The organism is Brachybacterium paraconglomeratum, from assembly GCF_003994255.1.
GTDB classification, from domain to species: Bacteria; Actinomycetota; Actinomycetes; order Actinomycetales; family Dermabacteraceae; genus Brachybacterium; species Brachybacterium conglomeratum.
In genome coordinates this window covers 57,084-114,035 of the sequence record NZ_ML133861.1, presented here as the reverse complement: position 1 = coordinate 114,035, position 56,952 = coordinate 57,084, and the positions used below count along the sequence as shown (strand labels likewise).

General features: G+C 72.8%; 52 protein-coding genes (1 of these 52 cut by a window edge). 7 read left to right on the top strand and 45 right to left on the bottom strand.

Annotated elements, in window-relative coordinates; all coding sequences use genetic code 11:
- The 32 genes from pyk to DS079_RS14875 form a co-directional block, all read right to left on the bottom strand.
- A protein-coding gene (pyk, locus tag DS079_RS15030; RefSeq protein WP_010550670.1) for a pyruvate kinase crosses the window boundary here: on the bottom strand, positions 1-301 show its 5' end (the start). The gene continues 1,163 nt to the left of window position 1, outside the view; 301 of the gene's 1,464 nt are visible here — the first part of the coding sequence; it begins with the start codon at positions 299-301; its stop codon lies beyond the left edge, outside the window.
- Between the two features lie 99 nt (positions 302-400).
- Entirely contained in the window at positions 401-1,879 is a 1,479-nt protein-coding gene (locus tag DS079_RS15025; RefSeq protein WP_126988617.1) for a glutamate synthase subunit beta, read from the bottom strand.
- Positions 1,872-6,452 (bottom strand): glutamate synthase large subunit, encoded by a 4,581-nt coding sequence (gltB, locus tag DS079_RS15020; RefSeq protein ID WP_126988616.1) that lies wholly within the window; start codon positions 6,450-6,452, stop codon positions 1,872-1,874. Before gltB ends, DS079_RS15025 begins: the two co-directional genes overlap by 8 nt.
- Before the next feature lie 112 nt (positions 6,453-6,564).
- Positions 6,565-7,494, bottom strand: a complete 930-nt coding sequence (gene lgt, locus DS079_RS15015; RefSeq protein ID WP_010550667.1) for a prolipoprotein diacylglyceryl transferase — start codon at positions 7,492-7,494, stop codon at positions 6,565-6,567.
- Positions 7,495-7,533: 39 nt separating this feature from the next.
- The gene (gene trpA / locus DS079_RS15010; protein ID WP_126988615.1) at positions 7,534-8,361 is read right to left on the bottom strand and encodes a tryptophan synthase subunit alpha; all 828 of its coding nucleotides are present in this window, start codon (positions 8,359-8,361) and stop codon (positions 7,534-7,536) included.
- Positions 8,358-9,683: a tryptophan synthase subunit beta gene (gene trpB, locus DS079_RS15005; RefSeq protein WP_126988614.1), complete on the bottom strand. Its 1,326-nt coding sequence runs from the start codon at positions 9,681-9,683 to the stop codon at positions 8,358-8,360. Before trpB ends, trpA begins: the two co-directional genes overlap by 4 nt.
- A complete protein-coding gene (trpC, locus tag DS079_RS15000) occupies positions 9,680-10,513 on the bottom strand; it encodes an indole-3-glycerol phosphate synthase TrpC (protein ID WP_126988613.1) in 834 nt (277 codons plus the stop codon). Before trpC ends, trpB begins: the two co-directional genes overlap by 4 nt.
- A 62-nt stretch (positions 10,514-10,575) precedes the next feature.
- Positions 10,576-11,043 (bottom strand): DUF2752 domain-containing protein, encoded by a 468-nt coding sequence (locus tag DS079_RS14995; RefSeq protein WP_126988612.1) that lies wholly within the window; start codon positions 11,041-11,043, stop codon positions 10,576-10,578.
- On the bottom strand, positions 11,040-11,345 hold the full coding sequence (locus tag DS079_RS14990; protein ID WP_126988611.1) for an HGxxPAAW family protein: 306 nt from the start codon (positions 11,343-11,345) through the stop codon (positions 11,040-11,042). The genes DS079_RS14995 and DS079_RS14990 overlap by 4 nt, the downstream gene beginning before the upstream one ends.
- Before the next feature lie 92 nt (positions 11,346-11,437).
- Positions 11,438-12,121 carry a Trp biosynthesis-associated membrane protein gene (locus tag DS079_RS14985; RefSeq protein WP_126988610.1) on the bottom strand — a complete coding sequence of 228 codons (684 nt, stop codon included), beginning with the start codon at positions 12,119-12,121 and terminating at the stop codon, positions 11,438-11,440.
- Positions 12,118-13,698 carry an anthranilate synthase component I gene (locus DS079_RS14980; protein WP_010550660.1) on the bottom strand — a complete coding sequence of 527 codons (1,581 nt, stop codon included), beginning with the start codon at positions 13,696-13,698 and terminating at the stop codon, positions 12,118-12,120. The genes DS079_RS14985 and DS079_RS14980 overlap by 4 nt, the downstream gene beginning before the upstream one ends.
- Positions 13,695-14,111 (bottom strand): phosphoribosyl-AMP cyclohydrolase, encoded by a 417-nt coding sequence (gene hisI / locus DS079_RS14975; protein ID WP_164736275.1) that lies wholly within the window; start codon positions 14,109-14,111, stop codon positions 13,695-13,697. Before hisI ends, DS079_RS14980 begins: the two co-directional genes overlap by 4 nt.
- Positions 14,108-15,316 (bottom strand): methionine adenosyltransferase, encoded by a 1,209-nt coding sequence (gene metK, locus DS079_RS14970; RefSeq protein WP_010550658.1) that lies wholly within the window; start codon positions 15,314-15,316, stop codon positions 14,108-14,110. The genes hisI and metK overlap by 4 nt, the downstream gene beginning before the upstream one ends.
- A 5-nt stretch (positions 15,317-15,321) precedes the next feature.
- Positions 15,322-16,587: a bifunctional phosphopantothenoylcysteine decarboxylase/phosphopantothenate--cysteine ligase CoaBC gene (gene coaBC / locus DS079_RS14965; RefSeq protein ID WP_126988609.1), complete on the bottom strand. Its 1,266-nt coding sequence runs from the start codon at positions 16,585-16,587 to the stop codon at positions 15,322-15,324.
- A 34-nt stretch (positions 16,588-16,621) separates the two neighbouring features.
- Positions 16,622-16,984, bottom strand: a complete 363-nt coding sequence (rpoZ, locus tag DS079_RS14960; protein WP_010550656.1) for a DNA-directed RNA polymerase subunit omega — start codon at positions 16,982-16,984, stop codon at positions 16,622-16,624.
- An 83-nt stretch (positions 16,985-17,067) separates the two neighbouring features.
- Positions 17,068-17,670 carry a guanylate kinase gene (gmk, locus tag DS079_RS14955; protein WP_010550655.1) on the bottom strand — a complete coding sequence of 201 codons (603 nt, stop codon included), beginning with the start codon at positions 17,668-17,670 and terminating at the stop codon, positions 17,068-17,070.
- Entirely contained in the window at positions 17,667-17,993 is a 327-nt protein-coding gene (mihF, locus tag DS079_RS14950; protein WP_062951048.1) for an integration host factor, actinobacterial type, read from the bottom strand. The genes gmk and mihF overlap by 4 nt, the downstream gene beginning before the upstream one ends.
- Before the next feature lie 191 nt (positions 17,994-18,184).
- Positions 18,185-19,030: an orotidine-5'-phosphate decarboxylase gene (gene pyrF, locus DS079_RS14945; RefSeq protein ID WP_126988608.1), complete on the bottom strand. Its 846-nt coding sequence runs from the start codon at positions 19,028-19,030 to the stop codon at positions 18,185-18,187.
- Complete coding sequence (gene carB, locus DS079_RS14940; protein ID WP_126988607.1) at positions 19,027-22,380, bottom strand: carbamoyl-phosphate synthase large subunit; 3,354 nt, start codon at positions 22,378-22,380, stop codon at positions 19,027-19,029. Before carB ends, pyrF begins: the two co-directional genes overlap by 4 nt.
- Positions 22,380-23,582, bottom strand: a complete 1,203-nt coding sequence (gene carA, locus DS079_RS14935; protein ID WP_126988606.1) for a glutamine-hydrolyzing carbamoyl-phosphate synthase small subunit — start codon at positions 23,580-23,582, stop codon at positions 22,380-22,382. Before carA ends, carB begins: the two co-directional genes overlap by 1 nt.
- Positions 23,579-24,073, bottom strand: a complete 495-nt coding sequence (locus DS079_RS14930; RefSeq protein ID WP_126988605.1) for a PH-like domain-containing protein — start codon at positions 24,071-24,073, stop codon at positions 23,579-23,581. The genes carA and DS079_RS14930 overlap by 4 nt, the downstream gene beginning before the upstream one ends.
- Complete coding sequence (locus DS079_RS14925) at positions 24,070-25,401, bottom strand: dihydroorotase (RefSeq protein ID WP_126988604.1); 1,332 nt, start codon at positions 25,399-25,401, stop codon at positions 24,070-24,072. Before DS079_RS14925 ends, DS079_RS14930 begins: the two co-directional genes overlap by 4 nt.
- On the bottom strand, positions 25,391-26,353 hold the full coding sequence (locus tag DS079_RS14920; protein ID WP_126988603.1) for an aspartate carbamoyltransferase catalytic subunit: 963 nt from the start codon (positions 26,351-26,353) through the stop codon (positions 25,391-25,393). The genes DS079_RS14925 and DS079_RS14920 overlap by 11 nt, the downstream gene beginning before the upstream one ends.
- Positions 26,350-26,961, bottom strand: a complete 612-nt coding sequence (gene pyrR, locus DS079_RS14915; protein WP_010550647.1) for a bifunctional pyr operon transcriptional regulator/uracil phosphoribosyltransferase PyrR — start codon at positions 26,959-26,961, stop codon at positions 26,350-26,352. Before pyrR ends, DS079_RS14920 begins: the two co-directional genes overlap by 4 nt.
- A 169-nt stretch (positions 26,962-27,130) precedes the next feature.
- A complete protein-coding gene (gene nusB / locus DS079_RS14910) occupies positions 27,131-27,676 on the bottom strand; it encodes a transcription antitermination factor NusB (RefSeq protein WP_010550646.1) in 546 nt (181 codons plus the stop codon).
- Complete coding sequence (gene efp / locus DS079_RS14905) at positions 27,673-28,233, bottom strand: elongation factor P (RefSeq protein WP_070499493.1); 561 nt, start codon at positions 28,231-28,233, stop codon at positions 27,673-27,675. The genes nusB and efp overlap by 4 nt, the downstream gene beginning before the upstream one ends.
- A gap of 74 nt (positions 28,234-28,307) precedes the next feature.
- Positions 28,308-28,925 (bottom strand): MarR family transcriptional regulator, encoded by a 618-nt coding sequence (locus DS079_RS14900; protein ID WP_126988602.1) that lies wholly within the window; start codon positions 28,923-28,925, stop codon positions 28,308-28,310.
- Positions 28,926-29,032: 107 nt separating this feature from the next.
- On the bottom strand, positions 29,033-30,280 hold the full coding sequence (locus DS079_RS14895; protein WP_010550643.1) for an ABC transporter ATP-binding protein: 1,248 nt from the start codon (positions 30,278-30,280) through the stop codon (positions 29,033-29,035).
- A gap of 19 nt (positions 30,281-30,299) precedes the next feature.
- Positions 30,300-31,133: a carbohydrate ABC transporter permease gene (locus DS079_RS14890; protein ID WP_126988601.1), complete on the bottom strand. Its 834-nt coding sequence runs from the start codon at positions 31,131-31,133 to the stop codon at positions 30,300-30,302.
- 10 nt (positions 31,134-31,143) lie between these two features.
- On the bottom strand, positions 31,144-32,112 hold the full coding sequence (locus tag DS079_RS14885; RefSeq protein ID WP_126988600.1) for a carbohydrate ABC transporter permease: 969 nt from the start codon (positions 32,110-32,112) through the stop codon (positions 31,144-31,146).
- On the bottom strand, positions 32,109-33,416 hold the full coding sequence (locus DS079_RS14880) for an extracellular solute-binding protein (protein ID WP_164736274.1): 1,308 nt from the start codon (positions 33,414-33,416) through the stop codon (positions 32,109-32,111). Before DS079_RS14880 ends, DS079_RS14885 begins: the two co-directional genes overlap by 4 nt.
- 235 nt (positions 33,417-33,651) lie before the next feature.
- On the bottom strand, positions 33,652-35,256 hold the full coding sequence (locus tag DS079_RS14875; protein ID WP_126988598.1) for an ABC-F family ATP-binding cassette domain-containing protein: 1,605 nt from the start codon (positions 35,254-35,256) through the stop codon (positions 33,652-33,654).
- Between the two features lie 201 nt (positions 35,257-35,457).
- On the opposite strand from DS079_RS14875, the gene ald reads away from it, so the two are divergent.
- Positions 35,458-36,573, top strand: coding sequence for an alanine dehydrogenase (ald, locus tag DS079_RS14870; protein ID WP_126988597.1), 1,116 nt, complete (start codon positions 35,458-35,460; stop codon positions 36,571-36,573).
- Between the two features lie 98 nt (positions 36,574-36,671).
- Here the strand turns inward: ald and DS079_RS14865 are convergent, their stop codons facing one another.
- The 6 genes from DS079_RS14865 to DS079_RS14840 all read right to left on the bottom strand — a co-directional run bounded on the left by DS079_RS14865 (position 36,672) and on the right by DS079_RS14840 (position 41,824).
- Positions 36,672-37,004, bottom strand: coding sequence for a metal-sulfur cluster assembly factor (locus tag DS079_RS14865; RefSeq protein WP_010550637.1), 333 nt, complete (start codon positions 37,002-37,004; stop codon positions 36,672-36,674).
- Positions 37,005-37,160: 156 nt separating this feature from the next.
- Positions 37,161-37,916, bottom strand: coding sequence for a Fe-S cluster assembly ATPase SufC (gene sufC / locus DS079_RS14860; RefSeq protein WP_010550636.1), 756 nt, complete (start codon positions 37,914-37,916; stop codon positions 37,161-37,163).
- A 74-nt stretch (positions 37,917-37,990) separates the two neighbouring features.
- A complete protein-coding gene (locus DS079_RS14855; RefSeq protein ID WP_126988596.1) occupies positions 37,991-38,329 on the bottom strand; it encodes a non-heme iron oxygenase ferredoxin subunit in 339 nt (112 codons plus the stop codon).
- A complete protein-coding gene (gene sufD, locus DS079_RS14850) occupies positions 38,329-39,651 on the bottom strand; it encodes a Fe-S cluster assembly protein SufD (protein WP_010550634.1) in 1,323 nt (440 codons plus the stop codon). Before sufD ends, DS079_RS14855 begins: the two co-directional genes overlap by 1 nt.
- Entirely contained in the window at positions 39,651-41,078 is a 1,428-nt protein-coding gene (gene sufB / locus DS079_RS14845) for a Fe-S cluster assembly protein SufB (protein ID WP_010550633.1), read from the bottom strand. The genes sufD and sufB overlap by 1 nt, the downstream gene beginning before the upstream one ends.
- Positions 41,075-41,824, bottom strand: coding sequence for a helix-turn-helix transcriptional regulator (locus tag DS079_RS14840; RefSeq protein WP_126988595.1), 750 nt, complete (start codon positions 41,822-41,824; stop codon positions 41,075-41,077). The genes sufB and DS079_RS14840 overlap by 4 nt, the downstream gene beginning before the upstream one ends.
- Positions 41,825-42,100: 276 nt before the next feature.
- Between DS079_RS14840 and DS079_RS14835 the strand changes: the two genes are divergently transcribed.
- From DS079_RS14835 to map, 5 genes are all read left to right on the top strand, one after another.
- Positions 42,101-43,180, top strand: a complete 1,080-nt coding sequence (locus DS079_RS14835) for a glutathione S-transferase family protein (protein WP_126988594.1) — start codon at positions 42,101-42,103, stop codon at positions 43,178-43,180.
- A gap of 98 nt (positions 43,181-43,278) precedes the next feature.
- Positions 43,279-44,202, top strand: a complete 924-nt coding sequence (locus DS079_RS14830; protein ID WP_126988593.1) for an ABC transporter ATP-binding protein — start codon at positions 43,279-43,281, stop codon at positions 44,200-44,202.
- Complete coding sequence (locus DS079_RS14825; protein ID WP_126988592.1) at positions 44,199-45,011, top strand: ABC transporter permease; 813 nt, start codon at positions 44,199-44,201, stop codon at positions 45,009-45,011. The genes DS079_RS14830 and DS079_RS14825 overlap by 4 nt, the downstream gene beginning before the upstream one ends.
- Positions 45,012-45,169: 158 nt before the next feature.
- Positions 45,170-46,153, top strand: a complete 984-nt coding sequence (locus DS079_RS14820; RefSeq protein ID WP_126988591.1) for a COX15/CtaA family protein — start codon at positions 45,170-45,172, stop codon at positions 46,151-46,153.
- Positions 46,150-46,971, top strand: a complete 822-nt coding sequence (map, locus tag DS079_RS14815; protein ID WP_126988590.1) for a type I methionyl aminopeptidase — start codon at positions 46,150-46,152, stop codon at positions 46,969-46,971. The genes DS079_RS14820 and map overlap by 4 nt, the downstream gene beginning before the upstream one ends.
- Positions 46,972-47,046: 75 nt before the next feature.
- Here map and DS079_RS14810 read toward each other — a convergent pair whose 3' ends face one another.
- The 6 genes from DS079_RS14810 to dut form a co-directional block, all read right to left on the bottom strand.
- Entirely contained in the window at positions 47,047-48,921 is a 1,875-nt protein-coding gene (locus DS079_RS14810; protein ID WP_241237684.1) for a 1-deoxy-D-xylulose-5-phosphate synthase, read from the bottom strand.
- A 282-nt stretch (positions 48,922-49,203) separates the two neighbouring features.
- Positions 49,204-51,981, bottom strand: a complete 2,778-nt coding sequence (gene acnA / locus DS079_RS14805; protein WP_126988589.1) for an aconitate hydratase AcnA — start codon at positions 51,979-51,981, stop codon at positions 49,204-49,206.
- A gap of 222 nt (positions 51,982-52,203) precedes the next feature.
- Positions 52,204-53,526, bottom strand: coding sequence for a class I SAM-dependent RNA methyltransferase (locus tag DS079_RS14800; RefSeq protein ID WP_126988588.1), 1,323 nt, complete (start codon positions 53,524-53,526; stop codon positions 52,204-52,206).
- Positions 53,527-53,647: 121 nt separating this feature from the next.
- Entirely contained in the window at positions 53,648-54,469 is an 822-nt protein-coding gene (locus DS079_RS14795) for a DUF3159 domain-containing protein (protein WP_126988587.1), read from the bottom strand.
- Positions 54,466-55,245, bottom strand: coding sequence for a DUF3710 domain-containing protein (locus tag DS079_RS14790; protein WP_126988643.1), 780 nt, complete (start codon positions 55,243-55,245; stop codon positions 54,466-54,468). Before DS079_RS14790 ends, DS079_RS14795 begins: the two co-directional genes overlap by 4 nt.
- A gap of 2 nt (positions 55,246-55,247) precedes the next feature.
- Complete coding sequence (gene dut / locus DS079_RS14785; RefSeq protein ID WP_053917255.1) at positions 55,248-55,727, bottom strand: dUTP diphosphatase; 480 nt, start codon at positions 55,725-55,727, stop codon at positions 55,248-55,250.
- 74 nt (positions 55,728-55,801) lie between these two features.
- Between dut and DS079_RS14780 the strand changes: the two genes are divergently transcribed.
- Complete coding sequence (locus DS079_RS14780; RefSeq protein ID WP_241237682.1) at positions 55,802-56,350, top strand: DUF3093 domain-containing protein; 549 nt, start codon at positions 55,802-55,804, stop codon at positions 56,348-56,350.
- A gap of 151 nt (positions 56,351-56,501) precedes the next feature.
- Here DS079_RS14780 and DS079_RS14775 read toward each other — a convergent pair whose 3' ends face one another.
- Complete coding sequence (locus DS079_RS14775; RefSeq protein ID WP_010550618.1) at positions 56,502-56,804, bottom strand: DUF4193 domain-containing protein; 303 nt, start codon at positions 56,802-56,804, stop codon at positions 56,502-56,504.
- Between the last annotated feature and the right edge of the window lie 148 nt (positions 56,805-56,952).

Sequence of the window (56,952 nt, the reverse complement as noted above, 5' to 3'; positions counted from 1 at the left end):
TCGTGCCGACGATGTCGTCGGTGGTGATCGTGAAGGTGTCGCCGACCTCGAGGATGTGGGGGCCGTCCGCGAAGTTGCCCAGGCGGATCTTCGGGCCCTGCAGGTCGACGAGCACGGCGACGTTCTTGCCGAGGTCGTCGGAGGCCTTGCGGATGTTGGCGTAGACCTGCTCGTGGTCCTCGTGAGTGCCGTGGCTGAGATTCATCCGCGCCACGTTCATCCCGGCTTCGATCAGCGTCCGGATCTGCTCGTAGGTGTTGGTCGCGGGACCAAGGGTGCAGACGATCTTCGCTTTGCGCATGTCAACCCATCTGTAGTTCGAGTGAAGGGCCGCGGCCCGGTGGACAGCGCGCGAGCGCCGTGACAGGGCCGCGGCGTCGCGTGTACTCCGCCTAGTCTTTCACACTGTGACGGGCTTCTCGCCGGGGCGCACGGGGCGCGGGAGGGAACTGGTGCCCATCAGGTGCTCGTCGACCGCCGCCGCGCAGGAGCGGCCCTCCGCGATCGCCCACACGATGAGGCTCTGGCCTCGGGCGCAGTCGCCTGCGGTGAAGACGCCGGGCGCCGAGGTGGCCCAGGAGCCGTCGTGCACGACGGTGCCGCGTGAGGTCATCTCCACACCGAGCTGCTCGATCAGCCCCTGCCCCTTCGCGCCGGTGAAGCCCATCGCGATCAGGACCAGGGTGGCGGGGAGCACGGTCTCGGTGCCGGGAGTGGGGGTGCGGCGGCCGTCGACGAACTGCGTCCGGGCCACGCGCAGGCCCGTCACGGCGCCGTCCGCGTCGACCTCGAAGCCGGTGGTGGAGGCGAGATAGGAGCGTGCGCCGCCCTCCTCGTGGGCGGTGGAGACCTCGAAGAGCACCGGGTGGGTGGGCCAGGGCTGGGACTCGTCCCGCTCGCTGGGCGGCTGGGTGCCGATGGCGAGGGTCGTCACCGAGCGGGCGCCCTGGCGCAGCGCGGTGCCGAGGCAGTCGGCCCCGGTGTCGCCGCCGCCGATGATCACCACGTCCTTGCCCTCGGCGGAGATCCGCTCCCCCAGCCAGTCGCCCTCGACGAGGCGGTTCGCCTGGGTGAGGTACTCCATGGCGGGGTGGATCCCGGCGGCCTCCCGGCCGGGGACGGCCAGCTCGCGCGGCACGCTCGCGCCGGTGGCGAGCACGACCGCGTCGAAGCGCGAGCGCAGCTCCTCGACGGACAGCGCGCCCTCGCCGGTCCCGCCGACGTCGACGCCGGTGCGGAAGCGGGTGCCCTCCTCGCGCATCTGGGCGAGGCGACGGTCGACGTGCCGCTTCTCGAGCTTGAACTCGGGGATGCCGTAGCGCAGCAGCCCGCCGAGGCGGTCGTCCTTCTCGAGCACGACCACGGCGTGGCCGGCGCGGGTGAGCTGCTGGGCGGCGGCGAGGCCCGCCGGTCCGGAGCCGACGACCGCGACGGAGCGGCCGGTGTGCCGGGTCGCGGGGACCGGGCGCACCCAGCCCTCCTCGAAGGCGCGGTCGATGATCGAGACCTCGACGTTCTTGATCGTCACCGGCGGCTGGTTGATGCCCAGCACGCAGCTGGACTCGCAGGGGGCGGGGCAGGCGCGGCCGGTGAACTCGGGGAAGTTGTTGGTCGCGTGGAGCCGCTCGGCGGCCTCCGCCCAGTCGTCGCGGTAGACCAGGTCGTTCCACTCCGGGATCAGGTTGCCCAGCGGGCAGCCCTGGTGGCAGAAGGGGATGCCGCAGTTCATGCAGCGCCCGGCCTGGCGGGAGACCACCGAGAGGGTGCCCTTCTCGCGGGCCTCGTAGACCTCGCGCCAGTCCATCAGGCGCACCGGCACCGGGCGGCGGGCGGGCAGCTCGCGGTCGCGGGTGCGCAGGAATCCTCGGGGATCAGCCATGGGTGGCCTCCATGATCTCGTTCCAGACATCGTTCGCATCGGGGTCGAGCCCCTGGGCCACCGCGTCGTCCCGGATCGCGGTGATGGTGAGGAAGGCGCGGGGCGCGATCTCCGTGAGGCGCCCCATCAGCTCCTCCTCGTCGGCCAGCAGCGCGGCCGCCCGGTCGGAGCCGGTGCGGGCCAGGTGGTCGCGCAGCGCCTCGAGGACGAAGCCTCGGTGCTCCGCGCGCACGGGGGCGACGGAGAATCCCCGGGCGTCGGCGGGGTTCAGGCAGGAGGGGTCCAGGTCCAGGACGAACAGGGTGCCGCCGCTCATGCCGGCGCCGAGGTTGCGGCCGGTCGGGCCGAGCACGATCACGGCGCCGCCGGTCATGTACTCGGCGCCGTGGTCGCCGATCCCCTCGACCACCAGGGTCGCGCCGGAGTTGCGCACCCCGAACCGCTCCCCCGCGGCGCCCGCCAGCAGCAGGCGGCCGCTGGTGGCGCCGTAGGCGCAGGTGTTGCCCGCGATCGGGGCGGAGGTCAGCGAGGGCCCGGTGCCGGCGCCGTGGCCGACGGCGATCACGCCGCCCGAGAGCCCCTTGCCGACGTAGTCGTTCGCGTCGCCGGTGAGGTGCATGCTCACGCCGCGCGGGAGGAACGCCCCGAAGGACTGTCCGCCGGTGCCGGTCAGCTCGAGCACGATCGCGTCGTCGGGAAGGCCCGCGCCGTCGGTGCGGCGGGTGACCTCGTGGCCGAGCAGGGTGCCCGCGCTGCGGTCGATGTTCCGCACCTGCCCGGGGATCCGGACCGTGCCCGCGCGGGCGTCGATCACCTCCTCGGCCGCGGCGATCCAGGGATGGTCAGGGGCCTTCTCGAGGGCGTGGTCCTGGCCGCGGCGGCGGCGCGGGAAGTCGCCGGGGTGGATCTCGGGCGCGGCGAGCACGGCCGCGAGGTCGAGGCCCTCGCGCTTCGCCTCGCCGAGCGCGGTGAGCGCCCGCTGGTCCTCCCGCAGGGCGAGGAGGTCGGTGCGCCCGATCGCCTCGTCCAGGGAGCGCAGCCCGAGCGCGGCGAGGTGCTCGCGCACCTGCTCGGCGACGAACTGGAAGAAGGTCACCACGTGCTCGGCCCGGCCCGCGTAGCGGGCGCGCAGCTCGGGGTTCTGGGTGGCGACGCCGACGGGGCAGGTATCCAAGTGGCAGACGCGCATCATGACGCAGCCGGTGACGACCAGCGGCGCGGAGGCGAAGCCGTACTCCTCGGCCCCGAGCAGCGCCGCGATCACCACGTCGCGGCCCGTCTTCATCTGCCCGTCGACCTGGACGGTGATGCGGTCGCGCAGCCCGTTCAGCAGCAGGGTCTGCTGGGTCTCGGCGAGGCCGAGCTCCCAGGGGGTGCCGGCGTGCTTGAGGGAGTTCAGCGGGCTCGCGCCGGTGCCGCCGTCGTGCCCGGAGATGAGGACGACGTCCGCATGGGCCTTCGACACGCCGGTGGCGACCGTGCCGACCCCGAAGCGGGAGACGAGCTTGACGTGCACGCGCGCGGCCGGATTCGCGCTCTTCGCGTCGTGGATCAGCTGGGCGAGGTCCTCGATCGAGTAGATGTCGTGGTGCGGGGGCGGGGAGATCAGTCCGATGCCGGGGGTCGAGTGGCGGGTCCGGGCGATCCAGGGGTAGACCTTCTCGGGCGGGAGCTGTCCGCCCTCACCGGGCTTCGCGCCCTGCGCCATCTTGATCTGGATGTCGCGTGCGAAGGTCAGGTACTCGCTGGTCACGCCGAAGCGGCCGGAGGCGATCTGCTTGATGGCGCTGCGCCGCTCGGGGTCGTGCAGGCGCTCGGGGTCCTCGCCGCCCTCGCCGCTGTTGGACATGCCGCCCAGGCGGTTCATGGCGATCGCGAGGGTCTCGTGGGCCTCCTGGGAGATGGAGCCGTAGCTCATCGCACCGGTCATGAAGCGTCGCGTGATCGACTCGACCGGCTCGACCTCCTCCAGCGGGATCGCGGGCGAGTCGTCGGTGCGCAGGCGCAGCAGCCCGCGGATCGTCAGCAGCCGCTCGTGCTGCTCGTCGACCGCGTCGGTGTAGGCGCGGAACTCGTCGTACTTCCTCGCGCGGGTGGAGTGCTGCAGGCGGAACACCGACTCGGGCGTGAACAGGTGCGGCTCGCCCTCGCGGCGCCACTGGTACTCGCCGCCGACGGGCAGGCTTCGGTGGGGCGGGTGCACGCCGTCGACCGGATGGGCCAGGGCGTGGCGGGCGGCGATCTCCTCGGCGATGACCTCGAGGTCGATGCCGCCGATGCGGCTGATGGTGCCCGGGAACCAGGTGTCCACGAGCTCCTGGCTGAGGCCCACGGCCTCGAAGACCTGGGCGCCGCGGTAGGAGGCGACCGTGGAGATGCCCATCTTGGACATGATCTTCAGGACACCCTTGGACAGCGACTTGGCGAGGTTCGCGACGGCCTGCTCGGGGCTGAGGTCGCTGACCACCCCGCGCTCGACGAGCTCCTCGACGCTCTCCATCGCGAGATAGGGGGTGACCGCGCTGGCGCCGTAGCCGATGAGCAGCGCCGCATGGTGCACCTCGCGCACGTCCCCGGCCTCGACCACGAGCGCGGCGGAGGTGCGTCGGCCTGTGCGCACCAGGTGGTGCTGGACGGCGCTGGTCATCAGCAGCGAGGGGATCGGGGCGAGGACCTGGTTGGTGTCGCGGTCGGAGAGGACCAGGAAGGTCGCGCCGTCGTCGATCGCGGCGACGGCCTCCTCGCAGATCTCCTCGAGCCGTGCGCGCAGCGCGGCGGTGCCGCCGGCGACCGGGTAGAGGCCGCGCAGCCGCACGGTGTGGAAGTCGGCCGTGGCGGGGTGGGCGTCGACCGCGAGCAGCTGCGCGAGCTGGTCGCTGTCCAGCACCGGAGCATCAAGCGACAGCTGCCGGGCATGCTGCGGGGTCGCGTCCAGGAGGTTCCGGGACCGGCCGATGCTCACCCCGAGCGAGGTGACGATCTCCTCGCGCAACGAGTCCAGCGGCGGGTTGGTGACCTGCGCGAACATCTGCGTGAAGTAGTCGAACAGCAGCCGGGGACGGTCAGAGAGCACCGCGATGGGGGTGTCGGTGCCCATGGCGCCGAGCGGCTCGGCGCCCTTGGCGGCCATCGGGGCGAGCAGCACCCGCAGCTCCTCCTCCGTGTACCCGAAGGTCTGCTGGCGGCGCAGCACGGAGGAGCGGGAGTGGGTGATGTGCTCGCGCCGGGGCAGGTCACCGAGCGCGACCTTCTGCTCCTTCACCCAGGTGGCGTAGGGGCGGGCGGTGGCGATCTCGTGCTTGAGCTCGTCGCTGGGCACGATCTCGCCCGCCTCGAGATCGAGCAGGAAGATCTCTCCCGGCGCGATGCGGCCGGTGCGCACCACCTCGGAGCGGGGGACGTCCACGAGCCCCGTCTCGGACCCGAGGATCACCAGGTCGTCCTCCATCACCCAGTAGCGCAGCGGACGCAGACCGTTGCGGTCCAGGCGCGCGCCGACCTGCGTGCCATCGGAGAAGACGACGGCCGCGGGCCCGTCCCAGGGCTCCTGGAGCGCGGCGTGGAACTCGTAGAAGGCCCGCAGGTCCGGGTCCATCGACTCGTCGTTCTCCCAGGGCTCGGGCACCAGCATCATCAGCGCGTGGGGCAGGGAGCGGCCCGAGAGGTGCAGCAGCTCGGCGACCTCGTCGAGGCCCGCGGAGTCCGAGCCGCCGGGCGTGGTGATCGGCAGCAGGCGGGAGAAGTCCTCGCCGAAGGCGTCGGTGGCCATCGACCCCTCGGCCGCACGGACCCGGTTGCGGTTGCCGATCACCGTGTTGATCTCGCCGTTGTGCGCGAGGGTGCGGAAGGGGTGGGCGAGCGGCCAGGCGGGGAAGGTGTTGGTCGAGAAGCGCGAGTGGACGATCGCGAGGGCGGAGGCGAAGCGGGGGTCGCGCAGATCGGGGTAGAACTCGTCGAGCTGGACGGGGGTGAGCATCCCCTTGTACACCATCACGCGGGTCGAGAGGGAGGGGAAGTAGCCCTCGGTGGCGTGCTCGACGCGGCGGCGAGTGGCGAAGACGGCCCGCTCGAGCTCGAGGCCGGTGCGCTCGGCGCGGGCGTCGGCGAGGAAGACCTGCACGAAGTCTGGGCGGACCTCCTCGGCCGAGGGGCCTACGAGCCCGTCGGTCACGGGCACTTCGCGGGTGCCGAGCAGGCGCAGGCCCTCCTCGGCGGCGACGCGCTCGAGGGTCTCCAGCACGGCGGCGCGGCCGTCGGCCTCGCGGGGCACGAAGGCGATGCCGGCGGCGTACTGCCCCAGCGGCGGCAGGTCCAGGCCGCTGACCTCGCGAAGGAAGGCGTCGGGCAGCTGGACCATGATCCCGGTGCCGTCACCGGTGTTCTCCTCGGCGCCGACCGCGCCGCGGTGATCGAGGTTGCGCAGTGCCTCGAGGGCGTGCTGGACGATGCGGTGCTGGGGGGTGCCGCGGAGCGTCGCGATCATCGCGACGCCGCAGGAGTCGACCTCGCTGTCCGGCCGGTAGAGGCCCTGGGCGGCGGGGAGGGACGAGAAGCGGGAGGTGAGGGGGAGCATGACGCGGGAGCCCTTCTGGAGCGGCGGCCGGTGACGGGCTCGTCGAGGATCCGACGAGCGCCCGGGCCCCGGGCCGCCCTCCGCGCGCTTCGCGTCGTCCGGAGGAGGGTCCCTAGGGGCCGGGTGAGGGAGCGGGGCCGGGAGAGGGAGGCGTGCCCGACTTCTCGACCTCGTCCTCGTCGGGGCCGTTGCCCTCGGTCTGGGCGGGCAGGCTGAAGGAGCCGTCGGCGGCGACGACCTCTCCCCCGCGCTTCCGCTTGCGCAGGGTGAGCAGCACGAACATACCCACCCCCACGAGCACCATGAGCAGGGCGACGAGGGTGTGGATGCGCAGCGGGCCGACCATCAGCACGGGCTCGGAGCGGATCGCGTCGATCCAGGCGCGTCCGGTGGAGTAGATCGCGACGTAGGCCCAGAACACACGGCCGCCCGCCCACTGGAAGCGGCGGCTGAGCAGCAGGAGCACGGCGAGGCCGGCGAGGTTCCACAGCTGCTCGTACAGGAAGGTGGGGTGGTAGGTGCCCGGCACGCAGCCGGCGATCGTGGCCCCGTTCGTCTCGCAGGTCACGTCCCACGCCCACCAGGCGTCCAGCGGCGGGCCGTAGAGCTCCTGGTTGAACCAGTTGCCGAAGCGGCCCAGCACCTGGGCGAGCATGATGGTGGGGGCGATCGTGTCGGCCAGCGCGGTGAAGGAGACGCCCTTGAGCCGGGCCATGATCCACACCGCGAGGGCGCCGCCGGCGACGCCGCCGTAGATCGCGAGCCCGCCCTGCCAGATGTACAGCACCGAGAGCGGGTCGCCCCCGGGGCCGAAGAAGGGCGCCGGGGAGGTCAGGACGTGCCAGACGCGGGAGCCGATGATCCCGGCGATCACCGCGACGAAGACGATGTCGAAGAGGGTGTCGCCGTCGCCGCCGCGGGCCTCCCACCGCTTCGTCGCCCACCACAGCGCGACACCGATGCCGGCGAGGATGCACAGCGCGTAGAAGTGGATCGTGAGGGGGCCGAGGGAGAGAGCGGAGATGCTCGGGCTGGGGATCATCGCGTGCTCTCCTCTCGGATGTGGGTCCTGCGGGGGTGGTCAGGTGCGGGCGCGCTCGACGCCGCTGCGGAGATCCGCCGCGACGGCCGCGAGGGCCGTGCGGGCCGCCGCGTCGTCGCCCTCGTGCTCGATCAGTGCGCGCACGAAGGCGGAGCCGACGATCACTCCATCAGCGTACGCGCCGACCTGCGCGGCCTGCTCACCGTTCGAGACGCCCAGGCCCACGCAGACGTTCCTCGCCCCGGCCGCCCGGGTGCGCTCGACGAGGCCCTCCGTGGCGGTGGAGACGCTGGCCCGGGTGCCGGTGACGCCCATGGTGCTCGCCGCGTACACGAATCCGCGCGTGTGCGAGACCACATGCTCGAGCCGGTCCCGCGGGGAGCTCGGCGCGACGAGGAACACACGGTCCACGCCGTGCTGCTCGGAGGCGGCGATCCAGTCGGCGCCCTCGTCGGGGATGAGGTCGGGGGTGATCAGCCCGGCGCCGCCGGCGGCGGCGAGGTCGCGGGCGAAGGCGTCGGGACCGTAGGCGAGCACCGGGTTCCAGTAGCTCATCACCAGGATCGCGGCGCCGCGGCCGGAGAGCTGCTCGACGGCCTCCAGGACGTGCCGGGTGCGGGTGCCGCGCTCGAGCGCGGCGGAGGCGGCCTGCTGGATCACGGCGCCGTCCATGACGGGGTCGGAGTAGGGCAGGCCCAGCTCGATCATGTCCGCGCCGTGGTCGATGAGCACCTTCGCGGCCTCGATCGAGCGGTCGAGGTCGGGATATCCGACGGGCAGGTAGCCGATGAGCGCGGCGCGGTCCTCGGCGCGGGCGCGGTCCAGGGCGTCGCCGGCGCGCAGGCGGTGGGTGTCGGCGGCGGTCATCGGGCCTCCTCCTGGGCGGCGGGTGCGGCGGTGCGGGCGAGATCGCGCAGGGCGGCGAGGTCGGCGCGCGCGGGATCGTCGCCCACCAGCCCGAACCAGCGCGAGGCGGTGTCCACGTCCTTGTCCCCGCGGCCGGAGAGGCTCACCAGGATCACGGCGTCCTCCCCGAGCTCGCGTCCCAGCTCGAGCGCGCCGGCGAGGGCGTGGGCGGACTCGATCGCGGGCATGATGCCCTCGGTCATGGACAGCAGCGCGAAGGCCTCCATGGCGGGGCCGTCGTCGATCGCGCGGTACTCGGCGCGGCCGATGTCCGCGAGCCAGGCGTGCTCGGGGCCGACGCTGGGGTAGTCCAGCCCGGCGGAGACGGAGTGCGAGGGGATGGTCTGGCCGTCCTCGTCCTGCATGACGAAGCTGCGCGCTCCGTGGAGCACCCCGGCGGAGCCGCCGGTGATGGTCGCCGAATGACGGCCGGACGCGACGCCGTCGCCGCCGGCCTCGCAGCCGACAAGGCGCACGAGCGGATCGGTGTCGTCGAGGAAGGCGTGGAAGATGCCCATCGCGTTGGAGCCGCCGCCGACGCAGGCGACGACCGCGTCGGGCAGTCGGCCCACGCGCTCGAGGGTCTGGGCGCGGGCCTCCTCGCCGATGATGCGGTGGAAGTCGCGCACCATGGCGGGGAACGGGTGGGGTCCCGCGACGGTGCCCAGCAGGTAGTGGGTGGTCTCCACGTTCGCGACCCAGTCGCGGAAGGCCTCGTTGATGGCGTCCTTGAGGGTGCGGGAGCCCTGCTCGACGGCGACGACCTCGGCGCCGAGCAGGCGCATGCGGGCGACGTTGAGGGCCTGGCGCTCGGTGTCCTCGGCGCCCATGTAGATCGTGCAGTCGAGCCCGAACAGGGCCGCGGCGGTCGCGGTGGCGACGCCGTGCTGGCCCGCGCCGGTCTCGGCGATCACGCGGGTCTTGCCCATGCGACGGGTCAGCAGCGCCTGGCCGAGCACGTTGTTGATCTTGTGCGAGCCGGTGTGGTTGAGGTCCTCGCGCTTGAGGAGGATCCGCGCGCCGCCGGCGAGGGCCGAGAAGCGCGGCGCCTCGGACAGCAGCGAGGGACGCCCGGTGTACTCGGCGGCCAGACGCCGCAGCTCGCTGCTGAACTCGGGGTCGACGATCGCCTTCTCGTAGGTCTCGGTGAGCTCGTCGAGGGCGGGCACGAGCGCCTCGGGCAGGAAGCGCCCGCCGAAGTCGCCGAAGTAGGGCCCGGCCTCGGAGCGCAGCGCCGTCGAGGGTCGGGTGAGGTCGGGCAGCACGGGGTCGGGGGTGCTCATGCCTGGGCTCCTTCCGGGAGGGGGCGGCCGCGGCGGGCGACGCTGCGGAACGAGGAGACGGCGTCGGCGGGGTCCCCGGAGGTCACCAGGGCCTCGCCGACCAGGACGGCGTCCGCGCCGGCGGAGGCGTAGGCCTCGACGTCGGCGCGGGAGGCGACCGCGGACTCGCCGATGGCGAGGGGACCGGCGGGGATGCGGCGCAGCAGCGCCGCGGCACGGCCCAGGTCGACGGTGAGGTCCTTGAGGTTGCGGGCGTTGACGCCGAGGAGCTGCGGGTCCAGGGCGAGGGCCCGCTCGAGCTCCTCCTCCGTGTGGGTCTCGACCAGCGCCTGCATGCCCAGCTCGCCGGTGAGGGCGTACAGCTCCTGCAGCGGTCCGTCCTCGAGCGCGGCGACGATCAGCAGCACGATGTCGGCCCCGTGGGCGCGGGCCTCGTGCACCTGGTACGGCTCGACGACGAAGTCCTTGCGCAGCACCGGCACGTCGACCCTCTCGCGGACGGCGTCGAGGTCGGCGAGGGAGCCGCGGAAGCGGCGCTGCTCGGTGAGAACGCTGATCGCGGAGGCTCCGGAGTCCGCGTAGGTGCCGGCGAGCTCGGCCGGCTCGGGGATCTCCGCCAGGGCGCCCTTGGAGGGGCTGGCGCGCTTGACCTCGGCGATCAGGCCCATCGTGGTGCCGTCGCCGGCGAGACGGGCGCGGGCGTCGAGGGCGGGGGCGGCGGCGTGCGCGCGCGCCTCGATCTCGGCGTCCGGCACGGCGCGGCGCCGGGGGGCGAGATCCTCGCGGACGCCGACGATGATGTCGTCGAGAACGGTTCCGGTGGTGGTCACTCGGTCCTCCTGAAGCGGGTGGGGCGGCGGCGTGCACGAAGCTGCGGTCCGCGAGGCGGGGCTCAGCCGCCGACGTACGAGATCGGTGCCAGGAACCAGAAGGCGGGGAGGTTCCGCAGGACCGTGAAGACCAGCACGACGCCGGTGAGCACGAGCACCGTCGTGCGGGAGGGCGTCAGCTCGGTGGTGAGGCCCCGCGCCCGGCGCAGCGCCCACACCCCCATGCCGATCGCGGTCAGCGGGATCGCGAGGATGATCAGCAGGTTGCTGCGCAGGGCCAGCAGCAGGTCGCCGGCGAGCAGGGAGTGCACGGCGCGGAGCGCTCCGCAGCCGGGGCACTCGATGCCCGTGAGGTGGTTGACGATGCACAGCGGCACATGGGTGCGGAACGGGTCGAAGATCAGCTGCACCCCGACCGCGAGCGCCAGTGCGGCGCCCATGATGCCGAGCGGCAGCAGGAGCCGGTGCGCACCGCGCGCGGGTACTCCCGCGCCGAGCTGCTCGTCCCGCTCCTGCGCCGCGAGGGTCACCTGGTGCCGGCCTCGGCGGGGGCCTCGTCGGGACGGGTCTCGGCGACGGCGACGGCCTCGGAGACCGGGTGGCCGTACTTCTTCGGCTGGCCGAGGCCGGCCTTGGACATCACGACGCCGGCCAGGATCGCGAGCACGACGATCGCGGCGCCGACCCAGATCAGCACCGTCATCTCGGGGAGGATGAGGCCCGCGGCGATCGGGACGGAGCCGATCACGATGCCCATGTTCATCGTCCACGCCGCGACGGTCTTCCCCTCGTTGTGATGGGGCGGCGGCGGCACGGTGTAGGTCTTCGACATGATCCTTCTCCAGTCTGGGTCCCGGTCGGGGCCATTGTGCCACGTCATGCCGTCGGACGACGGCATCGTCCGCGGCGTGCTGCGCGAGGCGGTCAGCGCTGCGGGGGCGTCCCGGCGCCGTCGGCCCCGGGAGCATCCGCGGGGTCCGTCCCCGCGCGCGGTGCGTCCTCGTCCTCGCCGGGGCCGGCGAGGCTCGGGTCCTCGCCGCGGGTGAGGGCGTCCCAGGCGGCGGCGGGGTCCTCCGCGGGGTCGGCGGCGGTGGTGACGGCGGCGCTGCGGTAGCGGCTGCCGACGGGCCAGGAACCGCCTGCGATCAGCACGATCACGCCGGTGGCGATCACGGCGAGGGCCGGGACGAGGGCGATCAGCGGCCAGCTGGTCGCGTCCGCGGCGACCTCCGCGCCGACCACCCCGGTGGACTCGGCGACGGCGGAGCCGGCGGCCGCGGCGGGGTCGCGCAGCGGGGGGAGGGAGGCGAGTCCCGCGCCGAGCCCGGCGGCGATCAGGACCGGCCCCGTGAGGAGGCGCACCCAGCGGCTCGAGAGCGAGGTCGCCAGCGCCGCGGCGAGGGCCGCGAGGGCGAGGGCGAGCACCGCCGGGGCGGCGTCCGCGCCGCTGACCGCGACGTCCTGCGCGGTGCCGGCGAGGTCGGGGGCGGTGGCCTGCACCCAGGTGGCGCGCGTGGTGCCGGCCAGGGCGCCCGCGGCGACGAGGCCGCCGAGGACGGCGGCGCGGCGCGAGGGCCCGGTGCGGCGCGGTCGCTGCTCGGCGCTCATGCGGGGCGGAGGGTGTCGGCGGAGGCGGCGGCGCGCAGCGCGGCGGCGGCCTTGGCCTGGGTCTCGCGGTGCTCCATGGTCGCGTCGGAGTCGGCGACCACTCCCCCGCCGGCCTGCACGTGCGCGGTGCCGTCCTTGATCACGGCGGTGCGGATCGCGATCGCCATGTCCATGTCGCCGGCGAAGTCGAAGTAGCCGACCGTCCCGCCGTAGACGCCGCGGCGCACGGGCTCGAGCCGGTCGATGATCCGCATCGCGGAGGGCTTCGGGGCGCCGGAGAGGGTGCCGGCCGGGAAGGTGGCGCGCAGCGCGTCGTAGGCCGCGGCGTCCTCGCGCAGGGTGCCGGTGACGGTGGAGACGATGTGCTGGATGTGGCTGAACCGCTCGATGTGCATGAAGTCCCGCACCACCACGGTGCCGGGAGCGCAGAACTTCTGCAGGTCGTTGCGGGCGAGGTCCACGAGCATGAGGTGCTCGGAGCGCTCCTTCGGGTCGGCCAGCAGCTCGGCCGCCAGGTGCTCGTCCTCCTCCGGGCTCGCGCCGCGGGGGCGGGAGCCGGCGATCGGGTGGGTCGTCGCGGTGGTGCCGCGGACGGTCACGAGCGACTCGGGGCTCGCGCCGACCACGTCGATCGGCTCGCCGTCGGCGTCCTCGGTGCGCAGCAGGTACATGTAGGGGCTGGGGTTCATGCGGCGCAGCACCCGGTACACGTCCAGCGGGTCCGCCGCGATCGGCAGGGAGAAGCGCTGCGAGGGGACGACCTGGAAGATCTCCCCGTCGACGATGTCGCGCACCGCCTCGTGGACCGCGGCCTCGTACTCGCGCTGGGCGGTGCGGGCCTTGGGCTCGAGGTCGCTGACGGTGTCGTAGACGGTCGGCCCGCCGACCGCGGGGGTGCGCAGCCGCTGACGGAGCGTCTCGAGGCGGGCGAGGGCGTCGTCGTAGGCGGCGTCCACGCCGTCGTCGGTGGCGTTGAGGTTCAGGGCGTTGGCGACCAGGACGACGGTCGAGTCGTGGGCGTCGTGGACGACGACGTCCTGGGCCAGCAGCATCGAGAGGTCCGGCAGACCGATCTCGTCCGGCGGCGCCTCGGGCAGCTTCTCCCAGTGGCGCACCGCGTCGTAGGCGACGTAGCCGACGAGCCCGCCGGAGAAGGGCGGCAGATGGGGCTGGCGGGCTGCGCGGAACGCGGAGGTCACGGCCGCGAGGGCCTCGACGGGGCTGCCGGAGGTGGGCACCCCGGCGGGGACGTCGCCGCGCCAGTGCGCGGCGCCGTCCCGCTCGGTGAGCACCGCACGGGCGCGGGTGCCGATGATCGAGTACCGGGAGGCCTCGCCCTCCCCGGCGGATTCCAGCAGGAAGGTGCCGCGGGTGCCGCCGTCGGCGGTGAGCCGGCGGTAGAGCGAGACGGGGGTGTCCTCGTCGGCCAGCAGTCGCACCGAGACGGGGACGACCCGCTGGCGTGCGGCGAGCTCGCGGAAGGTCTCGCGGTCCGGGGTGATCTCGCCCAGCGCGATGCCCTCACGGCCGCCGATGCGCTCGGGATAGGCCTCGGGGCGGGCGTCCTCGACGGTCACAGGGAACGCTCCTTCTCGGTCAGCACGACGGAGTCCAGGTCGCCGCCGTCGAAGCAGGTGTCGGTGCCGCGGTGGCAGGCGGCCCCGACCTGGTCGACCTGCACCAGCAGGGTGTCGCCGTCGCAGTCCAGCGCGACGGAGCGCACGAACTGGACGTGGCCGGAGGTGTCGCCCTTGCGCCAGTACTCGCCGCGGGAGCGGGACCAGTAGGTCGCCCGGCCCGTGGTGAGCGTGCGCCGCAGCGCCTCGTCGTCCATCCAGCCGACCATCAGCACCCGCAGGTCGCTCGCGTCCTGCACGACGGCGGTGAGCAGGCCGGCGCCGTCGTGCTTGAGCCGGGCGGCGAGGGCGGGGTCCAGCGTCGGGGCGGTGCGGCCCGCGCCGGGGGCGCCGGAGGTGTCGGGGGCGGTCACAGGGCGCGCTCCAGCTCCTCGGCGCGGTCGCGGCGCTCCCAGGTGAACTCGGGCAGCTCCCGGCCGAAGTGGCCGTGCACGGAGGTGAGGGAGTAGATCGGGCGCAGCAGGTCCAGCGCCTCGATCAGCGCGGCGGGGCGGAGGTCGAAAACCTTGCGCACGGCGGCGGCGATCCGGTGCGCGGGCGCCTTCCCGGTGCCGAAGGTCTCGACGTACAGGCCCACCGGCTCGGCGACGCCGATCGCGTAGGCGACCTGCACCTCGCAGCGGTCGGCGAGGCCGGCGGCGACGATGTTCTTGGCGACCCAGCGCATGGCGTAGGCGCCGGAGCGGTCGACCTTGCTGGGGTCCTTGCCGGAGAAGGCGCCGCCGCCGTGGCGGGCCATCCCGCCGTAGGTGTCGACGATGATCTTGCGGCCGGTCAGGCCCGCATCGCCCTTGGGCCCGCCGAGCACGAAGCGGCCGGAGGGGTTGATGTGGGTGACGACCTCGGAGACGTCCAGGCCCTGCGCGGCGAGGTCCTCGAGGACCGGGGCGATGACGACCTTGGAGATCGCGGGCGCGAGCTGGGCGTCGAGGTCGACCTCCTCGCTGTGCTGCGTGGAGACGACGACGGCCTCGACGCTGCGGGCCACGCCGTCCTCGTCGTAGCCGATGGAGACCTGGGTCTTGCCGTCGGGGCGGAGGTAGGGCAGCACGCCGTCGCGGCGGGCGGTGGAGAGGTTCTGGGTGAGGCGGTGCGCGGCGTGGATCGGCAGCGGCATCAGCTCGGGGGTGTCGTTGCAGGCGTAGCCGAACATGAGCCCCTGGTCGCCGGCGCCGAGACGCGCGAAGGCCTCGGCCGCGACGTCGCCTCTCGCCTCGAAGGAGGTGTCCACGCCCTGGGCGATGTCCGGGGACTGCGCGCCGATCGAGACCTCGACGCCGCAGGAGTCCGCGTCGAAGCCCTTCTCGGAGGAGTCGTAGCCGATCTCGCGGATCACGTCGCGCACGATGTTGGAGACGTCGCTGTAGCCGGTCGTGCGGACCTCGCCGGCGACGTGCACGAGCCCGGTGGTGACCATGGTCTCCACGGCGACGCGGGCGCCCGTGTCCTGGTTCAGCATGTCGTCGAGGATCGCGTCGGAGATCTGGTCGCAGATCTTGTCGGGATGCCCCTCGGTGACCGATTCGGACGTGAAGGTGCGCAGCTCGCTGGTGGTCATGGGGATCAGGGTACTTCCGGGAGACGACCGAGGAGCTCGTCGAGCACGGCGTGGGCGACGAGGGTCTTGCTTCCCGCGGCGTGGGCGACCTCCTCGCCGTCGCGGTCCAGGATCCGCACCTCATTGTCCGCGGTGCCGAACACCCCGGCGCTGACGTCGTTGAAGACCAGCAGGTCGGCGCCCTTGCGGCGCGCCTTGCGCCGGGCGAGGTCCAGGGCCGCGGCGCCGTCCCCGCCGGTCTCGGCGGCGAAGCCCACGATCGCGGGGCGCGCGGCCCCGCCGCGGGAGACGACGCTGTGACGCAGGATGTCCTGGGTGCGGGCCAGGGCGAGGATCGGCACGGAGTCCGGGGCGGCCTCGTCCTTCTTGATCTTCTGGTCCGCGCGGCCGGCGGAGGTGAAGTCCGCCACGGCGGCGGCCATGACGAGCGCGTCGACCTGGCCGAGCTGGGCGGCGACGAGCTCGGCGAGCTCGGCGGCGCTGCCCACGTCGAGACGGTCCGCGCCGGGCGGGGTCTCGAGCGCGACGTTCGCGGCGGCCAGGCGCACCCGCGCGCCGCGCACGAGGGCCGCATGGGCGAGGGCCCAGCCCTGTCGGCCGGAGGAGTGGTTGGCGAGGAAGCGGACGGGGTCGAGCTCCTCGCGGGTGCCGCCGGCCGTGATCAGCAGCTCGCGGCCGACGAGATCGCGCAGCGCTCCCCCGCGCTCGTCGCGCGGCGCGGCGATCGCGGCGCGGGCGGCGTCGAGGATCGCCTCGGGCTCGGGCAGGCGGCCCGGTCCGGAGTCGGGGCCGGTGAGGCGGCCGACGGCGGGCTCGAGCACGGTCACTCCCCGCTCGCGCAGCACGGCGACGTTCTCGCGGGTGGAGGGGTGCTCCCACATCTCGGTGTGCATGGCGGGGGCGACGACCACGGGGCCGCGGGTCACCAGCAGCGAGGCGGTGAGCATGTCGTCGGCGCGGCCCATCCGCATCCGCGCCAGCAGGTCCGCGGTGGCGGGGGCGATGACGGTGAGATCGGCCTGCTGGCCGTACCGCACGTGGGCGACCTCGTCGACGTCCTCGAAGACGGAGGTGAGCACCGGGTGGTGGCTGAGCGCCTCCCAGGTCGAGGAGCCCACGAACTCGAGCGAGGCGGGGGTGGGGACCACCCGCACCTCGGCCCCTTCACCGACAAGACCGCGCACCAGGTGCGCGGTCTTGTAGGCGGCGATCCCGCCGCCGACGCCCACGAGGACGCGGGCTCCGGCGAGCGTGCGCGGCTGGCTGCTCATGCCTGCTCCGTGCGACGACCGGCGAGGGCCGGGATCAGAGGGGGAAGTCGGTCGGCGGAACCTCGGGGGCGTCGTCGCCGAGCAGCAGCGGGGCCGGGGCGTTGGGGTCCGGCTCGTTCTGCGCGGCGTACTCCTCCTCGTCGATCTCGCGGACGGTGAGGAGGCCCTCGTCGATCTCGCGCAGCGCGATCGAGAGCGGCTTCTCCTGGTTCTCGACGTCGACCAGCGGGCCGACGAACTCGAGCAGACCCTCGGAGAGCTGCGAGTAGTACGCGTTGATCTGGCGGGCGCGCTGGGAGGCGTACAGCACCAGGGCGTACTTCGAGTCGACGGTCTCGAGGAGACGGTCGATCGGGGGGTTCGTGATGCCTTCGGGCTGTGCGACTGTTCCGGCCACGGATGTCCCTTCCTGGGTGACGACGTGCGACGCTCCAGGATACGCCACACCGCGCGCGGCGGCGAGGGCAGGAGCGAGAGGGGTCAGGTGAGGTCGTTCACGCCGAGCAGGCGTGCGAGCTCGTCGGCGGCGCGGTCCACCGAGTCGTTGACGATGGTCACGTCGAACTCGTCCTCCGCGGCGAGCTCGACCCGGGCGGTCGCGAGACGACGCTCGCGCTCCTCCTCGTCCTCGGTGCCGCGGCCCACGAGGCGCTGCACGAGCGTGTCCCAGTCCGGCGGGGCGAGGAAGACGAAGCGCGCCTCAGGGAGGCTCTCGCGCACCTGGCGGGCGCCGGCGAGGTCGATCTCGAGCAGCACGGGGCGGCCCTCGGCGACCTTCTCCTCGACGGGGCCGCGCGGGGTGCCGTACTTGTTGCGGCCGTGGACCACGGCCCACTCGAGCATCTGGCCGTCCTCGATCAGGCGGGAGAACTCCTCCTCGCCCACGAAGCGGTAGTGCACGCCGTCGACCTCGCCGGGGCGGGGCGCGCGGGTGGTCGCGGAGACGGACAGCCAGATCTGGGGGTAGCGGGCGCGGATCGCCGCGGAGACGGTCCCCTTGCCCACCGCGGTGGGGCCGGCCAGGACGGTGACCGGGGCCGGCGCCGTCGCGGCGCCGGCCCCGGTGGGAAGATCAGGGCTCACTCGGAGAAGTGGGCGACGAGCTTCTCCGCCTGGTGCGAGCCGAGGCCGCGGATCTTGCGGGAGGGAGAGATGCCGATCTCCTCCATGATCTGCTGGGCCTTGACCTTGCCGACGCCGGGCAGGGCCTCGAGCAGGGCGGAGACGCGGAGACGGCCGACGACCTCGTTGGACTCGGCCTCGGCGAGGACCTTCTTGATCTCCTCGCCGCGGTGGCCGGCGCTGTCCTTGAGCCGCGCCTTGATGGCCGCGCGCTCGCGGCGGGCCTCGGCGGCCTTCTTCAGGGCCTCGGCCCGCTGCTCAGGGGTGAGGGGAGGGAGAGCCACTGTTCTTACCTCTTGTTCTGTCGCGGTTGTCCTGCGGGTCCGGGAGGAGCCCGGTGTGGGAAGAGCGTAACCCCATATTCGTGGCCGAGGGCACTTTTGACACGCTAAGTCCCAGGTCCGGTGCGTTTCGGGGCCTCGAATCCGCCGTCCTCCGGCGGTGTCGGGGCCCCGTGCGGGAGAGCTCCTCGGCCTCAGCGGAAGGTCGTTGCCAGCTCCTCCGCGCGCTGGGCGAGCGCCGCCCTGTCCGGCCCTGCCGCGAGCAGGCCGCGGGACACCGAGACCAGCGCCTGACCTGCACGTTCACCGAAGACATCGGCGATCTCCGCAGGTCCGGCGCCCTGGGCCCCGACGCCGGGGGCGAGGAGCGGGACCGAGGGCGCGACGGCGTCCAGGCCGAGGCGGCGGTAGGCGTCGCCGACGGTCGCGCCGACGACCAGGCCGATGCTCGACCACTCCCCCGGCGCGGCGCCGCCGATCCTCTCGGCGTGTCGCGCGATCTCCAGCGCGACCGGCGTGTCCTGGTCGGTCCTCGCGTGCTGGACCTGCGGTCCGTCGGGGTTGGAGGTCAGGGCGAGGAGGAACAGCCCCTTGCCGTGGGCCAGGGCGAGCTCGGCCGCGGGGTCGAGGGAGCCGGTGCCCAGATAGGGGCTGACGGTGATCGCGTCGGCCTCGAGCGGCGCACCGGGCAGCAGGTGCGCCTGCGCATAGGCGCCCATCGTCGAGCCGATGTCGCCCCGCTTGACGTCGAGGATCGTGAGCACCCCCGCCGCGCGGGCCGCGGCCAGCAGCTCCTCGAGCACCGCGACGCCGGCGCTGCCGTGGCGCTCGAAGAACGCCGACTGCGGCTTGAGCGCGACGACGTGCCCGGCGACGGCCTCGAGCACCGTGCGGGAGAACTCCCGCAGCCCCGCGGGGCTGTCGGGGAGCCCCCAGGACTCCAGCAGCGCGGCGTGCGGGTCGACGCCCGCGACGAGGCGGCCGCGCGCGGCCGTCTCCTCCTGCAGGCGCCGTCCGAAGCTCGCCGGGGCGGTGCTCATGCCGACGCCCCGGCCGCCCGCACCTCGCGCAGACGCGCAGTGTGGGCCTGGAGGCTGTGGACCTCGAAGGACTCCACGGGGCGCGCCTCGATCGCCTGGACGGCCGCCTGGAACTCCTGCAGCGTCGTGATCATCGGGACGTCCATGCTGGTCGCGGCGGCGCGGATGGCGTAGCCGTCGACGCGGGCGTTGGAGCCGGAGGGGGTGTTCAGCACGAGGTCCACCTCGCCCGCCTCGATGAGGTCGATGACGCTCGCGCCCTCGCCCTCCTCCGAGGCCTTGCGCAGCACGCGGCAGGGGATCCCGTAGCGCCCGAGCACCCGCCCGGTGCCCTCGGTGGTGAGGATCTCGAAGCCGAGCGCGGCCAGGCGCGCCACCGGCAGCGGGAGGGAGCGCTTGTCGCGGTCGGAGACCGAGACGAAGGCGGTGCCCGCGGTGGGCAGGCCCTGTCCGGAGATCGCCAGCTGCGACTTCGCGAAGGCGAGCGGGAAGGTCGAGTCCATGCCCATCACCTCGCCCGTCGAGCGCATCTCCGGGCCGAGCACCGAGTCCACGGCGCGTCCCTCGCGGGTGCGGAAGCGCTTGAACGGCAGCACCGCCTCCTTCACCGCGATCGGCGAGTCCTCGGGCAGGTCCGAGCCATCGCCGGTGGCCGGGAGCACGCCGCCACGGCGCAGGTCCGCGATCGAGGTACCGGCCATGAGCAGCGCCGCCGCCTGCGCGAGCGGCACCCCGGTGGCCTTCGCGACGAAGGGCACGGTGCGGGAGGCGCGGGGGTTCGCCTCGAGCACGTAGAGCACGCCGTGGGAGAGCGCGTACTGCACGTTGAGCAGGCCGCGCACGCCCACGCCCTCGGCGATCGCGAGGGTCGAGGCGCGGATCCGCTCGAGCACCGGATCGCCGAGGGTGACCGGAGGCAGGGTGCAGGCGGAGTCGCCGGAGTGGATGCCGGCCTCCTCGATGTGCTCCATGACGCCGGCGAGATAGAGCTCCTCGCCGTCGTAGAGGGCGTCCACGTCGATCTCGATCGCGGTATCCAGGAAGCTGTCGATGAGGATCGGCGCCTCAGCGCGGCCGCCGTCGGGCAGGTTGCGGCCGACGTAGTCGACCAGCCCCGCCTCGTCGAAGACGATCTCCATGCCGCGGCCGCCGAGCACGTAACTGGGCCGCACGAGCACCGGATAGCCGACCTCCGCGGCGACCTCGATCGCGTCGTTCAGCGCCCAGGCGGTGCCGTAGGGCGGGGCGGGCAGGCCGGCCTCGACCAGGACGGCGCCGAAGTGGCCGCGGTCCTCGGCGTTGTCGATCGCGGCGGGGCTGGTGCCGATGATCGGCAGGCCCTCCGCCTCGAGGCGGCGCGCAAGGGAGAGCGGGGTCTGGCCGCCGAGCTGGACGATGACTCCGGCGACAGGGCCGGCGGCCTTCTCCGCCTCGTACACCTCGACGACGTCCTCGAAGGTGAGCGGCTCGAAGTAGAGCCGGTCGGCGATGTCGTAGTCGGTCGAGACCGTCTCGGGGTTGCAGTTGATCATGACCGTCTCGTAGCCGCCGCCGGGCAGCTCCGGATCGCCGAGCGCGATCGCGGCGTGGACGCAGGAGTAGTCGAACTCGATGCCCTGCCCGATGCGGTTGGGGCCCGAGCCGAGGATCAGCACCGCGGGCTTCTCGCGGGGCTCGATCTCGGTCTCCTGGTCGTAGGTCGAGTAGTGGTACGGGGTGCGGGAGGCGAACTCCGCGGCGCAGGTGTCCACCGTCTTGTAGACCGGGTTGATCCCCAGCGCTTCGCGCACGCCCTTGACGACGTCGCCGCTGCGGCCGGTGAGCGCGCCGATCTGCTCGTCGGAGAGGCCGTGCCGCTTGGCCAGGCCCAGCAGGTCCGCGTCCAGCACGTCGCTCGCGCGGATCTCCGCGGCCAGCTCGGCGACGATCAGCATCTGGTCGAGGAACCAGCGGTCGATCGCCGTCGCCTCGACGAGGCGGTCGAGGGTCTCGACGGGGTCGAGGATCCCCTCCGCCGCGGACCACAGGATCCGCGCGATGGCGACCAGGCGCTCGGAGGTCGGGGTGCGCACCTCGTCCAGCAGAGCGGCGACCTCGGCGGCGCTCGGCGGCGTGCCCGTGTAGTCCAGGGACGCCCCCTTGGCGTCGATGGAGCGCTGCGCCTTGCCGAGGGCCTCGGTGAAGTTGCGGCCCAGGGCCATCGCCTCGCCGACGCTCTTCATGGTGGTGGTGAGCGTCGGGTCCGCGGCCGGGAACTTCTCGAAGGCGAAGCGGGGCACCTTGACCACGACGTAGTCCAGCGCCGGCTCGAAGCTGGCCGGGGTGGTGCCGGTGATGTCGTTGCGGATCTCGTCGAGGGTGTAGCCGATCGCGACGCGCGCGGCGATCTTCGCGATCGGGAAGCCGGTGGCCTTCGAGGCGAGCGCCGAGGAGCGGGAGACGCGGGGGTTCATCTCGATCACGACGATGCGGCCGGTCTCGGGGTGGGTGGCGAACTGGACGTTGCAGCCGCCGGTGTCGACGCCGACCTCGCGGATGATCGCGATGCCGAGGTCGCGCAGCTTCTGCATCTCGACGTCGGTGAGGGTCAGCGCGGGGGCGACGGTGACCGAGTCGCCGGTGTGCACGCCGACGGGGTCGACGTTCTCGATCGAGCAGATCACGACGCAGTTGTCGGCGCTGTCGCGCATGAGCTCGAGCTCGAACTCCTTCCAGCCCAGGATCGACTCCTCGAGCAGGACCTCGGAGGTCGGCGAGTAGTGCAGGCCGTCGCCGCCGATGCGGCGCAGGTCCGCCTCGTCGTAGGCCATGCCGGAGCCGAGCCCGCCCATGGTGAAGCTGGGCCGGACCACCATCGGGTAGCCGAGCTCGTCGGCCGCCTCGAGCAGCTCGTCCATGGTGTGGCAGATCCGCGAGCGGGCGGACTCGCCGCCGACCCGCTCGACGACCTCCTTGAACTGCTGGCGGTCCTCGGCCTTGTTGATCGCCTCGAGGTTCGCGCCGATCATCTCGACGCCGAACTCCTCGAGGGTCCCGTTCTCGGCCAGGGCGATCGCGGCGTTCAGCGCGGTCTGCCCGCCGAGCGTCGGCAGGATCGCATCGGGCCGCTCCGCGGCGATGATCGAGCGGATGATGTCCGGGTCGATCGGCTCGATGTAGGTGGCGTCGGCGATCTCCGGGTCGGTCATGATCGTGGCCGGGTTGGAGTTGACCAGGATGACCCGCAGGCCCTCCTCGCGCAGGACGCGGCAGGCCTGGGTGCCGGAGTAGTCGAACTCCGCTGCCTGGCCGATGACGATCGGGCCGGAGCCGACGACGAGGACGGAGGAGATATCGGTACGGCGGGGCATCAGGACTCCTTGTCGGCGGAGGCGGCGCGGTGCGCGACGGCGAGCTCCACCAGTCGGTCGAAGAGGGGCGAGGCGTCGTGGGGGCCGCCGGCAGCCTCGGGGTGGTACTGGACGGAGTAGGCGGGGAGGTCGAGGCAGCGCAGCCCCTCGACCACGTCGTCGTTCAGGCCCACGTGCGAGACGACGACCCGGCCGTAGCGGCCCCCGTCATGGGGGGCGGTGTGCTCGCCCTCGAGCGGCACGTCGACGGCGAAGCCGTGGTTGTGCGCGGTGATCGCGACCTGGCCGGTCTCGCGGTCCTGGACGGGCTGGTTGATGCCGCGGTGACCGAACTTCAGCTTGTAGGTGTCGAAGCCGAGCGCCCGGCCCAGCAGCTGGTTGCCGAAGCAGATGCCGAAGAAGGGCACGCCTGCGTCGAGCACGCCGCGCAGCAGCTCGATCTGGGCGGTCGCGGCGGAGGGATCGCCGGGGCCGTTGGAGAAGAAGACGGCGTCGGCACCGATCGCGAGGAGGTCCTCGAGCGAGGTCGTGGCGGGCAGCAGGTGCACGCGCAGGCCGCGGGCGAGCATGGAGCGCGGCGAGGCGCCCTTGATGCCGAGGTCCACGGCGGCGACGGTCGCGACCGCCTCGCCCTCGGGCTCGAGCACGACGGGCTGGGCGATCGTGACCTCCTCGACGAAGCTCGAGCCGGCCATCTGCGGCTGCTCGCGCACCTGGGCGAGCAGCTCCTCCTCCGAGGCCTCGAGGGCCTCTCCGGAGAAGATGCCGCCGCGGGCGGAGCCCTCCTCGCGCAGCCGACGGGTGAGCATGCGGGTGTCGATGTCGCTGATGCCGACCACGTCGCTGCTGATCAGGAGGTCGTCGAGGCTCTGCTCGGCGCGGAAGGAGGAGGCGATGCGGCTCGCGTCGCGCACGGCGTAGCCGCGCACCCACACGCGGCGGGACTCCATGTCCTCGGCGTTCGCGCCGGTGTTGCCGATGTGCGGGGCGGTCTGCACGACGATCTGCCCGGCGTAGGAGGGGTCCGAGAGGGTCTCCTGGTAGCCGGTCATGCCGGTGGTGAAGACGACCTCGCCGAAGCGGGCGCCGCGCGCGCCGTAGGCGGAGCCGCGCAGCACGGTGCCGTCCTCGAGGATCAGCAGCGCGCGCTCGCGGCGCGCACGGCCCGAGGGCCTGGGGGTGGCGGGGGCGGGGGTGGTCATGAGTGCTCCTTCCGGGAGAGCAGGAGGTCGTGGTCGGCGCGCCGGTCGAGGCGCAGGCCGGTGTCCAGGAGCTGGTCGCCGAGGCTCCAGCGGATGATCAGCAGGCCGTCGCCGCCGATGAACTTCCCCGCCATGCCGGGCCCGGAGGTGACCTCCCGGACGGCCGCGGCGGGGATGGTGAGCGGCCCGGTGCCCTCGCGCTCGAGGTGCCAGGTGCCCTGCTCGCCGAGGCTGACTTCGGCGCGGGCGCGCTGTCCCAGGCGGTGGGCGACGACCCGCTCGAGCGGCTGCTCGGCGAGGACGGTGTCGACGTAGACCGCGCCGACGGGCCCGTGGGCGGTGGCCTCGCCGAGCTCCTCGAGCGTCCGGGCCGACGGGGCCGGCAGATGGGCCTGCGAGCGGCCCCGTCGGCGCCAGCCGAGCACCATCGCGCCGATCATCAGCGCGAACAGCACCGCCAGCAGGAGGACCGGGACGACCCGCCCGCTCACCTCTCCACCACCGCGCCGTCGCGCACGGTGGGCCGGCCGCCGAGCAGGGTGAGCCGGTTCGCGCCGGGCAGCTCGAGGCCCGCGAAGGGAGAGTTGCGGCCCTGGGAGGCGTGCTCTGCGGGGTCCGCGACCCGCACCGGGTGCGGGTCCCAGACGAGGAGGTGGGCCGGCTCCCCCACCGCGACCGGTCGGCCGTGGTCCTGGTCGCGGCCGATCTCGGCGGGCTTCTCGGAGAGCACCCGGGCGACGTCGCGCCAGCTGAGGCGGCCCTCGTCGACCATCGTGGACTGGACCAGGGACAGCGCGGTCTCGAGCCCGGTCATGCCCATCGCAGCCTGGTCCCACTCGCGGTCCTTGGCGTCCGCGGGATGGGGGGCGTGGTCGGTCGCGACGATGTCGATGGTCCCGTCGGCCAGGCCCTCGCGCACCGCCTCGACGTCCGCGGCGGTGCGCAGCGGCGGGTTGACCTTGAACACCGCGTCGAACTGGCGCACGTTCTCGTCGGTCAGCAGGAGGTGGTGCGGGGTGACCTCGGCGGTGACCGCGATGCCGCGCTGCTTGGCCCAGCGCACGATGTCCACGCTGCCGGCGGTCGAGAGGTGGCAGACGTGCAGGCGGGAGCCGACGTGCTGGGCCAGCAGCACGTCGCGGGCGATGATCGACTCCTCGGCCACGGCCGGCCAGCCGGTCAGCCCCAGCTCCGCCGAGACGAGCCCCTCGTGCATCTGGGCGCCCTCGGTCAGGCGCGGGTCCTGGGCGTGCTGGGCGATCACGCCGTCGAAGGACTTCACGTATTCCAGCGCGCGCCGCATCAGCACCGGGTCGTGCACGCACTTGCCGTCGTCGCTGAACACGCGGACGCGGGCGCGGGAGTTCGCCATCGCGTCGAGCTCGGCGAGCCGCTCGCCCTGGAGGCCCACGGTGACCGCGCCGACGGGGCGGACGGCGCACCAGCCGGCGGCCTCGCCGCGCATCGCGACCTGCTCGACCACGCCCGCGGTGTCCGCGACGGGGGTCGTGTTGGCCATGGCGTGCACGGCGGTGAAGCCGCCGCGGGCGGCGGCGCGGGTGCCGGTCTCGACGGTCTCGGCCTCCTCGCCGCCGGGCTCGCGCAGGTGGGTGTGGAGGTCGACCAGACCGGGGAGGATCACGCAGCCCTCGGCGTCGATCACCTCGACGCCGTCCGGCACCTCGAGCTCGCCGCCGATCGCGGCGATCCGGCCCTCGCGGATCAGGATGTCCTGCACGTCCTCGCCGTAGGGGCGACCGCCGCGCAGCAGCAGCGGGGCCGGGGAGCCGGTGGTGGCGGTGGTGGTGTCAGCGGTCACGGGGGGCCTCCCGGGCGTCGGTGGCGAGCAGGTGGTAGAGCACGGCCATGCGCACGAACACGCCGGAGGCGACCTGCTCGACGATGACGCTGCGGGGGGAGTCGGCGACGGAGCCGGCGATCTCGAAGCCGCGGTTCATCGGGCCAGGATGCATCACGATCGTGTGCTCGGGCAGCGAGGCGGCGCGCGCGGCGCTGAGCCCGTAGCGGCGGGAGTACTCCCCCGCCGTCGGGAAGAAGCCGCCCCCGACCATCCGCTCGTGCTGGACCCGCAGCATCATCACGGCGTCGGGACCGGCGGCGAGGGCCTGGTCGAGGTCATAGGAGATCTCGCACGGCCAGGCGGAGGCGCCGACGGGCACCAGCGCGGGCGGGGCGACGAGCGTGACGCGGGCGCCGAGCAGGGTCAGCAGCAGCACGTTCGAGCGGGCGACGCGGGAGTGGAGCACGTCGCCGACGATCACGACGTGAAGGCCGTCGAGGCCCGCGTGCGGGTCGCCGGGCCGCAGGTGGCGGCGCATGGTGAAGGTGTCGAGCATCGCCTGGGTGGGATGCTCGTGCGCGCCGTCGCCGGCGTTGACGATGGGCTGGTCGATCCAGCCGGCGTGGGCGAGCAGGTGCGCCGCGCCGGAGGAGCCCGAGCGCACCACGACCGCGTCGGCGCCCATCGCCTGGAGGGTGAGCGCGGTGTCCTTCAGCGACTCGCCCTTGGAGATGCTCGAGCCCTTGGCGGAGAAGTTGATGACGTCGGCCGAGAGGCGCTTGGCCGCGGCCTCGAAGCTGATCCGGGTGCGGGTGGAGTCCTCGAAGAAGAGGTTCACGACGGTGGTGCCCACGAGGGTGGGCAGCTTGCGGATCGCGCGGGACTGGGTCTGGGCCATGTGCTCGGCGGTCGCGAGGACCTCGAGGGCCTCCTCGCGGCGGAGGTCCGCGATCGAGATGAAGTGCCTCATGCGCGCCCCTCCCCCGTCGTGCGGGCCGGGCGGACGATGTCCACCGCATCGGTGCCGTCGGTCTCCGTGAGCTGGACGTGCACGCGCTCGCTGCGCGAGGTGGGCAGGTTCTTGCCGACGTGGTCGGCGCGGATCGGCAGCTCGCGATGGCCGCGGTCCACGAGCACGGCCAGGCGCACGGCGGCGGGTCGGCCGATGGCGCTGAGCGCGTCGAGGGCGGCGCGGACGGTGCGGCCGGAGTAGAGCACGTCGTCGACGAGGACGACGGTGCGTCCGTCGATGCCGGCGGCGGGGATCCGGGTGGGGCTCGGCGCGCGGGTGGGATTGCTGCGCAGGTCGTCGCGGTACATGGTGATGTCGAGCGCGCCGTGCAGGTCGGCGAGGTCGGCGCCGTCAGGGCGGCCCTCGGCGCGGGCGATGAGCTCGGCGAGGCGGCGGGCGAGCGGCACGCCGCGGTGCGGGATGCCGAGCAGGACGAGGTCCTCGGCGCCGTGGTCGCTCTCGAGGATCTCGTGGGCGATGCGGGTCAGCGCGCGCCGGATCTCCTCGGGCCCGAGGACGCGGGAGCTCTCGGCTCCCCTCTCCAGGGCAGGGTCGGTGCTGGTCATGCGGTGTTCTCCCTTCCACGCCTCACGGGACGTGTCGTTAAAGGGTCGGGTGCTCGTGCGAGCTGTGCCGAGTGTAGTCGGCAGGTGCGGGTCCGCCCCCGCCTGCCCGCCCCTCGGACGGGGACGCGCCCGGCGGGGGCGGAGGGGACTGCGAAGGGTCCGGTCCTGCTCAGCCGAGCAGGCCGCGCACGTCCACGAGCCGCTGCAGCAGGCCGTTGACGAAGCGCGGGGAGTCGTCGGTCGAGAGGACCTCGGCGATCTTGGTGTACTCGCCGATGATCGCGCCGCGCGCGCCGGGCTCCTCGCCGTGCAGCACCTCGGCGGCGCCGAGGCGCAGGATCGCGCGGTCCACCGCGGGCATGCGGTGCAGCGGCCAGTCGCGGGAGTGCGTGGAGAGGTCCTCGTCGATGTCGACGGCGTGCGGAGCGTAGAGCTCGACCAGGGCGCGGGAGCGCTCGGGCAGCGGGGTCTGCGCGGCCGTGCGACGGAGCCGTTCGGCGAGCACGTCGAGCACGTCGGCCTGCTTGGCGTCGGCCTCGAAGAGCACGTCCAGGGCGCGGATCCGGTCGCGGGAGCGTCCGTGGAGCCGGTCCGCGGCGGCCGGGACGGTCCGCTCGAGCTCGACCTCCGCCCCCTCCCGGGTGGGGAGGGGGAGGCCGGTGGGGCGCGGGGCGGACCGGTCGTCGGCGCCCTGCGGGGTCGAGCCTCGGGTCACTTCACGCGCTCGAGGTAGTCGCCGCTGCGGGTGTCGACCTTGACGCTGTCGCCCTCGTTGAGGAACAGCGGGACCTGGATCTCACGGCCGGTGGTCAGGCGCGCGGGCTTGGTGCCGCCGCTGGAGCGGTCGCCCTGCAGGCCGGGCTCGGTGAACTCGATCTCGAGCACCACGGAGGCGGGCAGCTCGACGAAGAGCGCGTTGCCCTCGTGGAAGGCGATGACGACGTCCTGGCCCTCGACCATGAAGTCCTTGGCCTCGCCCACGACCTCCTCGGTGAGGCTGGTCTGCTCCCAGTTCGAGGTGTCCATGAAGACGTACATGTCGCCGTCGAGATAGGAGAACTGCATGTCGCGGCGGTCCACGGTGGCCGTCTCGACCTTCACGCCGGCGTTGAAGGTCTTGTCCACGCCCTTGCCGGACAGGACGTTCTTGAGCTTGGTGCGCACGAAGGCGGGTCCCTTGCCGGGCTTGACGTGCTGGAACTCGACCACGCTCCAGAGCTGCTGGTCGATGACCAGCACCATTCCGTTCTTGAGGTCGTTCGTCGTCGCCATGGGTCTCCTCGGTTGTCGTCGGGGCGGCCCCAGGATAGCGCGCGGCGCCCCCGCCCTCGGGGGCGGGACCGGACTCAGCGGGTCGACGTGAGGTCGATCATGCTCAGCAGTCGCACGGCGAGCGGATGGGCGGCGCTCTCCTCGCGCCAGCCGCTGGTCTTCACGGCGCGGGAGACGGTCTGCTGGGTGACGCCGAGGCGCTCGGCGAGGACGGCCTGGGTGGCCGTCGGATCCTCACGCAGCTCGTGCACGGCCTGCCACTGGCCGCGGCTGCGGGCGCGGATCATCCAGCCGATCAGCCGCAGCACGGCCTCGACGTCGGCGGCGGTGTCGGCGTGGCGGGGATCGGCGGCGCGGACGGCGAGAGGGACCTGGGAGGTGGTCGACGCCGCGGCCACGGCGCTCCGAGCGGCCTCGACGGCGGGGCCGGAGAGCTCGCGGACCGAGCCGGGCAGCGGCCCCGGCACCGTGCCGATCCCGAGGCCGACGGCTGTGCTCCCGACCTCGAGCGCCCGCAGCATCGCCTCGAGCGCGGTCTCCCCTCGGGAGGCGAGGACGAGCGCGTCCGGGCCGGCGGTCCGCTCCGGGGCGAGCGGCAGCTCGAGACCCACGAGAGCCTCGAGCAGAGCGGGGACGGGGTCGCCGGCGGCGCGGCCGTGGCCGGGGCGACCGGAGAGGGAGAGGACGAACACGGAGGCCTTTCACAGCGGATATCAGGTGTCCGCCACACTACGCGCTCTCCGTGCCGTCCTCGGGCGCGGCGCGGCGCGCCGCGCAGGGACGGGCGCGGGAGCCGGCCTCAGTCCTCCAGCGCCGCGGCGGTCTCGATCTCGCGCTGCCGGTCCTCGGCGGCGCGGCGCGTCAGCTCCGCCCCCTTCTCCTCGTCGCGGGTGAGGTTCTCGCCCGTCGCGACGTCGAAGACGTGGACCTTGCGCGTGTCCACCCAGATCCGGGACTCGATGCCGCCGCGGATCCGGCTCGCGGAGCTGAGGGTCACCACCACCTGGGGCGGGATCTCGTCCTGGTCGAGGTCGCGGGCGAGCTCGTCGAGGACCTCGCCCACCTCGGGGTCTTTCTCGTAGTCGATGTAGCCGTACTGCTCGTTGCCGAGCCATTCGGTGTGGGTGGGCGTCACGGCGAGCTCCGTGCCGTGCGGCAGCAGCGCCTCGTCGACGAACTCGAGGTCCTCGAAGTGCTCGGGGCGCACCCCCAGCAGCACCAGGTCCCTCCCCCGGGCGGCCTCGAGGACGTGCTCGGGCGCCGTGAGATCCCCGATCGGGGTGCGCAGGTGCCCGTTCTCCTCCCGGGCGGGCAGGAAGTTCATCGAGGGAGAGCCGATGAACCCGGCGACGAAGAGGTTCGCGGGCTGCTCGTAGAGCTCGCGCGGCGAGGCGACCTGTTGCAGCCTGCCCTTCTTCAGCACGGCGACCCGGTCCCCCAGGGTCATCGCCTCGGTCTGGTCGTGGGTGACGTAGACGCTCGTGATGCCCAGGCGCCGCTGGAGCTGCGCGATCTGGGTGCGCATCTGGCCGCGCAGCTTCGCGTCGAGGTTCGACAGCGGCTCGTCGAAGAGGAAGGCGTCGGCCTCGCGGACGATCGCGCGTCCCATCGCCACGCGCTGGCGCTGTCCGCCGGAGAGGTTGCCGGGCTTGCGCTCGAGGTGCTCGTCCAGTCCCAGCATCGACGAGGCGCGGCGCACCCGCCGGTCGATCTCGTCCTCGGGGAGCTTGTTCTTCGACAGCCGCATCGGGAAGGCGATGTTGTCGTACACGCTCAGGTGGGGGTACAGGGCGTAGTTCTGGAAGACCATGGCGAGGTCGCGGTCGCGCGGCGCGCTCTCGTTCACGCGCTTGCCGTCGATGCGCAGCTCGCCCTCGGTGATGTCCTCGAGCCCCACGATCATGCGCAGCAGCGTGGACTTCCCGCAGCCCGAGGGACCGACGAGGATCACGAACTCGCCGTCGGCGATGTCGAGGCTCACGTCGTTGACGGCGGGGAAGCCGTCGTCGTACCGCTTGACGAGGTTCTGGATCTCGATGGTGGCCATGGCCGGTTGCCTCCTGGGGTCAGCCCTTGACCGCGCCCTGCGTCAGACCGGAGACGATCTGGCGCTGGAAGAGCACGACGATGATGACGATGGGGATGGTGACGATGATCGCGGCGGCCGAGATCGCGCCCGTGGGCTCCTCGAACTGGGAGGCGCCGGTGAAGAAGGCCAGCGCCGCCGGGACCGGGCGCGCGGCCGAGGTGGACGTCAGCGAGATGCCGTAGACGAAGTCGTTCCAGGCGATGAAGAACGCGATGATCGCGGTGGTGAACACACCGGGCAGCGCGAGCGGGACGATCACCTTCCGGAACGCCTCGAAGCTGGTGGCGCCGTCGACCTGCGCGGCCCGCTCGAGGTCCCAGGGGATCTGTTGGAAGTACGCCGCCAGGGTGTAGATCGAGATCGGCAGCGTCAGCGAGAGATAGGGGATGATCAGGCCCGGCCAGGTGTCGTACAGCCCGATCGTGCGCCAGAGGTTGAACAGCGGCGTCACGATCGAGATCACCGGGAACATCGAGACCCCGAGCGCGCTGACCAGCACGAGGCGCTTGCCGGGGAAGTCCAGGCGCGCGATCGCGTAGGCGCAGAGGGTCGCGAGCACGACCGCGACGACGGTCGCGATCAGCGTGATGCCGATGGAGTTGCGCAGCGCGGGCAGGAACAGGTCGCGGGCGCTGCCGGCGAAGATCTGCTCGTAGTTGTCCAGCACGAAGCGCGTGGGCAGGAAGCGCCCCGTGGTGAGGTCGCCGGAGGCTTTGAAGGAGGTCATCAGGATCGAGACCAGCGGACCGAGGGTGTACACCAGCACCACGATCGTGATCACGCTCCAGCCGACCTTCTGCCGGGTGGTCATGCCCTTCATCTCAGCGTCCCTCCCCCGAGGCCAGATCGACCTTGAAGCCCTTGATCGCGCCGATCGCGATGCCGATCACGCACAGGAACAGCACCACGGAGATCGCCGAGCCCATGCCGATCTCGAGCCGCCCGATCGAGGTGCGATAGGCCAGCAGCGAGAGGACCTCCGTGCCGTAGGCGCCGTTGGTCATGATGAACACGTTGTCGAAGATCCGGAAGGCGTCCAGCGCTCGGAACAGCACCGCGACCATGATCGCGGCCTTCATGTTCGGCAGCACCACGCGGCGCATCACCTCCGCGCGGGTGCCGCCGTCCACGCGGGCGGCCTCGGTCAGCTCCCCGGGCACCTGGGCCAGGCCCGACAGCAGCAGCAGCGAGATGAAGGGGGTCGTCTTCCAGATCTCGCTGAGCATGATGACGGTCAGCGCCGGCGCGGCGGAGCCGAACCAGTTGAAGCTGTCCTCCACCACCGGCAGCCAGGCGTTGACGAAGCCGGTGTTGATGTCGAAGGCGAAGAACCATGCGAAGGCGGAGACGACGGTGATCGTGCCGTAGGGGACGAGGATCGCGGTGCGCAGCAGGCCGCGCAGGCTCTTGACGGCGTTGTGCATCACCAGGGCCAGGGCGAAGCCGAGCACCAGCTCGATCGCGACGGTGACCACGGTGATCAGCACGGTCACCCCGAGGTCCCGCCAGAAGACGGGGTCGGTGAAGAGCACCCCGTAGTTCGCCAGTCCCACGAAGGAGCGCTGGTCCGGGGCGGTGAGACGGTAGGAGAACAGGGAGTCGAAGAAGGCCTGGAGGATCGGGTACACCGTCACCGCCAGCATGACCACGAAGGCGGGGGCCGCCAGCAGGATGCCCAGGCGGCGCTCCGCCCGGGCCCGGTCGCTCAGCGGCGGCTTCTGCCGGGTCGCGCGGCGGCGCCCGGAGGCGCCGTCCGTCCCGGTCCTCGGCGCGGCGGCTGTCTCGCTCACAGCAGGGCCTCCCCTCGCAGCACGGACTGGATGAACTCCTGGGACCGCGCGGGGGTGGCCTCGCCGACCTCCGAGATCGGGGTCCAGTGCTGCTGGATGCCCAGGGAGATCTCGTTGTAGAAGGGGGTCTGCGGGCGGGGCGCGGCGCGCTCGAGGGACTCGCGGATCTCCGGCGCCATCGGGTAGGCGTCCTGGACCTCGGGGTCCTCGTAGGCGGTGGTGGAGGCGGGCGGGTTGCCGTCGGAGAGGAAGTACTGCGCCTGCTTCTCCGGGGAGACGATGCAGCGGATCGCCTCGTAGGCGAGGTCCTGGTGCCGGCTCGAGGCGCCGACGCCGAGGTCGATCCCGCCCAGCGGCGGCGCGGACTCCTGGTCCTCGGTCACCTGGGGGTAGGTGGTCCACTTCATGTCGTCCAGCACCTCCTGGTCCACGCTGCCCTGCTCGACGGAGGTCTGCGTGGCGGTGTAGACGAAGGGCCAGTTGACCATGAAGGAGCCCTGGTCCCCCTGGAACTGGGCCATGGCGACGTTCTCGTCCTGGGTGGTGGCGCCCGGGCCGGCGAGGCCCTCCGCGCCGATCGTGCCGATGATCCGGGAGGCCTCGGCGCCGGCCGGGGAGTCGAGCGCGAGCTGCGTCTCGTCGGCGGCGGCGCCCGGGTTCTCGATGATCGACTGGCCCTGCGACTCGTACAGCGCGTTGACCCACACGGTCATCGATTCGGCGCGGATCCCCTGGATGCCGAGGTGGCTGTCGGTGGTCTCCGCGGCGTCGATCAGCTGGTCCCAGGTGACGGGCTCGGACATGTCCAGCCGCGCCTCCTCGGCGACGGACTCGCGGTACCACAGCAGCTGGGTGTTGGCCCAGAAGGGCACGGCGACCAGCTCGTCGTTCCAAGTCGCGCCCTGCACGGCGCCGTCGACGACGTCCTGGGTGGAGCTGGTGACGAGGTCCTCCGGGACGGGGGCGAGGAAGCCGGGCTCGGCGAGCTCCGGGATGTAGGGCGGGTCCAGGCTCATGATGTCCAGGGACCTGTCGCCCGCGGCGAGGCGGCGGGCGAGCTGCTCGCGCTGGCTGGCCGCGTCGCGGGGCAGCAGCGAGGTGGTGATCGTGTACGCCCCGTCGGCCTCGTCGCTGCACTGCTGGGCGATCTGGGTCTGGCCGCCGTTGTCGGGGTTGATGTACCAGGTCAGCTGCGGCGGGCCGGCGTCGGCCGAGCCGCAGGCCGCGAGCGTCGCCCCCAGGGCGAGCGCGGCCCCGGCGGCGACCAGCCGGCGCAGACCGGACGGACGGACGGGTTCGCTCACGGTCTCGCTCCTCCTCGTCGGGTCGAGGCGGGCGGCGCGGTCGCGCACCGTCCTCCGCGACGGGGCGGGCACCGCCACGGTGCCGACGAGCTGAGACTATGACGCAGGTCACAGGAGTGCAACTCGGAGGGGGAAACTCTCGCGGTCGCCATCTCAGGAGCCGTCCCCGCCGCGGCGCCGGGAGCACCGGCCGGCACGGCGGCGGGCGTGGGGAGGACCGGGGAGCGGCCCCGGCTCAGGCGAGCTCGATGAGCTCCTGGTACTCGGCGTTCCAGAGGTCCTCGACGGCGTCGGGCATCATCAGCACCCGCTCGGGATCGAGCGCCGCGACGGCACCGGGGTCGTGGGAGACCAGCACGACCGCACCCTCGAAGTTCGCCAGCGCCCCGAGGATCTCCTGGCGACTGGCGGGGTCGAGGTTGTTCGTCGGCTCGTCCAGCAGCAGCACGTTGGCGCTGGAGACGACGAGCGCGGCCAGGGCGAGGCGGGTCTTCTCCCCGCCGGAGAGCACCCGGGCGGGCTTGTGCACGTCGTCGCCCGTGAACAGGAAGGAGCCCAGGATCTTGCGGGCCTCGACCTCGGGCAGCTCGTAGGCCGCCGTCATCATGTTCTCCAGCACGGTCCGGTCCAGGTCCAGGGTCTCGTGCTCCTGGGCGTAGTAGCCGATGCGCAGGCCGTGGCCGGGCAGGATCCGCCCGGTGTCCGGCGCGTCGACGCCGCCGAGGATCCGCAGCAGGGTGGTCTTGCCCGCGCCGTTCAGGCCGATGATGACCACGCGCGAGCCGCGGTCGATCGCGAGGTCCACGCCGGTGAAGATCTCGAGGCTGCCGTAGGACTTCGAGAGGTCCTCGGCCATCAGCGGGGTCTTGCCGCAGGGGGCGGGCTTCGGGAAGCGCAGCGAGGCGACGCGGTCGGTCTGCCGCTCCCCCTCGACCCCGTCGAGCATCCGCTCGGCCCGCTTCAGCATGTTCTGCGCGGCGACGGCCTTGGTGGCCTTCGCGCGCATCTTCTCCGCCTGGGCGGTGAGCTGGGTGGCCTTCTTCTCGGCGTTGGCGCGCTCGCGCCTGCGGCGCTTCTCGTCGTCCTCGCGCTGGCGCAGGTACTGCTTCCAGCCCATGTTGTAGATGTCGATCGCGGAGCGGTTCGCGTCGAGGTAGAAGACCTTGTTCACGACCTGCTCGACGAGCTCGACGTCGTGGCTGATGACGATCAGCCCGCCGCGGTAGCTCATCAGGTACTCGCGCAGCCACACGATCGAGTCGTGGTCGAGGTGGTTCGTCGGCTCGTCGAGGATCATCGTGGAGGCCTGCGAGAACAGGATCCGGGCGAGCTCGACGCGACGCCGCTGACCGCCGGAGAGGGTGCCGAGCTCCTGCTCGAGCAGCCGGTTGGGCAGGCCGAGGTTCGCGGCCATCCGCTTGGCCTCCGCCTCCGCCGCGTAGCCGCCGGCGGCGTCGAGCTCGGCCTCCAGGCGCGGGTACCGGTTCATGGCCTTCTCGCGGCGGGCCTCGGTGAGGGACATGTCCCCCATCTCCTCCTCGGCGCGGCGCAGCTTCCTCAGGATCCCGTCGAGCCCGCGGGCGGAGAGGATCCGGGCGAGCACCGGCTCGGTGTCCTCGCCGCTGTGGGTGTCCTGCGGGAGATAGCCGAGCTCGCCGGAGACCTCGACGCTGCCCTCGCTGGGGTCCAGCGTGCCGGAGAGGACCTTGGTCAGCGTGGTCTTGCCGGCGCCGTTGCGACCCACCAGGCCGATCCGGTCGCCGTCGGTGACCTGGAAGGAGACGTCGCTCATGAGCAGCCGGGCGCCGACGCGTATGGCGAGGTCGTGCACGGTGATCACGGGTGGGACTCCTCTTCGGACGGGGACGGCCCGGAGGAGGGCCGGATCGAGTCTAGGGCCGAGGCGCCGAACGGTCGCCCGGATTCCCGCCGACGGTGCCGGGGGACACATCCGCAGGCTCCCCCGCACGGCCGACGAGGTGTCATCCTGGGGGCGGTGGCCGTGACCGCGGCCAGGGAGCTCAGCAGAGAGGCTGGACACATGCGCATCGGGGTGCCCCGCGAGGTCAAGAACAACGAGAACAGGGTGGGCCTGGGCGCCGCCGGCGTGCACGAGCTGGTGATGCACGGCCACGAGGTGATCGTCGAGAGCGGCGCGGGCCTCGGCTCCCGCGTGAGCGACGAGGACTACGCCGCCGCGGGCGCGTCACTGCTGCCGACGGCCGACGAGGTCTGGGCGCAGGCCGAGATGATCGTGAAGGTGAAGGAGCCGCTGCCCGAGGAGTACGGACGCCTGAGGAAGGGCCAGATCCTCTTCACCTATCTGCACCTCGCGGCCGACCGGGAGCTCACCGAGGCGCTGCTCGCCACCGGCACCACCGCCATCGCCTACGAGACCGTCCAGCTCCCCGATCGCTCGCTGCCACTGCTCGCGCCGATGAGCGCGATCGCGGGCCGGCTCGCCGCGCAGGTCGGCGCCTACCACCTGATGGCGCCGCTGGGCGGCGGCGGGGTGCTGATGGGCGGCGTGCCCGGGACCTCGGAGGCGAACGTGCTGGTCCTCGGCGGCGGCGTCGTCGGCGAGCAGGCGGCGATGATGGCGCACGGGCTGCACGCGAACGTCACCGTGATGGACGTGAACGTCTCCCGGCTCTCCCAGATCGCGACGATGCACCACGGGGGCATCCTCACCCGCTACTCGACCGCCCTCGACCTCGCCGAGCAGATCGAGCGGGCGGACGTCGTCGTCGGCTCGGTGCTGATCCCCGGCAAGCGCGCCCCGAAGCTCGTCACCGACGAGATGGTCTCCCGGATGAAGCCGGGCTCGGTGCTGGTCGACGTCGCGATCGACCAGGGCGGCTGCTTCGAGAACTCCCGCCCCACCACGCACGACGACCCGACCTTCCGGGTGCACGACGCGATCTACTACTGCGTGGCGAACATGCCCGGCTCCGTGCCGGTCACGGCGACGGCGGCGCTGAACAACGCGACCCTCCCCTACGTGCTGAAGCTCGCGGGCGCGGGCTGGCGGGACGCGCTGCGGGCCGACGAGGCGCTCGCGAAGGGCCTGCACACCCACGAGGGCGCCCTCGCCCATGCCGGCACGGCCGAGGCGCACGGCCTCGAGCTCACGCAGACGGCGACGCTGCTCGGCTGACGCCGGCTCGGGGCCCGTCCCGTCCGCAGCGAAGAGACCCCCTGCCCCGCGCTCGCGGGTCAGGGGGTCTCTCGTGCCGGCTCAGAGGGTGAGGCGGCTCAGAGGTTGAAGCCGATGGCGCGCAGCTGCTCGCGGCCGTCCTCGGTGATCTTCTCCATGCCCCACGGCGGCATCCACACCCAGTTGATGCGGTGGGTCTCGGTGATGGGGTCCAGCACCGCGAAGGTCTGCTCCTCGAGCACGTCCGTCAGCGGGCAGGCGGCGGAGGTGAGGGTCATGTCGATCACGGCGTTGCCGTCCTCGACGGTCACCCCGTAGACGAGGCCCAGGTCGACGACGTTGATCCCGAGCTCGGGATCGATGACGTCCTTCATCGCCTCGGTGACGTCCTCGGCGCTCACGGTCGAGGCCGGGGTCTGCTGGTCGGTCATGGTGTCCTCCCGGAAGGGGTGCGGGACTGCTCCCGCAGGGGTGCGGACGGGGCTCGTCGGGCCGTCCCCGGACGTGCTGTCCGGGACGGTCCGCGGCGGGTCCCGCGGTGCGGCCGTCCCGCCCCGCGCGGGTGCGGGGCGGGAGGGCCGGCGGCATCAGGCGCCGACGAGGAAGCGGTCGTAGCCCTCGGCCTCGAGACGCTCGGCCAGCTCGGGACCGCCCTGCTCGGCGATCTTCCCGTTCACGAAGACGTGGACGAAGTCCGGCTTCACGTACTGCAGGATGCGGGTGTAGTGGGTGATCAGCATGATGCCGACCTCCGTGTTCTCCTTGGCGCGGTTGACGCCCTCGGAGACCACGCGCAGCGCGTCGACGTCGAGGCCGGAGTCGGTCTCGTCGAGGACGGCGATGGAGGGCTTCAGCAGCTGCATCTGGAGGATCTCGTGGCGCTTCTTCTCGCCGCCGGAGAAGCCCTCGTTGACGTTGCGCTCGGCGAAGACCGGGTCCATCTTGAGGTCGTCCATGGCGCCCTTGACGTCCTTGACCCAGGTGCGCAGCGAGGGGGCCTCGCCGTCGATCGCGGTCTTGGCGGTGCGCAGGAAGTTCGAGACGGTCACGCCGGGGACCTCGACGGGGTACTGCATGGCCAGGAAGAGGCCGGCGCGGGCGCGCTCGTCGACGCTCATCTCGAGCACGTCCTCGCCGTCGAGGAGGACCTCGCCGCCGGTGATCTCGTACTTGGGGTGGCCGGCGATGGCGTAGGCGAGGGTGGACTTGCCCGAGCCGTTGGGGCCCATGATCGCGTGGGTCTCGCCGCCCTTGATGGTGAGGTCGACGCCCTTGAGGATCTCCTTGGTGCCCTCAGGGGTCTCGACGGTGGCGTGGAGGTTCTTGATCTCCAGGATCGACATGTGGGGTTCTCCTTGACCAGGAAGCTGGTGGATTCGTGGGGCTGGGGGCGGGCGTCGGGGACGACGCCCAGGTGTCAGGTGGCGGGAGCCTCGGAGGGATCCACGAGGATCTCGCCGCGGCTCTCGTCGATGCGCACGGGGAACACCCGCACGGGCAGGACCGCCGGGAGCTGCAGGGGACGACCGGTGACGAGGTCGAACTGGCTGCCGTGCTTCCAGCACTCGATGGTGCATCCCTCGACGTCGCCGTCGCTCAGCGCGATCTCGTCGTGCGAGCAGAGGTCCTCGAGGGCGTGGACGCCGCCGTCCTCGTCGCGCACCAGGGCGATCTCGATCCCGCCGGCGACGACGTCGATCGCCTCGCCGGGGGCGAGGTCGGCCAGGGCGGCGACGGGGACGAAGGCGTCCGACATCAGTTCATGCTCCGTGCGAGCTCGTCCTCGATCGCGGCCGAGAGGCGCTCGCGCACCTCGGGCACGTCGATCTGCTGGATGATCTCGGCGAAGAAGCCGCGCACGACCAGACGGCGCGCCTCGATCTCCGGGATGCCGCGAGCGCGCAGGTAGAACAGCTGCTCGTCGTCGAAGCGCCCGGTGGCGGCGGCGTGGCCGGCGCCCTCGATCTCGCCCGTCTCGATCTCCAGGTTCGGCACCGAGTCGGCGCGGGCGCCCTCGGTGAGCACCAGGTTGCGGTTGAGCTCGTAGGTGTTGGTGCCCTCGGCCTCCTTGCGGATCAGCACGTCGCCGACCCACACGGACCGTGCGCCCTTGCCCTGCAGCGCGCCCTTGTAGGCGACGTTGGAGGTGCAGTTCGGGGCGCTGTGGTCGATGAACAGGCGGTTCTCGAAGAACTGGCCCTCGTCGGAGAAGTAGAGGCCCAGCTTCTCGATCTCGCCGCCGGGGGCGGCGTACTCGCCGATCGAGTTCAGGCGCACCGCGCTGCCGCCGAGGGTGACCGCGACGTGCTTCAGGCGCGCGTCGCGGCCCACGCGGGCGTGGTGCTGCGCGATGTGCACCGCGTCGTCGTCCCAGTCGTGGACGGTGATGACGGTCATCTGCGCGTTGTCACCGACGAGGATCTCCACGTCCTGCGCGTACTGCGCCGAGCCGGTGTGGTTCAGCACCACGATCGAGGAGGAGGACTCCTGCGCCTCGATCACGAGGTGCGCGTTGGCGCGGCGGTCCGCGCCGCGGCCGGTGATGTCCACGCGGAACGGCGCGTCGTAGGCGGCGTTCTTGGCGGCGACCAGGTGCAGCGCCTGCTCGGTGCGGGCGGAGGCGATCGCGGTGGGCAGATCCTCGGGCACCAGCACGCTGCCGCGGGGCGCCTGGCCGGGGGCGAGCGTCGAGGGCTCCGGGGCGCCCTCGGGCACGGTCACGGCGTAGTCGACGGCGGGGTCGCCCTCGCGGTCGTCGGTGGCGGCGTCCTCGAAGAGGGCGGAGAAGCGGCGCAGCGGGGTGAAGCGCCACTCCTCGATGTCGCTCTTGGGCACGGCGTGGTCGGCGACCTCGAAGGAGCGCAGTCGCGCGCCGCGGTTCAGCGCGGCGTGGGCGGCGGAGACCTCCTGGCCCGGCAGGCTCAGGTTCTCCTCCTCCAGCTCCGGCGCGGCCGTCGTGTCGGCGCCCTCCAGGGCCTCTCCGGCGGCGACGGGCGCGGCGCCCGCCGCGTGGCCCACGGCCTCGTTCGCGGTCGGGTCCCCGGCGCTCTCGGCACCCTTCACATCTGTGGTCGTCATCAGCCGACTGCTCCTTCCATCTGCAGCTCGATCAGGCGGTTCAGCTCGAGGGCGTACTCCATCGGGAGCTCGCGGGCGATGGGCTCGATGAAGCCGCGCACGATCATCGCCATCGCCTCGGTCTCCTCCATGCCGCGGCTCATCAGGTAGAAGAGCTGCTCCTCGGAGACCTTGGAGACGGTGGCCTCGTGGCCCATCTGGACGTCGTCGACGCGCACGTCGACGTAGGGGTAGGTGTCGGTGCGCGAGATCTGGTCCACCAGCAGCGCATCGCACAGCACGGTCGAGGCGGAGTGCTCGGCACCGGGCATGACCTGGACCAGGCCGCGGTAGGAGGAGCGGCCGCCGCCGCGGGAGACCGACTTGGAGACGATCGAGCTCGAGGTGTGCGGCGCCATGTGCACCATCTTCGAGCCGGTGTCCTGGTTCTGGCCCTCGCCGGCGAAGGCGACGGAGAGGGTCTCGCCGCGGGCGTGCTCGCCCATCAGCCAGACGGCCGGGTACTTCATGGTGACCTTGGAGCCGATGTTGCCGTCGACCCACTCCATGACGCCGCCCTGCTCGACCGTGGTGCGCTTGGTGACCAGGTTGTAGACGTTGTTCGACCAGTTCTGGATGGTCGTGTAGCGGACGCGGGCGTCCTTCTTCACGACGATCTCGACGACGGCGCTGTGCAGCGAGTCGGACTTGTAGATCGGCGCGGTGCAGCCCTCGACGTAGTGCACGTAGGAGCCCTCGTCGGCGATGATCAGCGTGCGCTCGAACTGGCCCATGTTCTCGGTGTTGATCCGGAAGTAGGCCTGCAGCGGGATCTCGACGTGCACGCCCTTGGGGACGTAGACGAAGGAGCCGCCGGACCACACGGCGGTGTTCAGCGCGGAGAACTTGTTGTCGCCCGAGGGGATGACGGTGCCGAAGTACTCCTTGAACAGCTCCGGGTGCTCCTTGAGCGCCGTGTCGGTGTCCAGGAAGATGACGCCCTGCTCCTCCAGGTCCTCGCGGATCTGGTGGTAGACGACCTCGGACTCGTACTGCGCGGCGACGCCGGCGACGAGGCGCTGCTTCTCGGCCTCGGGGATGCCGAGGCGGTCGTAGGTCTCCTTGATGTCCTCGGGCAGGTCGTTCCAGTCGGTGACCTGCTTCTCGGTGGAGCGGACGAAGTACTTGATGTCGTCGAAGGCGATGCCGGAGAGGTCCGGGCCCCAGGTGGGCAGCGGCTTCTTCTCGAAGAGCTTCAGCGCCTTCAGCCGGCGCTCGAGCATCCACTCGGGCTCGTCCTTGCGTGCGGAGATGTCGCGCACGACGTCCTCGGACAGGCCGCGGCGCGCGCTGGCCCCGGCCGAGTCCTCGTCGTGCCATCCGAAGGCGTAGTTGCCGATCGAATCGATGATCTCGTCCTGTGAGAGCTTCTCGGGTGCGCTCGTCATGGTGTCCTTCCCTCGGTGAGCGGAATGTGGGTCGTGCAGACGTGAGCCCCCTGCGCCAGGGTGGCCAGGCGCTGGACGGGGGCCCCGATGATGCGGGAGATGACGCGGGTCTCGGCCTCGCACAGCTCCGGGTGGTCGGCGGCCACGTCGAGGACGGGGCAGCGGCCGTGGCAGAGCTGCGCGGTGACGAGGCTACGCGGCCCGGCGCCGCCCTCGCGACGGGCCGCCGGCAACGGGACGTGCAGCGGGCGGACGGTGGTGGCGTAGCCGCGCTCGGTGAGCAGCTGCGAGAGCAGCTCGAGCCGCTCGGCGGTGCCCACCGGCTCCCCGGTCTCCGCCTCGAGGCGGTCGACCCGTTCGTCGAGCCGCTGCTCCCAGTCGGAGATCCGCCGCTCCGCGAGGGCGGTCACCGCCTCGTCGCCGCCGCGGCGGGCGAGCTCGTCGACCGCCATCACGGCCAGCTCGTCGTAGCCGGCGGCGAAGTCCTCATGCGCCGACGGCGAGAGCACGAAGGTCTTGCTGGGGCGTCCGCGGCCACGATGGGCCACGGGCATCTCGTGCTCGGCGATGGTCCCCTCCGCCTCGAGCGCCGCGAGATGGCGGCGCACGGCGGCGCTGGTGAGGCCGAAGCGCTCGGCGAGCTGCCGGGCGGTGATGGGCCCGTGGGTGGAGATCGCCTCGACGAGGCGATCGCGCGTGGTCGGCTCGGACTTCGCCGCGAGCTCCTGCGCATCCTGCTCGGCCATCCTGCACCTCCCTTCTCGACCACCTAGATTTTACAACAGGACTCTTTCCAAATACTGCCCGAGTCCTGTGCCACCGGCCACGAAGGGTGCCCTTACCTGCAACGTCGCGCAGGGCGGGGCGGATCGCGCTCCCCCACACATGGTGCACGACGTGGGTGCGGAGCGCACCCCGGGCCCCTCTCGGCGCGCCGTCGACCGCCGCCCCCGAGAGGCTTCCATCTAGTACCGGTTTCAACTATCATGGCAGTGACGCCACCGACACGAAGGGACCCCACGATGAACGAGACCGCCCCCGACTCCACGGACGCCGCCGCCGAGCAGCACTCGACCCGCGGCGCCTACGTCTCCGCCGGCAAGGGCTTCGACCGCGACATGAACTACATCGACGACCGGATCACCCGCGACGGCCGCGACGGCTGGCCCGTCGAGGCCGGGCGCTACCGGCTGATCGCCGCCCGCGCCTGCCCGTGGGCCAACCGCACCCTGATCTCCCGTCGTCTGCTGGGCCTGGAGGACGTGATCTCGGTGGGCATGCCCGGCCCCACCCATGACAAGCGCTCCTGGACCTTCGACCTCGACCCCGGCGAGGTGGATCCCGTGCTCGGCTACGAGCGCCTGCAGCAGGCCTACTTCGCGCGCTTCCCCGACTACCCGCGCGGCATCACCGTCCCCGCCGTCGTGGACGTGCCCACCAGGGCCGTCGTGACCAACGACTTCCAGCGGATCACCCTCGACTTCGCGACCGAGTGGACCGAGCACCACCGCGCCGGCGCCCCGGACCTCTACCCCGAGGCTCAGCGCGAGGAGATCGACGCGCTGAACAAGTGGATGCTCCACCGGGTCAACAACGGCGTGTACAAGGTCGGCTTCGCCGGCTCGCAGGAGGACTACGAGCGCGAGTACGCGCTCCTCTGGGAGGCCCTCGACGAGCTCGAGGAGCGCCTGGGCCGCAGCCGCTACCTCATGGGCCCCTCGATCACCGAGGCCGACGTGCGCCTGTTCCCCACGCTGATCCGCTTCGACCCCGTCTACCACGGCCACTTCAAGGCCAACCGGCAGACCCTCGCCTCGATGCCGAACCTGTGGAACTACACCAAGGACCTGTTCCAGACCCCGGGCTTCGGCGACACGGTCGACTTCGCGCAGATCAAGCGGCACTACTACTACGTGCACGAGGACATCAACCCCACGCAGATCGTCCCCGCCGGCCCGGCGCTCGAGCCGCTGCTGGAGGCGCACGACCGCGACCGCTTCGAGACCGACACCTGGGGCCCCGGCGGCACCGCTCCCGAGGCGCCGCTCGCCGCGGAGGTCGTCGACCCGGCGCACACGCCGCTGCACGTCACCGGGCGCTGAGCCCGGCACGGCCCGGGTGAGGTCTCGCCCACCTCGCCCGGCCCGGACGCGGCGCCGTCCCCGACCCGGCGCCGCGTCCGGCCTACGATGGGGCGGCCATGGACGACCACTCCCCCGCCCTCGTCGCGACCGACCTCGCCCACTCCTACGGCGCCGTGCGCGCCCTCGACGGCCTGAGCCTGACCGCGGAGCGCGGCGAGGTCACCGCGCTGCTCGGCCCCAACGGCGCCGGCAAGACCACCGCCGTCTCCTGCGCGACCGGTCTGCTGCGCCCCGATGCGGGCAGCGTGCGCGTGCTCGGCACCGACCCCTGGCGCGCGAGCCCCGAGCACCGCGCCCGGGTGGGCGTGATGATCCAGGACGGCGGCCTCGCCTCGGGCGCGACGGCGATGCAGCTGCTGCGCTACGGCGCGAGCCTGCACGCCGCCCCGCTCGATGTCGACGAGGTCGCCGCCCATCTCGGCATCGACGAGTTCGCCCGCACCCTCGTGCGGCGCCTCTCCGGCGGGCAGCGGCAGCGGCTCGCCCTGGCGCTGGCGATCATCGGCCGGCCCGACCTCGTCTTCCTCGACGAGCCGACGGCCGGGATGGATCCCTCGATCCGGCGCCGGGTGCGGGAGCTGATCCGGGGGCTGGCCCGCACCGGCACCGCCGTCGTGCTCACCACCCATCTGATGGACGACGTGGTCGGGCTCGCGGACGCGGTGCGCGTGATCTCGCGCGGCCGCGTGCTCGCCTCCGGCAGCGTGCAGGAGGTGGTCCGCGAGCATCGCGGGCCGGGCGGCGGCGTGACCCTCCGGGCGACCGCGAGCGGCGTCGCGCCCGACGCCGTCCCCGCCCTCGAGCAGGCCCTGCACGAGGCCGCCGCCCGCCACGGCGCCCGCCTGGAGGTCTCCAGCGCCGCGGCCGCGGACCTCGAGGCGGTGCTGCTGGACCTGATGGACCGCGACGCCTCCGGCGACGAGGCCGCCGGGAGCACGACCCACCACGACGACGCCCCCAGCGCAGGAGCCGCCCGATGAGCGCCACGCCCCCGTCGACCTCTCCCGCCGCCCCCGGCGAGAGCCCCGCCGCGCCGCGCGTGCCGCGTCCCGCACCGGCGCTGCGCCGCATCCTCTCCCATGCCCGGCTCGAGACCTGCGTGCTGCTCTCCAACGGGGAGCAGCTCATGGTCGCGATCGCGCTGCCGGCGATGGTGATGGTGGGGCTGTGGCTGCTGCCCGTCGGCCGGCTCGAGGGCACTCCCGCGATCGACACCGCGGTCGCCGCGACCTTCGCGACCGCGCTGATCTCGACCTCCTTCACCTCGCAGGCGATCATGACCGGCTTCGACCGTCGCAACGGCGTGCTGCGCTGGATCGCGACGACGCCGCTGGGGCGCAGCGGCTATCTCGCCGGGAAGATCCTCGCCACCCTCGCGACCCATGTGCTGCAGGTGGTCGTGCTCGGAGTGCTGGGCCTGGTCCTGGGCTGGCGGCCGGAGATCGTCGGTCTCCTGGCCCTCGTCCCCGTCTGGCTGGTGGGGACAGTGGCCTTCGGGGCGCTCGGCCTGCTGGTCGCGGGGCTGCTGCGCACCGAGGCGGTGCTGGCGGTGGCGAACCTCGTGTTCGTGCTGCTCGTCGCCGTCGGCGGCGTCGCCTTCCCCACCACCTCGTTCCCGCGGATCCTCGGCGGGCTCGCGGACCTGCTGCCCTCGGGCGCGCTCGGCGAGCTGATGCGGGCCTGTCTCGCGGGCGGTCCGTTCTCCCCCGGCTCCGCCGTGGTGCTGCTGCTGTGGGCCGCGGCAGGGGTCGCGGCCGTCGTGCGCTGGTTCCGCTGGACGGATGCCTGAGCCGCCTCGCACGAGCCTGGCGCCGGGCCCCGGTCCCGGAGCCCCTGTCCGGCCGCTCGGCCGTCCCGGGCGACCGCCGAGTCCTCACGATGCGGGATCCCTCGCATCCGCACCCGGAGTCCAGGCGGCCCTCGGCCGCGGAACCTAGACTGCTGGGCATGTCCTCGCCTGCCCTCTCCGCCGAGCGCTCACCCGAGCGCCACGGGCGGATCACCACCCTGCCCGACCGTCGTCTGACCTCCTGGGGGCCGCAGCGGCGCGCACGTCTCGCCGCCATCGCTATCTGGGGCAACCTGATCTGCCAGATGGGGATCATCCTCTCGGGCGGCGCGGTGCGTCTGACGGGCAGCGGACTGGGCTGCTCCTCCTGGCCGCACTGCGAGCCGGGGAACTTCACCCCGGAGCTGACGCTCGAGGCCGGGATCCACCCTTTCGTCGAGTTCGGCAACCGCACGCTCACCGGCGTGCTGAGCATCTTCGCTGTCGCGGTGCTGCTGGTGACCTACCGCTGGCTCTCCCACAAGGGACGCGGCTTCCGGATGCTGGCGTGGGTGCCGCTGATCGGCACCGCCGCGCAGGCGCTGATCGGGGCGTTCGTGGTGTGGTTCGACCTGCACCCCGGGATCGTCAGCCCCCACTTCCTCATCTCCCCCGTGCTCGGCGCGCTCTCGACGGTGCTGCTGGTGCGGCTGTACGACGGCGACTCGCACGTGCGCCTCGCGGTCCCGCCACGACTGCTGGGGCTCTACGTCCCGCTGGCGGCGGTGGGCTTCGTGGTGCTGGTGCTCGGCACGCTGGTCACCGGCACCGGCCCGCACTCGGGCGATGCCGGGGACGTCACCCGCCTGATGTTCTCCCCGGTCGTGATCACCCGGGTCCACGCCGTCGCGGTCTACCTCTTCCTCGCCCTGCTGATCGCGATGCTGGTCGTCCTCCACCGCTCGGGTGCCCGCCGCGAGGCCCGCACCGCGGCCTGGTGGTTGCTCGCGGCGACCCTCGCGCAGGGCGCGGTCGGCTACATCCAGTACTTCACCGGGCTGCCCGAGCTGGTTGTCTTCGGCCACCTGCTCGGCGCCGCCGTGTTCGCACCGATGATCGCCTGGGTCGGGGCCCGGCTGGTCACCTGGCAGGAGGCACGATGATCCTCGGACGCCGTCGCCGCAGCTCGACCCAGGAGCTGCCCACCACCGAGCAGGCACGTCCGGCCGGCGAGTTCGTCGCCTCCGTGCTCTCGCACCTGCGGCAGGTCGTGGACGTGGGCTGGAACCTGCTGGACGTCGACGCGGAGGCGCATCGCCTGATCCGCGAGGCGGGGGCGACCAGCTGCTACATCGACTACCACCCCGTCTTCGGCGCCTCCCCCTTCGGGTACGTCATCTGCACCTCGCTGAACGAGGGCGTGCTCCACGGCCGCCCCTACGACCGGGTGCTCGAGGACGGGGACCTGCTCTCCCTCGACTTCGCCGTCTCGGTGGAGGGCTGGGTGGCGGACTCGTGCCTGACGATCCCCGTCGGCACCCCGCGCGCGGAGGACCTCCAGCTGATCCGCGACACCGAGCAGGTGATGTGGGCCGGGATCGACCAGGTCACCGTCGGCGCCACCGTCGGCGACATCGGCTTCGCGGTGATGAACGAGGCGACCTCGCTCGGCTACTCGATCAACGACCGCTTCGGCGGCCACGGCGTGGGGCGCACGATGCACGAGGCCCCCTTCGTCCCCAACCACGGCACCCCCGGCGGCGGCGCCGAGCTCGTGGCCGGGCAGCTGATCACCGTGGAGCCGTTCCTGGTGCCGACCACCTCCGAGCTCGTCGTCGACGAGCGGGACGGCTGGACGCAGCTGGCGGCCGACGGCTCCCGCGGCGCGCACGCGGAGCACACCCTGCAGGTCACCGACGGCGCGCCGATCGTCCTCACGGCGCGGGCCGACGACCCTGCTCCGCGCAGCTCGCTGGGCTGAGGACCGCGGCGAGAGCTCCGGGCCTCGGCGCTGGCCGCGCTCGTCGCGCCGGCGGGAGGGCGTCGGCCGGGCGTCTCAGAGCAGCGCGTCGAGGCTCCTCGCGATCCCGGGCACGTCCAGGCCCTGGTCGGCGAGGATCGCGTCGCGCTTGCCGTGGGCGAGGAACTCGAGGTCCACGCCCAGGCAGTGCACGACGGGGCCCGGCTGCGCCGGGGTCGCCCGTCGGCCGAGCCGCAGTGCGAGCGCGGCACCGATCCCCCGCTCCGCGAGGCCGTCCTCGAGGGTGAGCACCCCGCGGGCGCCGGCGGCGAGGTCCAGCAGCTCCTCGCCCAGCGGCAGCGCCCGGACCGGATCGAGCACGACCACGTTCGCCGCGGGACGGGACGCCGCGATCTCCCGGCCGGCGGCGAGGGCGCGGTCGGCGAGGGCGCCGACGGAGACGAGGAGCACGTCGATCGGGGCCTCCGCGTCGCCGTGCAGGACGTCTCCCGCGGGCAGCTCGGCGAGCGCCGGGAGCTCCTCGGGGCAGGCGCCCTTGGGGAAGCGGACGATCGAGGGGCCCGGGGTGCCGAGCGCCGCGGGGACCGCCGCGTCGAGGCGGGCGCCGTCGCGGGGCGCCCACAGGCTCAGTCCGGGTACCTGCGCGGCGAGGGCGAGGTCCCAGATGCCGTGGTGGCTCGGACCGTCGTCCCCGGTGATCCCGGCGCGGTCCAGCGTGATCGTGACGTCCTCGCCGTGCAGGGCGAGGTCCAGCAGCAGCTGGTCGTGGGCGCGGTTGAGGAACGTCGCGTAGAGCGCGACGAGGGGTAGGCGGCCCCCGGCGGAGAGGCCGGCGGCGGTGTCCAGCGCGAGCTGCTCGGCGATGCCGACGTCGAGGACGCGCTCGGGCGTCTCCTGCTGCATCGGGGTGAGCCCGACGGGGTCGATCATCGCGGCGCTGAGCGCGACCACCCGTTCGTCGGCACGGGCGGCGTCGAGCACGGCGGCGCCCAGGCGGGCGCTCCAGGTGCGGGCGGCGGGCTTCGTCGCCTCCTCGCCCACGAGCGAGAAGGGGCCGGTGGCGTGCCAGTGGTCCACCGCGTCGGACTCGGCGCGGGCGAAGCCGGCGCCCTTGCGGGTGAGGACGTGCAGGACCACTCCGGCGCTGCCCGGATCCTCCGCGGCCTCGCGGGCGGCGGCGGTCGCGGCCGCGAGCGCGGTGAGGTCGTGGCCGTCGACGGGTCCCAGATAGGTCAGGCCCAGCTGGGTGAAGACGTCCTGTCCGGGCAGCACCTCGCCCGTGCGCAGCGCGGCGAGATGCCGAGCGAGGCCGCCGATGGTGGGCGCGTAGGAGCGGGTGTTGTCGTTGAGCACGACGACGGTGCGGGAGCCGCGGTCCGCGGCGAGCTCGTTGAGCGCCTCGAGGCCGACGCCGCCGGTGAGCGCGCCGTCCCCGATCACCGCGACGGAGACGCCCTGCTTCCCCGCGAGGCGGTGGGCGCGGTCCAGGCCGTGCGCCCAGGCGATCGATCCGGAGGCGTGGGAGTTCTCGACCAGGTCGTGCTCGGACTCGCCCCGGTCGGGATAGCCGGAGGTGCCGCCGGCGCGGCGGAGCCCCTCGAGGTCGGCGCGGCCGGTGAGCATCTTGTGGACGTAGGCCTGGTGGCCGGTGTCGAAGACGATCGGCTCCGCCGGGGAGCGGAACTCACGGTGCAGGGCGAGGGTCAGCTCGACGACGCCGAGGTTCGGGCCGAGGTGGCCTCCGCTGACGGCGCAGATCTCGAGGAGGCGGCGGCGAAGGGTGCGGGCGAGGCCCGGGAGCTGCTCCGCATCCAGGGTGCGCAGCGCCTCGGGGTCCGCGGGGATCGGCACCTCGGGCGGGGGCACGGTGGAGTCCGCCGCCGGGCGGGAGGGGGCGGGGCGCGGGCGCCGACGGATCGGCGCGGCAGCGTGCTGCTCAGTGGTGGACACGCACGGTCCTCCCTCGGGGACGGGATCGGGACCTGTTCAGAGTACGTGGTTCTGACCTGCCGAGACGGGAGACATGGTCACATCTGTGCACATCTTCACCGGGGCTTCACCCGGCCCCGCCGAGGTGTGCAACGCGGTGCAGACAGCCCGGTCAGGGGTGCGCGAGAGGGTGCCCGCGGCGACTCCCACACCCGGACATGACTGCGCCCCGCCGGGCCGGAGCCGGGCGGGGCGCAGCATGCGCCGGTCACGAGGACCGGACGGCGCGGGAGGGGCCTGCGATCAGGCCGCGACCAGCGAGCGCAGGACGTACTGCAGGATGCCGCCGTTGCGGTAGTACTCCGCCTCGCCGGGGGTGTCGATGCGGACCACCGCATCGAACTCCACCGAGGTGCCGTCCTGCTTGGCGGCGACGACCTTCACCGTCTTCGGGGTGGCGCCCTCGTTCAGGGCGGTGATCCCGGTGAAGGAGAAGGTCTCCGTGCCGTCGATCCCGAGGGACTCGGCGGTCTCGCCGGCGGGGTACTGCAGCGGCAGCACGCCCATGCCGATGAGGTTCGAGCGGTGGATGCGCTCGAAGCTCTCGGCGATGACGACCTGGACGCCGAGGAGCTTGGTGCCCTTGGCGGCCCAGTCGCGGGAGGAGCCGGTGCCGTACTCCTTGCCGGCCAGGACCACGAGCGGGATGTCCTGCTCGGCGTAGGCCTGGGCGGCGTCGTAGATGAACTCCTGCTCACCGGTCAGGAAGTTCTTCGTGTACCCGCCCTCGACGCCGTCCAGGAGCTGGTTCTTGATGCGGATGTTCGCGAAGGTGCCGCGGATCATGACCTCGTGGTTGCCTCGGCGGGAGCCGTAGGAGTTGAAGTCCTTGCGCGCGACGCCGTGCTCCTGCAGGTACTTGCCTGCCGGGGAGTCGAGCTTGATCGAGCCGGCGGGCGAGATGTGGTCGGTCGTGGTCGAGTCGCCGACCTTGACCAGCACCCGGGCGCCCTCGACGTCGCCGACCGGCGCGGGCTGCGCCTCCATGCCCTCGAAGTACGGGGGCTTGCGCACGTAGGTGGACTCGGAGTCCCACTCGAAGGTCGCGCCCTCGGGAGTCTCCAGGCTCCGCCAGCGCTCGTCGCCGGTGAAGACGTCCTTGTAGTCCTCGGTGAACATCTCCTGGGAGATGGACTCGCCGATGACCTTCTCGACCTCGGTCGGGTTCGGCCAGATGTCGCGCAGGTAGACGTCCTGGCCGTCCTTGTCCTGCCCCAGCGGGTCGTTCTCGAAGTCGAAGTCCATGGTGCCTGCGAGCGCGTAGGCGATGACCAGCGGCGGGGAGGCCAGGTAGTTCATCTTCACGTCGGGGTTGATGCGGCCCTCGAAGTTGCGGTTGCCCGAGAGTACCGCGGTGACGGCGAGGTCCTTCTCGGCGATGGCCTCGGAGATCTCCGAGTCCAGCGGGCCCGAGTTGCCGATGCAGGTGGTGCAGCCGTAGCCCACCAGGTGGAAGCCGAGCGCCTCGAGCGCCGGCCAGAGGCCCGCCCGCGTGTAGTAGTTGGTGACGACCTGCGAGCCGGGGGCCATGGAGGTCTTGACCCACGGCTTGGCGACCAGGCCGCGGTCCACCGCGTTCTGGGCGAGCAGGCCGGCGGCCATCATCACCGAGGGGTTCGAGGTGTTGGTGCAGGAGGTGATCGAGGCGATCGAGACGATGCCGTGGTCGATCTCGAAGTCCTTGCCCTTGACCTGGACCGGGTTCGAGGCGCGGCCGATCACGTGGGCGTGGTCGGGCGCGGCGCCGCCGGACTCGTTGTCGGAGTCGGGGGTGGACGGATCGGAGGCGGGGAAGGAGCCGTCGCCGTTGCCGGCGACCGGGTGGCCGGTCGCGTAGGAGGGCAGCACCTCGCGGAAGGACTCCTTCGCCTCGGTGAGGACGATGCGGTCCTGGGGGCGCTTGGGGCCGGCGATGGAGGGCACCACGGTGGAGAGGTCCAGCTCGAGGTACTCGGAGTACTCGACCTCCGTCGAGGGGTCGTGCCACAGGCCCTGGCGCTTGGCGTAGGCCTCCACGAGGGCGACCTGCTCCTCGGAGCGGCCGGTCAGGCGCAGGTAGTCGGTGGTGACCTCGTCGACCGGGAAGATCGCGACGGTCGAGCCGAACTCGGGGCTCATGTTGCCGATGGTCGCGCGGTTCGCGAGCGGGACCTGGGAGACGCCCTCGCCGTAGAACTCGACGAACTTGCCCACCGCGCCGTGCCGGCGGAGCATCTCGGTGATGGTGAGCACGACGTCGGTCGCGGTGGCGGCCGGCGGGATCTCGCCGGTGAGCTTGAAGCCCACCACGCGCGGGATCAGCATGGAGACGGGCTGGCCGAGCATCGCGGCCTCGGCCTCGATGCCGCCGACGCCCCAGCCGAGCACGCCCAGGCCGTTGACCATGGTGGTGTGCGAGTCGGTCCCGACGCAGGAGTCGGGGTAGGCGCGCAGCACCCCGTCGACCTCGCGGGTCATCACGGTGCGGGCGAGGTACTCGATGTTGACCTGGTGGACGATGCCGGTGCCCGGGGGGACCACCTTGAAGTCGTCGAAGGCGGTCTGGCCCCAGCGCAGGAACTGGTAGCGCTCGCGGTTGCGCTCGTACTCGAGCTCCATGTTCTGCTCGAGCGCGTCGAGGCGGCCCGCGACGTCGATCATCACGGAGTGGTCGATGACCATCTCCGCGGGGGCGAGCGGGTTGATCCGCTCGGGATCCCCGCCGAGGTCCTGGACGGCCTCGCGCATGGTGGCGAGGTCGACGACGCAGGGGACGCCGGTGAAGTCCTGCATGATCACGCGGGCGGGCGTGAACTGGATCTCGACGGACGGATCGGCCGTCGCGTCCCAGCTCGCGAGCGCACGGACGTGGTCGGCGGTGATGTTCGCCCCGTCCTCGGTGCGCAGCAGGTTCTCGAGCAGGATCTTGAGGCTGTAGGGAAGCTTCTCGGCGCCCTCCACGGCGTCGAGCGCATAGATCTCGTAGTCGGTGCCGCCGACCTCGAGCTTCTGCTTCGCGGCGAATGAGTCGACAGTGCTCATCGGACGCACTCCTTCGGTATGGGTTCGACCCCTCCATCGTAGGCGCGTCGCCCGCGCACGGCAGGCGATCGCGCACCTAGGGGCCCGACGCGGAGGGCGCGGGCCGAGGAGGGGGTGCCGGGCGGATCCCCGGCAAGTATCTTGAAGTCAAGATAAATCATACCACGCAGGACCCCATGGTCCTGACAGGGCGTCATCTGCGCCGGGCGCGTGTCGGCCCGGTCAGCCCGCGGAGCGCTCGAGGACCGCGACGGACTCGATGTGGTGCGTGTGCGGGAAGAGGTCGAAGGCGCGCAGGTCCTTGACCTGCCATCCCTTGCCCTCGATCGCGGCGAGGTCGCGGGCGAGGGTGGCGGGCTCGCAGGAGACGTACACGATGCGCTGGCGCACGGCGCCGGCGAGCAGCCCCATCAGCTCGACGCCCGCGCCGGCGCGCGGCGGATCCAGGACCACCGCGTCGACCCCGCCGCGGCGTGCGCGCACCCAGTCGGTGACATCGGCCGTGGCGGTGGAGACCTGCGGGAGGTCCTCGAGGTTCTGGGCGGCCAGCTGGGAGGCGCGGCGGTTGCCCTCGACGGAGACGACCGAGCCGCCCGTGCCCACCTGCTCCGCGGCGACCGCGGCGAAGACGCCGACGCCGCCGTAGAGGTCCCAGGCGCTGCCGCCGCGCGGGGCGTGCAGAGCGGAGTCGACGACCTCGGTGAGCAGCTCCGCGGCCCGGCGGTGGGACTGCCAGAAGCCGGTGGCGCTGACGGTGAACATCCGCTCGCCCAGACGCTCGTGGACGGTGCCGTCGCCGCGCAGCGGGACGAGGCCGCGGCCGGTGCGGACCGCGACGTCGGCGTCGCCCCAGCTCTCCGGGATCTCGATCGTCTCGGGATCCAGGTCGCGGCCGATCAGCACCACCGAGGCCGGACCGGCCGAGGGGGCCACGGCGTCGACGGCCTCGGTGCCCTCGGGAGCGGTCCACTCCCCCAGGCGCAGCGCGCGCACCGCGGGGGCCGACAGGGGATCCTCCCCCACGGGACGCACCTCGTGGGAGCGCCAGCCGCGCATCCCGACCTCCCCGTCGGGGCCGACGGCGTAGCGCACCCGGGTGCGCCAGCCGAGCCCGTCGGCGTCGTGCGGGGCGGGCTCGACCTGCACCTGCTCGATCGGGAAGCTCGTCACCCCGGCGCGGCGCAGCAGCTCCTGCATGACCTCGCTCGCGATGCGGCGCTGGGCGGGCAGGGCGATGTGCGCCCATTCCGCGCCGCCGACGCCGTCGACCCCGGCCTCCTCCCACACCGTGGGGACCCGGTCGGGGCCGGCCTCGAGCACGTCGAGCGCCTCGGCGCGCCAGAAGCGGGCATCGGCCTTCGCCTGGGGGTCCTCGAGGAGGCGGGCGGTGACGGTCTCCCCCGGCGCGGTGCCGCGCACGAAGACGACCCGGCCCTCGTGGCGGGCCACGAAGGTGCCGCCGGCGGCGGGAGGGCCGGCGGTGACCGTGAGGACTCGGCCGCCGGGGGCGGGGCTGCTCGGCGCGCTGTCGGCATCGGGGGTCATCGGACCACTCTCCTCCACTCCGGGTCCGAGCCCGGCTCGGACGGCGGCAGAACTCTCGACGGGCACATCGTGCACCATCATCTCATCCAGTGGACGGTGCGCTGACCGCGCCGGTCGTGGTTCAGCGGAGGCCGCGGCGGGCGAGCAGCCCGCGGTGCATGAGCCAGACGAGATAGGCGATCACCGCGAAGGCCGGCAGGCCCATGGCGATCTTCGCCGCGCCGAGCGCCGCGACCTGGCCGGTCAGCAGCAGCGGGAGCTGCACGGCGAGCTTGGCCGCGTACAGCCCCGCGAACAGGAGCGTCGCACGGGTGTACACGCGGCGGCCGTCCTCGTGCTCGCGCCAGTCCGACACCCGCGGGTCCAGCAGCGCGACGACCACGCCGACCAGCGGATGCCGCAGGGCGAGGGAGAGCAGGAGCACGGCCAGCGAGACGGCGTTGGTGACGATGCCCGGCCAGTAGAAGTCGGACCCCTCCCCGGAGCGGACCGCGAGGACCGCGCCGAGCGCGACCCCGATCAGCCCGCCGATCACGGTCGAGGGGCTCTGGCGCTGGACGAGGCGCACCACCAGCATCACCACGACGGCCGCGACCGCGGCGCCCGCGGCGAGGCCCACGGCACCTGTGGCGACGAAGAGCACGACGAACAGCAGCGTCGGCAGCACCGACTCCACGATCCCGCGGCGCCCACCGATCGCGTCGGCGACGGAGAACTCCTCCTCCTGGAGCACGGCGCCGAGGCCGCTGCGGGTCGATCCCTCCCCGCCCGCGGGCTCTCCCGCGGGCTGATGGTCCGCCGGGGGCGCGCCCTGCGCGCCGGCCCCGGGAGCGGGCGCGACATCGGAGCCGCTGCGCGGCGTGGATCCGCCAGCAGGCGCGGGGTCGGAGGGCGAGTCGGCCGGGTCCCGACGGGGCCGGCCGCCGGCGCGGTGGGTGCTCATCCGATCTCGGTGATCTCCGGACCGCGGGCGAGCGGGTCCAGCGGGCCGGAGCGGATCTGGTTGAGGCCCGGACGCTCGCCGGGCAGGTGCAGGGGGATCAGCTCCTGCGGCGCCATCGCCTCCGCGCCGCGCACGACGACCAGGCGGGAGACGAGGGTCTCGAAGCGGCGCGCCTGCTCGGGGTCGGCCAGCGCCTTGCCGGAGAGGACCGCGCGCAGCAGCCAGCGCCGCCCGTCGACGCCCATGAAGCGCGCGGGACGGTAGGCGGTGCGGCCGTCGGCCCGCTTGACGGGCATGCGCGCGATCAGCTCGGTCCCGAAGGCGCCCGGGCGTGTCTCGGCGGTGCCGCCCTGCTTGACCACGGACTCGCGCAGCTTGCCCCGCACCTCCTCCCAGATCCCGCGGGACTTGGGGGCAGCGAAGGCCTGGACCTGCAGCGAGGAGCCCTCGATGACGAGGTTCGCGCCGGTCACGGCGTTCGTGCGCTGGTCGACCTCCATCCGCAGCTCCATGCCGTCGATGGCGGGGACCAGCAGGCCGCCGAGGTCGATGCGGTCCTCGTCGGGCGCGTCGGCCTCGTCGTAGGGCCCGTCCTCGAGGTGGTCCCCGCGTGCGGGGGCGTCCCCCTCGACCTCGGGCTCGTCCTCGGGGAGGGCGTCGTCGGCCGCGCCCTCGTCCTCCGGGGCGTCGTCCGGCGCGGGCGAGTCGCGGTCCAGGGCGTCCAGCCCCTCGATCTCCTCCGGCTCCTGCCGCTTCCTGCGGGAGAACAGTCCCATGGTCATCCCTCCTGGTGGTGTGCGCCGCCGAAGCCGCCGCTGGAGCCGAACCCGGCGGTGGCCCGGTCCGTCTGCTCGAGGTCGTCGACCTCCTGCAGCACGGGGGCCAGGAACGGCACCACCACGAGCTGGGCGATCCGGTCGCCGACGTGGAGGGGGAAGTCCTCCGTCGGATCGGTGTTGTGCAGCGCGACCTTGAGCGGTCCGCGATAGCCGGCGTCCACGATACCGGGGCCGTTGAGGACCGTGACGCCGTGCTTCGCGGCGAGGCCCGAGCGGGGGCAGACGAGTCCCACGGTGCCGGGCGGGAGGGCGACGGCGAGGCCGGTGTCGACCAGTGCGCGGCCGCCCGCGGGGATCACGAGCTCCTCGGCGCTGGCGAGGTCGAGGCCGGCGTCGTCGGCATGGGCGCGGTGCGGGAGCGGGGTCGCGCCGGTGCGGCGGATCCGCAGCGGTGCGCTGGTGTCGGGATCGGCAGACATGACGCCAGGGTAGGCGCTCAGGCGGCGTCCTCCGCGCACCGGAGGTCCAGGGAGTGCGTGAGACCATGGTGGGCATGTCCGCCTCTGCCGTTCCTCCCGCCGCCGAGTCCCCGTCCGAGCGGTCCGCCGCCGGTGCGGCCCCCGTCTCCGGGAGCGGTGCCGGGACGCCGCTCCACCGCGAGCACCTCCTGCCCGGCGTCGGCGCCTGGGTGATCGGCATGGCGATCGGCGCAGCGCTCGGGCTCGTCATCGTGCCCCTGCACCTCGGCGCGGCGATCGCGCTGTCGGCGGTCTCCATCGTGATCGCGATCGTGCTGCTGATCTCCTACTCCCCCGTGCTGGAGGTCTCGGACGGCCGGTTCCGCCTGGGCCGCGCCCGGATCGACGTGACGGAGCTGGGCGAGCCGCAGGTGCTGCGCGGCGAGGACTGGGCTCTCACGATCGGCCAGGACTTCGAGCCGCTGGCTCACCACGAGGTGCGCGGCTGGACCCGCAGCGGGATCCGCGTCGAGGTGCTGGATCCGGAGGACCCGACCACCGCGTGGGTCGCCTCGACCCGTCGCCCCGAGGACCTCGCCCTCGCTCTGCGCACCGCCCAGCAGCAGGCGCGGCGCGCGGCCTGACCGGCGGCGCCGTCCACGACCTCGCCAAAGACGCGCCACGGCCCGTCCGGACGCGACCGGTCCGGGAACGACGAACGGCACCTCCCTGTCGGGAGGTGCCGTTCCTGCTTCAGGGGTTCTCCCCCTCTGCTGACCCGCGCTCGCGCGCACGTCAGGCCGCCGCGCACTCCTTGCAGATGATGAGCGTGCCCTCGACGTGGTCGATCTGGCTGCGGTGCTTCACGAGGAAGCAGCTGGCGCACGTGAACTCGTCCGCCTGGCGGGGGAGCACGCGCACGGAGAGCTCCTCGCCGGAGAGGTCGGCGCCCGGGAGCTCGTAGGAGTCGGCCGCCTCGGCCTCGTCCTCGTCGACTGTGGGGGTCGCCGCCTCGTTCCGTCGGCCCTTCAGCTCCTCGATGGAGTCGTCGTTCGACTCGTCGTCGTTCTTGCGCGGGGCGTCGTAATCAGTGGCCATCTACGGTCCGTTCCTGGTTGTCTGCGGGGTCGTACGACCTGGGTGTGGGCATGTCCGCGCCGGCGCGGCCACTAGGGACCGCATCCGACCGGTCCGGGTCCCAACGCTGAATGCGGCGGCATTATTGCAGAGGCACCCGTGAGCGGCA

Bases quoted from the DNA above. Each gene is read 5' to 3' on its own strand.
- acnA (WP_126988589.1), bottom strand. From the start codon at position 51,981: ATGAGCACTGTCGACTCATTCGCCGCGAAGCAGAAGCTCGAGGTCGGC.
- pyrR (WP_010550647.1), bottom strand. From the start codon at position 26,961: ATGACCAGCACCGACCCTGCCCTGGAGAGGGGAGCCGAGAGCTCCCGC.
- DS079_RS15025 (WP_126988617.1), bottom strand. From the start codon at position 1,879: ATGGCTGATCCCCGAGGATTCCTGCGCACCCGCGACCGCGAGCTGCCC.
- carA (WP_126988606.1), bottom strand. From the start codon at position 23,582: ATGACCACCCCCGCCCCCGCCACCCCCAGGCCCTCGGGCCGTGCGCGC.
- DS079_RS14890 (WP_126988601.1), bottom strand. From the start codon at position 31,133: ATGACCACCCGGCAGAAGGTCGGCTGGAGCGTGATCACGATCGTGGTG.
- lgt (WP_010550667.1), bottom strand. From the start codon at position 7,494: ATGATCCCCAGCCCGAGCATCTCCGCTCTCTCCCTCGGCCCCCTCACG.
- map (WP_126988590.1), top strand. From the start codon at position 46,150: ATGATCCTCGGACGCCGTCGCCGCAGCTCGACCCAGGAGCTGCCCACC.
- DS079_RS14830 (WP_126988593.1), top strand. From the start codon at position 43,279: ATGGACGACCACTCCCCCGCCCTCGTCGCGACCGACCTCGCCCACTCC.
- DS079_RS14920 (WP_126988603.1), bottom strand. From the start codon at position 26,353: ATGAGGCACTTCATCTCGATCGCGGACCTCCGCCGCGAGGAGGCCCTC.
- DS079_RS14835 (WP_126988594.1), top strand. From the start codon at position 42,101: ATGAACGAGACCGCCCCCGACTCCACGGACGCCGCCGCCGAGCAGCAC.
- DS079_RS14800 (WP_126988588.1), bottom strand. From the start codon at position 53,526: ATGACCCCCGATGCCGACAGCGCGCCGAGCAGCCCCGCCCCCGGCGGC.
- DS079_RS14795 (WP_126988587.1), bottom strand. From the start codon at position 54,469: ATGAGCACCCACCGCGCCGGCGGCCGGCCCCGTCGGGACCCGGCCGAC.
- gltB (WP_126988616.1), bottom strand. From the start codon at position 6,452: ATGCTCCCCCTCACCTCCCGCTTCTCGTCCCTCCCCGCCGCCCAGGGC.
- sufB (WP_010550633.1), bottom strand. From the start codon at position 41,078: ATGACGAGCGCACCCGAGAAGCTCTCACAGGACGAGATCATCGATTCG.
- coaBC (WP_126988609.1), bottom strand. From the start codon at position 16,587: ATGAGCAGCCAGCCGCGCACGCTCGCCGGAGCCCGCGTCCTCGTGGGC.
- carB (WP_126988607.1), bottom strand. From the start codon at position 22,380: ATGCCCCGCCGTACCGATATCTCCTCCGTCCTCGTCGTCGGCTCCGGC.
- sufD (WP_010550634.1), bottom strand. From the start codon at position 39,651: ATGACGACCACAGATGTGAAGGGTGCCGAGAGCGCCGGGGACCCGACC.
- DS079_RS14825 (WP_126988592.1), top strand. From the start codon at position 44,199: ATGAGCGCCACGCCCCCGTCGACCTCTCCCGCCGCCCCCGGCGAGAGC.
- pyrF (WP_126988608.1), bottom strand. From the start codon at position 19,030: ATGAGCACCGCCCCGGCGAGCTTCGGACGGCGCCTGCAGGAGGAGACG.
- DS079_RS14820 (WP_126988591.1), top strand. From the start codon at position 45,170: ATGTCCTCGCCTGCCCTCTCCGCCGAGCGCTCACCCGAGCGCCACGGG.
- trpB (WP_126988614.1), bottom strand. From the start codon at position 9,683: ATGAGCACCCCCGACCCCGTGCTGCCCGACCTCACCCGACCCTCGACG.
- DS079_RS14855 (WP_126988596.1), bottom strand. From the start codon at position 38,329: ATGTCGGACGCCTTCGTCCCCGTCGCCGCCCTGGCCGACCTCGCCCCC.
- DS079_RS14990 (WP_126988611.1), bottom strand. From the start codon at position 11,345: ATGTCGAAGACCTACACCGTGCCGCCGCCGCCCCATCACAACGAGGGG.
- DS079_RS14895 (WP_010550643.1), bottom strand. From the start codon at position 30,280: ATGGCCACCATCGAGATCCAGAACCTCGTCAAGCGGTACGACGACGGC.
- DS079_RS14775 (WP_010550618.1), bottom strand. From the start codon at position 56,804: ATGGCCACTGATTACGACGCCCCGCGCAAGAACGACGACGAGTCGAAC.
- dut (WP_053917255.1), bottom strand. From the start codon at position 55,727: ATGTCTGCCGATCCCGACACCAGCGCACCGCTGCGGATCCGCCGCACC.
- trpA (WP_126988615.1), bottom strand. From the start codon at position 8,361: ATGACCGCCGCCGACACCCACCGCCTGCGCGCCGGCGACGCCCTGGAC.
- DS079_RS14790 (WP_126988643.1), bottom strand. From the start codon at position 55,245: ATGGGACTGTTCTCCCGCAGGAAGCGGCAGGAGCCGGAGGAGATCGAG.
- metK (WP_010550658.1), bottom strand. From the start codon at position 15,316: ATGACCACCAGCGAGCTGCGCACCTTCACGTCCGAATCGGTCACCGAG.
- ald (WP_126988597.1), top strand. From the start codon at position 35,458: ATGCGCATCGGGGTGCCCCGCGAGGTCAAGAACAACGAGAACAGGGTG.
- DS079_RS14840 (WP_126988595.1), bottom strand. From the start codon at position 41,824: ATGGCCGAGCAGGATGCGCAGGAGCTCGCGGCGAAGTCCGAGCCGACC.
- DS079_RS14780 (WP_241237682.1), top strand. From the start codon at position 55,802: ATGTCCGCCTCTGCCGTTCCTCCCGCCGCCGAGTCCCCGTCCGAGCGG.
- DS079_RS14865 (WP_010550637.1), bottom strand. From the start codon at position 37,004: ATGACCGACCAGCAGACCCCGGCCTCGACCGTGAGCGCCGAGGACGTC.
- efp (WP_070499493.1), bottom strand. From the start codon at position 28,233: ATGGCGACGACGAACGACCTCAAGAACGGAATGGTGCTGGTCATCGAC.
- DS079_RS14985 (WP_126988610.1), bottom strand. From the start codon at position 12,121: ATGAGCGCCGAGCAGCGACCGCGCCGCACCGGGCCCTCGCGCCGCGCC.
- sufC (WP_010550636.1), bottom strand. From the start codon at position 37,916: ATGTCGATCCTGGAGATCAAGAACCTCCACGCCACCGTCGAGACCCCT.